At 69.6% G+C, this 57,671-nt stretch carries 43 protein-coding genes and 1 pseudogene (1 of these 44 running past the window's edge); 20 read left to right on the top strand and 24 right to left on the bottom strand.

Annotated elements, in window-relative coordinates; all coding sequences use genetic code 11:
* Both H305_RS0135485 and H305_RS47990 read left to right on the top strand, forming a co-directional pair.
* On the top strand, positions 1 to 322 hold a 322-nt coding region (locus H305_RS0135485; protein WP_028804632.1), incomplete at its 5' end, for a transglycosylase SLT domain-containing protein.
* Positions 323 to 467: 145 nt separating this feature from the next.
* Positions 468 to 1,901 carry an AI-2E family transporter gene (locus H305_RS47990; protein ID WP_037766381.1) on the top strand — a complete coding sequence of 478 codons (1,434 nt, stop codon included), beginning with the start codon at positions 468 to 470 and terminating at the stop codon, positions 1,899 to 1,901.
* A 203-nt stretch (positions 1,902 to 2,104) separates the two neighbouring features.
* On the opposite strand, the gene H305_RS0135495 is transcribed toward H305_RS47990, so the two are convergent.
* Together H305_RS0135495 and H305_RS0135500 are read right to left on the bottom strand one after the other, a co-directional pair.
* The gene (locus tag H305_RS0135495; RefSeq protein ID WP_028804633.1) at positions 2,105 to 2,638 is read right to left on the bottom strand and encodes an alkyl hydroperoxide reductase; all 534 of its coding nucleotides are present in this window, start codon (positions 2,636 to 2,638) and stop codon (positions 2,105 to 2,107) included.
* A gap of 6 nt (positions 2,639 to 2,644) precedes the next feature.
* Entirely contained in the window at positions 2,645 to 3,199 is a 555-nt protein-coding gene (locus tag H305_RS0135500; protein WP_028804634.1) for a peroxiredoxin, read from the bottom strand.
* 159 nt (positions 3,200 to 3,358) lie between these two features.
* Between H305_RS0135500 and H305_RS0135505 the strand changes: the two genes are divergently transcribed.
* The 4 genes from H305_RS0135505 to H305_RS0135520 all read left to right on the top strand — a co-directional run bounded on the left by H305_RS0135505 (position 3,359) and on the right by H305_RS0135520 (position 7,099).
* Complete coding sequence (locus H305_RS0135505) at positions 3,359 to 4,333, top strand: LysR substrate-binding domain-containing protein (protein ID WP_051371296.1); 975 nt, start codon at positions 3,359 to 3,361, stop codon at positions 4,331 to 4,333.
* Positions 4,334 to 4,618: 285 nt separating this feature from the next.
* Entirely contained in the window at positions 4,619 to 6,202 is a 1,584-nt protein-coding gene (locus tag H305_RS56175; protein WP_051371298.1) for a MarR family transcriptional regulator, read from the top strand.
* 83 nt (positions 6,203 to 6,285) lie between these two features.
* The gene (locus H305_RS0135515; protein ID WP_028804636.1) at positions 6,286 to 6,666 is read left to right on the top strand and encodes a roadblock/LC7 domain-containing protein; all 381 of its coding nucleotides are present in this window, start codon (positions 6,286 to 6,288) and stop codon (positions 6,664 to 6,666) included.
* A 4-nt stretch (positions 6,667 to 6,670) separates the two neighbouring features.
* Positions 6,671 to 7,099: a hypothetical protein gene (locus H305_RS0135520; protein WP_028804637.1), complete on the top strand. Its 429-nt coding sequence runs from the start codon at positions 6,671 to 6,673 to the stop codon at positions 7,097 to 7,099.
* A gap of 57 nt (positions 7,100 to 7,156) precedes the next feature.
* On the opposite strand, the gene H305_RS0135525 is transcribed toward H305_RS0135520, so the two are convergent.
* The 4 genes from H305_RS0135525 to H305_RS48000 form a co-directional block, all read right to left on the bottom strand.
* Positions 7,157 to 9,457, bottom strand: coding sequence for an ABC transporter permease (locus H305_RS0135525; protein ID WP_158690638.1), 2,301 nt, complete (start codon positions 9,455 to 9,457; stop codon positions 7,157 to 7,159).
* Between the two features lie 122 nt (positions 9,458 to 9,579).
* Positions 9,580 to 10,269, bottom strand: a complete 690-nt coding sequence (locus tag H305_RS0135530) for an ABC transporter ATP-binding protein (protein WP_028804639.1) — start codon at positions 10,267 to 10,269, stop codon at positions 9,580 to 9,582.
* Positions 10,266 to 10,793, bottom strand: coding sequence for a PadR family transcriptional regulator (locus H305_RS0135535; RefSeq protein ID WP_028804640.1), 528 nt, complete (start codon positions 10,791 to 10,793; stop codon positions 10,266 to 10,268). Before H305_RS0135535 ends, H305_RS0135530 begins: the two co-directional genes overlap by 4 nt.
* 246 nt (positions 10,794 to 11,039) lie before the next feature.
* Entirely contained in the window at positions 11,040 to 11,321 is a 282-nt protein-coding gene (locus H305_RS48000) for a hypothetical protein (RefSeq protein WP_051371300.1), read from the bottom strand.
* Between the two features lie 359 nt (positions 11,322 to 11,680).
* Between H305_RS48000 and H305_RS0135545 the strand changes: the two genes are divergently transcribed.
* Entirely contained in the window at positions 11,681 to 13,999 is a 2,319-nt protein-coding gene (locus tag H305_RS0135545) for a transglycosylase domain-containing protein (protein ID WP_028804641.1), read from the top strand.
* 186 nt (positions 14,000 to 14,185) lie between these two features.
* On the opposite strand, the gene H305_RS0135550 is transcribed toward H305_RS0135545, so the two are convergent.
* The 4 genes from H305_RS0135550 to H305_RS0135565 form a co-directional block, all read right to left on the bottom strand.
* A complete protein-coding gene (locus H305_RS0135550; RefSeq protein ID WP_028804642.1) occupies positions 14,186 to 15,625 on the bottom strand; it encodes a GH1 family beta-glucosidase in 1,440 nt (479 codons plus the stop codon).
* Between the two features lie 114 nt (positions 15,626 to 15,739).
* Positions 15,740 to 16,660 carry a carbohydrate ABC transporter permease gene (locus tag H305_RS0135555; RefSeq protein WP_028804643.1) on the bottom strand — a complete coding sequence of 307 codons (921 nt, stop codon included), beginning with the start codon at positions 16,658 to 16,660 and terminating at the stop codon, positions 15,740 to 15,742.
* Positions 16,661 to 16,672: 12 nt separating this feature from the next.
* Complete coding sequence (locus H305_RS0135560) at positions 16,673 to 17,668, bottom strand: carbohydrate ABC transporter permease (protein WP_028804644.1); 996 nt, start codon at positions 17,666 to 17,668, stop codon at positions 16,673 to 16,675.
* 93 nt (positions 17,669 to 17,761) lie between these two features.
* On the bottom strand, positions 17,762 to 19,072 hold the full coding sequence (locus H305_RS0135565; RefSeq protein ID WP_028804645.1) for an ABC transporter substrate-binding protein: 1,311 nt from the start codon (positions 19,070 to 19,072) through the stop codon (positions 17,762 to 17,764).
* Positions 19,073 to 19,389: 317 nt separating this feature from the next.
* On the opposite strand from H305_RS0135565, the gene H305_RS0135570 reads away from it, so the two are divergent.
* Entirely contained in the window at positions 19,390 to 20,400 is a 1,011-nt protein-coding gene (locus tag H305_RS0135570) for a LacI family DNA-binding transcriptional regulator (protein ID WP_028804646.1), read from the top strand.
* 542 nt (positions 20,401 to 20,942) lie between these two features.
* A complete protein-coding gene (locus tag H305_RS48005) occupies positions 20,943 to 25,307 on the top strand; it encodes a hypothetical protein (RefSeq protein WP_158690636.1) in 4,365 nt (1,454 codons plus the stop codon).
* A 182-nt stretch (positions 25,308 to 25,489) separates the two neighbouring features.
* Here the strand turns inward: H305_RS48005 and H305_RS49615 are convergent, their stop codons facing one another.
* The 6 genes from H305_RS49615 to H305_RS0135615 form a co-directional block, all read right to left on the bottom strand.
* Positions 25,490 to 26,059: a DUF6461 domain-containing protein gene (locus tag H305_RS49615; RefSeq protein WP_051371305.1), complete on the bottom strand. Its 570-nt coding sequence runs from the start codon at positions 26,057 to 26,059 to the stop codon at positions 25,490 to 25,492.
* 197 nt (positions 26,060 to 26,256) lie between these two features.
* Entirely contained in the window at positions 26,257 to 27,720 is a 1,464-nt protein-coding gene (locus H305_RS0135585; protein WP_028804647.1) for a catalase, read from the bottom strand.
* 249 nt (positions 27,721 to 27,969) lie between these two features.
* A complete protein-coding gene (locus tag H305_RS0135590) occupies positions 27,970 to 30,147 on the bottom strand; it encodes an ATP-binding SpoIIE family protein phosphatase (protein WP_199791502.1) in 2,178 nt (725 codons plus the stop codon).
* A 454-nt stretch (positions 30,148 to 30,601) separates the two neighbouring features.
* A complete protein-coding gene (locus tag H305_RS0135600) occupies positions 30,602 to 31,294 on the bottom strand; it encodes a DUF402 domain-containing protein (RefSeq protein WP_051371307.1) in 693 nt (230 codons plus the stop codon).
* A gap of 115 nt (positions 31,295 to 31,409) precedes the next feature.
* A complete protein-coding gene (locus H305_RS0135605) occupies positions 31,410 to 32,813 on the bottom strand; it encodes a class II fumarate hydratase (protein ID WP_028804651.1) in 1,404 nt (467 codons plus the stop codon).
* Between the two features lie 365 nt (positions 32,814 to 33,178).
* On the bottom strand, positions 33,179 to 34,846 hold the full coding sequence (locus H305_RS0135615; RefSeq protein WP_028804652.1) for a fumarate hydratase: 1,668 nt from the start codon (positions 34,844 to 34,846) through the stop codon (positions 33,179 to 33,181).
* A 165-nt stretch (positions 34,847 to 35,011) separates the two neighbouring features.
* On the opposite strand from H305_RS0135615, the gene H305_RS0135620 reads away from it, so the two are divergent.
* Together H305_RS0135620 and H305_RS48015 are read left to right on the top strand one after the other, a co-directional pair.
* Positions 35,012 to 35,764, top strand: a complete 753-nt coding sequence (locus tag H305_RS0135620) for a DUF1707 SHOCT-like domain-containing protein (RefSeq protein WP_028804653.1) — start codon at positions 35,012 to 35,014, stop codon at positions 35,762 to 35,764.
* 199 nt (positions 35,765 to 35,963) lie between these two features.
* Positions 35,964 to 36,341 carry a WhiB family transcriptional regulator gene (locus H305_RS48015; RefSeq protein WP_028804654.1) on the top strand — a complete coding sequence of 126 codons (378 nt, stop codon included), beginning with the start codon at positions 35,964 to 35,966 and terminating at the stop codon, positions 36,339 to 36,341.
* 239 nt (positions 36,342 to 36,580) lie between these two features.
* Here the strand turns inward: H305_RS48015 and glpX are convergent, their stop codons facing one another.
* The gene (gene glpX, locus H305_RS0135630) at positions 36,581 to 37,612 is read right to left on the bottom strand and encodes a class II fructose-bisphosphatase (RefSeq protein WP_028804655.1); all 1,032 of its coding nucleotides are present in this window, start codon (positions 37,610 to 37,612) and stop codon (positions 36,581 to 36,583) included.
* Positions 37,613 to 37,737: 125 nt separating this feature from the next.
* Between glpX and H305_RS0135635 the strand changes: the two genes are divergently transcribed.
* A complete protein-coding gene (locus H305_RS0135635) occupies positions 37,738 to 38,256 on the top strand; it encodes a DUF4245 domain-containing protein (RefSeq protein ID WP_028804656.1) in 519 nt (172 codons plus the stop codon).
* Positions 38,257 to 38,365: 109 nt separating this feature from the next.
* Here H305_RS0135635 and H305_RS0135640 read toward each other — a convergent pair whose 3' ends face one another.
* The 5 genes and pseudogenes from H305_RS0135640 to H305_RS48020 form a co-directional block, all read right to left on the bottom strand.
* Complete coding sequence (locus H305_RS0135640) at positions 38,366 to 38,956, bottom strand: malonic semialdehyde reductase (protein WP_028804657.1); 591 nt, start codon at positions 38,954 to 38,956, stop codon at positions 38,366 to 38,368.
* 451 nt (positions 38,957 to 39,407) lie between these two features.
* Complete coding sequence (locus H305_RS0135645) at positions 39,408 to 39,644, bottom strand: exodeoxyribonuclease VII small subunit (RefSeq protein ID WP_028804658.1); 237 nt, start codon at positions 39,642 to 39,644, stop codon at positions 39,408 to 39,410.
* A gap of 9 nt (positions 39,645 to 39,653) precedes the next feature.
* Positions 39,654 to 40,862, bottom strand: a complete 1,209-nt coding sequence (gene xseA / locus H305_RS0135650; RefSeq protein ID WP_028804659.1) for an exodeoxyribonuclease VII large subunit — start codon at positions 40,860 to 40,862, stop codon at positions 39,654 to 39,656.
* 271 nt (positions 40,863 to 41,133) lie between these two features.
* Positions 41,134 to 41,217: pseudogene (locus tag H305_RS56505) on the bottom strand (hypothetical protein); the annotation flags it as partial.
* A 148-nt stretch (positions 41,218 to 41,365) separates the two neighbouring features.
* On the bottom strand, positions 41,366 to 42,790 hold the full coding sequence (locus H305_RS48020; protein WP_051371310.1) for an APC family permease: 1,425 nt from the start codon (positions 42,788 to 42,790) through the stop codon (positions 41,366 to 41,368).
* A 95-nt stretch (positions 42,791 to 42,885) separates the two neighbouring features.
* On the opposite strand from H305_RS48020, the gene H305_RS0135665 reads away from it, so the two are divergent.
* Positions 42,886 to 43,902: a 4-hydroxy-3-methylbut-2-enyl diphosphate reductase gene (locus H305_RS0135665; RefSeq protein WP_028804661.1), complete on the top strand. Its 1,017-nt coding sequence runs from the start codon at positions 42,886 to 42,888 to the stop codon at positions 43,900 to 43,902.
* A 29-nt stretch (positions 43,903 to 43,931) separates the two neighbouring features.
* A complete protein-coding gene (gene ppgK, locus H305_RS0135670; RefSeq protein ID WP_028804662.1) occupies positions 43,932 to 44,681 on the top strand; it encodes a polyphosphate--glucose phosphotransferase in 750 nt (249 codons plus the stop codon).
* A gap of 215 nt (positions 44,682 to 44,896) precedes the next feature.
* Here the strand turns inward: ppgK and H305_RS48025 are convergent, their stop codons facing one another.
* Complete coding sequence (locus H305_RS48025; protein WP_037766388.1) at positions 44,897 to 45,301, bottom strand: DUF6542 domain-containing protein; 405 nt, start codon at positions 45,299 to 45,301, stop codon at positions 44,897 to 44,899.
* A gap of 374 nt (positions 45,302 to 45,675) precedes the next feature.
* Between H305_RS48025 and ychF the strand changes: the two genes are divergently transcribed.
* The 6 genes from ychF (at position 45,676) to H305_RS49620 (ending at position 56,646) form a co-directional block, all read left to right on the top strand.
* Positions 45,676 to 46,764, top strand: coding sequence for a redox-regulated ATPase YchF (gene ychF, locus H305_RS0135680; RefSeq protein ID WP_028804663.1), 1,089 nt, complete (start codon positions 45,676 to 45,678; stop codon positions 46,762 to 46,764).
* 372 nt (positions 46,765 to 47,136) lie between these two features.
* Positions 47,137 to 50,739 carry a DEAD/DEAH box helicase family protein gene (locus H305_RS0135685; protein ID WP_028804664.1) on the top strand — a complete coding sequence of 1,201 codons (3,603 nt, stop codon included), beginning with the start codon at positions 47,137 to 47,139 and terminating at the stop codon, positions 50,737 to 50,739.
* On the top strand, positions 50,736 to 52,253 hold the full coding sequence (locus H305_RS51470) for a restriction endonuclease subunit S (protein ID WP_158690637.1): 1,518 nt from the start codon (positions 50,736 to 50,738) through the stop codon (positions 52,251 to 52,253). The genes H305_RS0135685 and H305_RS51470 overlap by 4 nt, the downstream gene beginning before the upstream one ends.
* A 26-nt stretch (positions 52,254 to 52,279) precedes the next feature.
* Positions 52,280 to 53,869, top strand: coding sequence for an HsdM family class I SAM-dependent methyltransferase (locus H305_RS0135695; RefSeq protein ID WP_051371317.1), 1,590 nt, complete (start codon positions 52,280 to 52,282; stop codon positions 53,867 to 53,869).
* 519 nt (positions 53,870 to 54,388) lie between these two features.
* Positions 54,389 to 55,132 carry a hypothetical protein gene (locus tag H305_RS48030; RefSeq protein WP_051371312.1) on the top strand — a complete coding sequence of 248 codons (744 nt, stop codon included), beginning with the start codon at positions 54,389 to 54,391 and terminating at the stop codon, positions 55,130 to 55,132.
* Between the two features lie 413 nt (positions 55,133 to 55,545).
* Positions 55,546 to 56,646: a tyrosine-type recombinase/integrase gene (locus H305_RS49620; protein WP_234021365.1), complete on the top strand. Its 1,101-nt coding sequence runs from the start codon at positions 55,546 to 55,548 to the stop codon at positions 56,644 to 56,646.
* A 690-nt stretch (positions 56,647 to 57,336) separates the two neighbouring features.
* Here H305_RS49620 and H305_RS0135710 read toward each other — a convergent pair.
* Positions 57,337 to 57,671, bottom strand: partial view of a hypothetical protein gene (locus H305_RS0135710; protein WP_028804667.1) — the 3' portion only. Its footprint extends 199 nt past the window's final position; only the last 335 of its 534 coding nucleotides appear in the window; its start codon lies beyond the right edge, outside the window — the gene reads right to left on this strand; it ends in the stop codon at positions 57,337 to 57,339.

Here is a 57,671-nt window from a genome sequence, read left to right on the forward strand (position 1 = left end):
CGCCTCCAGCTTCTCCGTCCAGAGCTCGTACACCGTTGCGCAGATCCAGGCGATGGCACGCCAGATGGTGCCGTCCGGCCAGTTCCAGTGCTTCAGCAACATCGTGGACCACGAGTCCAGCTGGAACTACAAGGCGGTCAACGCCTCCTCCGGCGCCTACGGTCTCTTCCAGGCACTGCCCGGTTCCAAGATGTCTTCGGTCGGTTCCGACTGGCAGACGAACCCGGCCACCCAGATCAAGTGGGGCCTCAACTACATGAACAGCCGCTACGGCAGCCCGTGTGAGGCCTGGTCGTTCTGGCAGGCGAACAACTGGTACTGAGCACCGGGCCGCACGTCGGCCGCTCGAACCGCTCAACCTTGCGAAGCCCCTCCCCCTCCCAGGGGGAGGGGCTTCGGCCATGTACGGTCGGAGCCGACGACTCCAGGGGGGAGTGGTGGGGCGCAACGGGGGAAGAGGACGGATCATGTCGCGAGTGCCAGGATGGCTCGGCCGGCTGGGCGCCGGACTGTCCGAGCTGGGGGAGCGGTTGGACGAACGCCGCGCCGAAGTGGAGAAGGAGTCCGAGGGCTCCCTGTCCACGGAGGACGGGCCGGAAGTCCCTCATGTGAGAAGAGCCCCCGAGGACGCGCGGCCCGGATCCGGGACCTCCGGGTCCGCGACCGGCGGCCACCCGGTGACCGCCCCCGAGGACCAGCGCCCCGCCGGCGGCGACACCACCGTCACGTCCGCACCCGCGCCGGTCGCGTACGGTCCCCTGACGGCCGGCCGGCCCGACCCGGCGATGGCCGTGCCGTGGGGGGTGCGTGTCGCGGCCGAGGCCGGCTGGCGACTGCTCGTGCTCGCGGGCACCGTCTGGGTGCTGATGCGGGTGATCAGCGCCGTACAGCTCGTGGTCCTGGCCTTCGTGGCGGCGCTGCTCATCACCGCGCTGCTCCAGCCGACCGTGGCCCGCCTCAAGCATTACGGGGTACCGCGCGGACTGGCCACCGCGCTCACCGCGATCCTCGGCTTCGTCGTCATGGGACTGGTCGGCTGGTTCGTGGTCTGGCAGGTCCAGGAGAACATCGACAACCTCTCCGACCAGATCCAGGACGGCATCGACGAGTTGCGCAAGTGGCTCCTCAACAGCCCGTTCCATGTGACGGACAAGCAGATCAACGAGATCGCGAAGAACCTGCGCGAAGCGGTCGGCGCGAACACCGACCAGATCACCTCGGCGGGCCTCGAAGGCGTGACCGTCATCGTCGAGGCCCTCACCGGCATCCTCCTGACGATGTTCTCGACCCTCTTCCTCCTCTACGACGGCAAGCGCATCTGGCAGTGGACGCTCAAGCTCGTCCCGGCCGCCGCCCGGCCCGGCGTCGCGGGAGCGGGCCCGCGGGCATGGCGCACCCTGACGGCGTACGTCCGCGGCACGGTGATCGTCGCGCTGATCGACGCCATCTTCATCGGCCTGGGCATCTACTTCCTCGACGTGCCGATGGCCGTGCCGCTCGCCGTGTTCATCTTCCTCGGCGCGTTCATCCCGCTCGTGGGCGCGGTGATCTCCGGCGCGCTGGCGGTCGTCGTGGCCCTGGTGACGCAGGGCGTCTTCACCGCGGTCATGACGCTGGTCGTCGTGCTCGCCGTGCAGCAGATCGAGGGGCACATCCTCCAGCCGTTCATCCTCGGCCGGGCGGTACGGGTGCATCCGCTGGCCGTGGTGCTGTCCGTGGCCGCGGGCGGCATGGTCGCCGGGATCGGCGGAGCGGTGGTCGCGGTGCCGCTCGTCGCGGTCACCAACACCGTGGTGGCGTACCTGCGTTCGTACGCCCAGGAGGCGTCCCGCCGCCATGCCCCGGAGCCGCGGGGCGCCACCGCGGTGGACGCGGCATCCGCGGGTTCCCCGACGCCGTAGCGCCCCCCGCGTGTCGCGTCATCGGCCGGACGGGCCGATGCCGGCCCGGCCCGTCCGGCGATCGAGGACGAGGCCGTCAGGCCGATGCGAGGGCCTGGGGGCGGAGCCGCCGGGGACAAGGGGCGGGCAGGGGTGGCGGGGCGAGAACACCTCGCCCCGTCCACCGGGGACGGTGGACGGGGCGAAGGGGGGAACCCGGAGGATCAGCCGGCGAGGGCCGCCTCGGCGTCCAGCGTCGTGGCGACGGCCTGAACCACCGCAGCGATCTTGAACGCTTCCTGGATCGTCTCCCGGTCGACACCGGCCTTGCGGAGCACCTGCTCGTGCGAGTCGAGGCACTGCCCGCAGCCGTTCACGGCGGACACGGCGAGCGACCAGAGCTCGAAATCGACCTTCTCGACACCGGGGTTGCCGATGACGTTCATCCGCAGCCCGGCCCGCAGCGTCCCGTACTCCGGGTCGGAGAGCAGGTGCCGCGTCCGGTAGAAGACGTTGTTCATCGCCATGACGGCGGCCGCGGCCTTGGCGGCCGTGTACGCCTCCGGCGACAGCTGGGCCTTCGCCTCCGGCTCCAGCTCACGCAGCACCCGCGGGGACCGCGACGCGATGGCGCAGGCGAGCACGGTGCCCCACAGCTGCTGCTGCGGAAGGTCGCTGTTGCCGATGACCGAGCCCAGGTTCAGGCGCAGGTCCTTGGCGTAGTCCGGCAGGGCGGACTTCAGTTCGTCGAGGGCCATGAAAGGTCACTCACCGGCCAGCAGCGCGACCGGGTCGAGGGTGTTCTCGCCCTTGGTCCAGTTGCACGGGCACAGCTCGTCGGTCTGCAGGGCGTCCAGGACCCGAAGGACCTCCTTGGGGTTACGGCCGACGGAACCGGCGGTCACCATGGAGAACTGGATCTCGTTGTTCTGGTCGACGATGAACACGGCACGCTTGGCGAAGCCGTCCTCGCCCTCGATGCCGAGGTCACGCATGAGCTCGTGCTTCGAGTCGGCCATCATCGGGAAGGGCAGGTCGCGCAGGTCGTCGTGGTCCTTGCGCCAGGCGTGGTGCACGAACTCGGAGTCGCCGGAGAAGCCGAGGACCTGGGCGTCACGGTCGGCGAACTCGTCGTTCAGCTTGCCGAAGGCCGCGATCTCGGTCGGGCACACGAAGGTGAAGTCCTTGGGCCACGCAAAGACGATCTTCCACTGGCCCTCGTAGGTCTTGTGGTTGATCTGCTCGAACTCCTTGCCCTTCTCCAGCGAGACACAGGCAGTCAGATCGAACTCGGGGAACTTGTCACCGACAGTGAGCACGCGCTCTCCTTGCAGCGAGGAACAACCCCTTTTGAGGGCGTTTCCCATGGGTTGGACGAAGCTGATGTTGGCACAGGCTGCATTGATTGCGGAAATAGCTACACTCGGTCAGGTTGATCGGCAACAGCTATCAGTGACTACGAGTGAAGAGGTACCGGCATGGCGAGCCCCATCGGCAGGGCGGGCCCCAGGGGGAACGGGCGCCGCCAGCCCAGTCTCGCCCAGCTGCGCGCCTTCGCCGCCGTGGCCGAGCACCTGCACTTCCGCGATGCCGCCGCCGCGATCGGCATGAGCCAGCCCGCCCTGTCCGGCGCGGTCTCGGTGCTGGAGGAGACCCTCGGCGTGACGCTGCTGGAGCGTACGACGCGCAAGGTGCTCCTCTCGCCCGCCGGTGAGCGCCTCGCCGTACGGGCGAAGGCCGTGCTCGACGAGGTCGGGGCGCTGCTGGAGGAGGCGGAGGCGGTGCGGGCGCCGTTCACCGGGGCCCTGCGTCTCGGCGTCATCCCCACCGTCGCGCCCTACCTCCTGCCCACCGTCCTCAGGCTCGTCCACGACCGCTACCCCGACCTCGACCTCCAGGTCCACGAGGAGCAGACCGCGAGCCTGCTGGAGGGCCTGGCGGTCGGCCGGCTCGACCTGCTGCTGCTCGCCGTGCCGCTCGGGGTGCCCGGAGTGGTCGAACTCCCGCTGTTCGACGAGGACTTCGTACTGGTCACCCCGCTGGACCACTGGCTTGGCGGCCGGGAGGGCATCCCCCGCGAAGCGCTGCGCGAACTCAACCTCCTGCTGCTCGACGAGGGGCACTGCCTGCGCGACCAGGCTCTCGACATCTGCCGTGAGGCGGGCCGCGCCGACGCTCCCGTCACCACCACCGCCGCCGGACTCTCCACGCTCGTCCAGCTCGTCGCCGGCGGTCTCGGTGTGACGCTGCTGCCGCGCACCGCGGTCAAGGTCGAGACGACCCGCAGCAACCAGCTGCTCACCGGATACTTCGCCGATCCGGCGCCGACCCGTCGTATCGCCCTCGCCATGCGGTCGGGCGCCGCACGCGGCACGGAGTACGAGGAACTCGCGGCGGCCCTGCGTGAGGCGCTGTGTCCGCTGCCCGTCCGGGTACTGGGCGCGGACGGCTGAGGGCGGTGCAGAGTCGGTCAACCGGATGACCGATGAAGGCTATTGAGGGACGGGATATTTCAACTTCCGTCAGGTAGTGCGACTCTCGCTGAGATATGCCCCCGGACTGATACACATTCCACTTCAGCGTGATGCATCAGGCATCTGTGCGAAGTTCGAGAAGTGCCGGAATCTCCAAGGGGAGTGATGTCGGGCATTCGGGATTCCCTTGGCCGGGTCGGATTCGACCTGCTGTCGCACGCCCTCACTGAGTGCCAGGACTCGCGGGCGACGGGGAGACTGCGGGTGTCCGGCAGGCCCGGGGGTGCCTTCCATCTACGGGACGGACTCGTCGTCGCCGTCGAGAGCCCCGGCGCACCGGGGCCGGAGGCCAGGCTGCTGCGGACCGGGCGCGTCAGCGGCGAGCAGTGGGCGGAGCTGCTCCGGGAGAACGAGGGCACGCGCTGGCCGCAGACCGGACTGATCGCCCACGGGCACGCGGGGGCCGCGCAGCTGAGGGTCGTCTGTGTGATGGCCACGCAGGACGCGGCCTTCGCGGTCGTCGCCGGACGGGTCGACGGCTGCGCCCCGCTCGACGCCGCCGAGCCGCTCGCTCCGGTCGCCATGGGGGAACCGCCCGCGCGGCTGCTCCAGGACGCGACACGGAAACTGGCCGCCGTCGCCGCCCTGCCGTGTCCCGTGCGGCCCGAGCGTGAACGGCCCGTGCCCACCCCGGCCGCCGACGGTGCCGACGCCCGTCTTCCCGCGCTCCAGCGGGAGTTGCTGGCCCACGCCGACGGGCGGCGGACCGCACGTGACATCGCCTTCGCGACCGGCCTCGGTGTTTACACCGTCACCGTCGCGATGGCCCGCATGCTCGGCGACGGCCTGCTGGAGCTCGCCGCGGACTCCGGGACCGTCGCCCCGATCAGCATTCCGGTCACCGGACCGATAGCCGCCCGGACGCCGCCGGCCGCCGGCACGCCGGGCCACCGTCCGCCGCCGGAGGAGACACCCGGGCGCGCCTACGCCGAGCGGACCGGGTCGGACGAGGCCGCCGGCGCGGGCGGCACGCGCGCCGAGCCCTCCGACGTGGAGCCGGGCGGTGAGGAGTCCGACGGCGCGGACCCCGGCGACGCCGGGCCCCTCGACGGTGGCCCCGCCGAGGGTGGGCCCACCGATGCCGAGCCTGCGGGCACCGAGCGGCCGGAGGCCGGGCGCTGCGTCGAGGACCCGGCCGACGCCGAGCGGCCCGACACCGGGAGCACCGGTGCCGGGTCCGTGGGTGCCGAGCGTTCCGAGGCCGGCAGCGGTGGAGGTGAGCCCGTCGGCGCGGGGCGGTCGCGGGAGGGCGGCATGCTTCCCGGGCCCGTCGATGCAGAGCGATTCGAGGCCGGCGGCACCCTTTCCGAACCCGTCGGCACCGGGCGGTCCGCGGGCGGAAGCACCCCTGCCGCGTCTGCCGAGCCCGAACAGGCCGACACCGGGAGTGCCGAGGCCGACCCGGCCGACGCGGAGTGGCCCTACGCCCGGTGGGCCGACGCCGGGTGGCCCGAGATCCGTTGGCCCGAGACCGGGTGGCCGGAGTCCGAGGGCACCCCCGCCGCGCAGGGCACCCCCGCCGAGCAGGGCGGACCCGAGCAGGCCGGGACGGCGGCGCCGGGAGCCGAGGAGCCGGCGGCGTCCGAGCCGTCGGCCGGGGCCGAACACACCGCGGGCGAGCCGGGGTCGCCGGGCGGCCCCCCTTCCCCCCACGCGTCGTCGCTGCCCCGGCGTAAGCCAGGGGCGAGCGGCATCACCGAGACTCTCGCCCCGGAAACGGCCGGGGGGAGCTGGAAAGGGTTCTTCCGTCTGCGCAACCGGATCTGGACCCCGGATTCCGGTACCTGACATTCCCGGAGAACCGCGTAGTGGACGCGCGCTCGTCAGCGCGAGAACAAGCAAATGCGATCAGCTGTCAGGGAGTTCGGCATATGAATCACGAGGCACTGGCGATGGAAATGAGAGGCCTGCGGGAGCAGGTCACCGGAATCACCGACACGGCCGTGGCGGCCGCGGACGGAATGCTCATCGCGGCGGACACCGCCGCCACCATCGACCCGGAGGGTCTCGCCGCGATCGCCGCTGCGGGCCTGGGCATCGCCCGGCGTGCCGCCGAGGCGACGGGCCGGGGCACATTCCGGCAGACGGTGACGTACGGAAGTCAGGGCTGCGCCGCCTTCTACGCCGTCGGCGACACGGCGCTGATGGTCGTGCTCGGCGACGAGGGCATCGACATCGAGCGCCTGCACGAGGAGACCCGGCCCGCCCTCGGGCGCATCGGTTCGATCCTGACCGCTACCGAAGGAGCTTGAGAGGATGGCGAGCAAGCGGATGACATCGGGCTTCTCCGACCAGGTCATGGGCCTGGTCAAGGCATTGCGTACCGACGCACCGGACTGCCTGGCCTCGGGCGTCGTCGACATGGCGACCGGGATGCTGCTGTCGTACGAGACCGTCGACAACCACCCGCCCGAGGTGCTGGACCTGCTCGCGGGCGCGACCCTCGACCTGTTCCAGGGGCGCACGGTGCAGATGATCGAGGACGTCTTCAAGGAACGCCGCGGCATCGAGAGCGACCAGCACTTCTTCCAGGAGATCCTGGTGAACAGCGACAACCTCACGCACCTGTTCGTGCGCATGAGCGAGCAGCAGGACGTGGTCGCCGTGGTCGTCTGCCGTAAGTCGGTGAACGTCGGCATGCTCTTCGCCCAGACCCGTCGCGTGGTGCGGGAGTACGGGCTCTGACGCAGAAGGGCGGCCCTCCCCGGTGGGGAAGGGCCGCCCGTGCGCGGCGTGGGCCGGTCACTCCGTGCGCAGTCCGTCCGGCCGCATCAGACGGATGAGCGGCGGCAGACTGAGCGCCGTCACCAGCACCACGACCGCCGCGCCGATGCCCGTCATCGACAGCACGCTCGCCCAGTCCACGCCGACCGGCGTACTGGTCATCTTGAGCAGCACCGTGCCGAGCGTCAGGCCGACGACCGACGCCAGCGCCAGGCCCAGCGCGATGGGGATCGCCGTCTGCCACAGCACCGACAGGCTCAGAGTGCGGCGCCGGGTGCCGAAGGCGACCAGCGACGACAGCAGCTTCTTGCGCTCGCGCAGTTGCTCCAGCTGGGAGACCAGCAGGCTCGCCCCGATGAGCACGAGGACACAGGTCGCGCCGACGAACAGGCCGGTGCGGATGGATGTGAACCGCTTCGACTGGGTCGACTCGCTCCAGGTGATGGGATCGGCGAGCGGGTCGATCTCCGCCGCGGTGTTGCGGACGAGCTCTTGTACGTCCGGCACCGACTCGTCGAGTGCGAGGAACACGGTTCCGTACAGGGCCCCTTCCGCCTTCTCGGGCAGCGCGGCCGGGGTGAACAGGAAGCCTCCGCGCTCGTCACCCTGCGGATCCTTGCGCGTGGCCGCCTCCCGGACCCCCTTCGGCACCGTCCAGGCGATCTCCTTGCCCTTGTTGTCGCTGCCGTAGGACGGGTCGATGTAGAGCTTGGTGCCGGCCTTGCTCAGCTGCTTGGTGTACTCGTCCCACTGGGCGTTCGGCACGGCGAAGACGTCGCCGTCCTTGCAGGAGGGCAGCCGGGCGACCTCGCGCAGGGCGGCACAGTCGCCGACGGTCACGGGCGACTGGCGCTCGGGCTCGTTCCTGCCGTCGCCGACCTGACTGTTGGCCAGGGCGACGGTGTGCCGGACACCCTTGGTCGAGGAGAGGCGCCGGGCGACCTGGCTCGCCGGGACGCCGTCGGGCACCTCCACGGACATCTGGGCGCGGGTGAGGTCGTTCTTGCTGACCTTGGTGTAGTCGCTGTCGACGCCGGCGAACAGCATCTGCAGGGCGATCGCGCCGGCCACCGCGACCGCGATGCCGTTGACCATGCGAGCCGCGGTGCCGCTGCTCAACTGGAGCCTGCGGATCGCCAGTTGCCAGGCGACACCGCCGGAGTTCAGCCGGGCGACGACTGCCTCGACGACCCAGGGGAGGAGCGCGGTGATGCCGACCAGCAGCAGCATGACGCCGCCGATGACGAGGTACTGGTTGAAGTCCCCGTTGTCGCGTCCCTGCCCGATCATCGGGTAGAGGAGTGCGAGACCGCCCAGCGGCAGCAGCAGCCGCCACCAGAGCCGGCGTCGCGAGGGCCGGGCCGTACGGACCACGCCCAGCGGCTCGATGACGACCCCGCGCAGCGCGAACAGCGTCACGGCGACGGCGGCGGCCGGCACGGCGACGGCGACCAGTGCCACCAGGCCGGGCGCCGGATTGAGGTCGCCGGGGAACACGCTGACCCGGAAGACCTCCATCATTCCGGCGAGCTGACGTCCGATCAGGAAGAACCCGGCGCCGAGCACCAGCCCGACCAGAGCTCCGGCCAGCGCCTCGCCCGCCGCGATCCGCCGCGTCATCCGTCCGTCCGCACCGACCAGCCGCAGTGCCGCGAGCCTGCGGTCGCGCCGTTCGCCGCCGAACCGTACGGCCGCCGCGATGAAGACGCCGACCGGCATCAGGAGCACCACGAAGACGATCAGGACGAGCAGCAGCAGGACGGGGTCCATGGCCTCGGACGGGTTGTCGGCCCCGAACGAGTCGATGCGTTCGATCCGGCCGGCCGTCTGCGAGGTCGCCTTCAGGCTGTCGGAGCCCGCGTAGTAGGCGAGTTCGTGCGGGTCGACGAGACCGCTGTCGGCGATCGTCCCGCTGATGCGGTAGTGCAGGCGCTCGCGCAGCAGCTTGCCGTCCGGGGACTTGAGCAGCCGGTCCAGGGCGGGCGAGACGACCATGTCGCCGGCGGCGGGGAACTCCTTCAGCCCGGGCGGCAGCGGCGCCCGGGGGCCCTCGGGCTGCAGGACCCGTCCGCGTACGTCCTTGTCGTGGAAGGTGGTGCCGGTGGCCGCGACGAGCAGCGTGCGGTCCGACTTCTTCATGACGTCCGAGCGGAACGTCACGTCGTTGCGGCTCTGCTCCCGGTCGTGGCGGGAGGCCAGAGCACTCGGTATGGCCGTGGTGAGCAGCAGCAGGGCCACGCCGAGGCCGACCCCGACGGCGGTGAGCAGCACGCGCACCCAGGCCTCGCGGCCACCGGTCACCGCGAACCTGGCGCCCATGGCGAGGTCACGGGACCACTGCGTCAGGCCGCGCGGGACACGTGGTTCCCCGGCTGACGGGGTGACGGGCGAGGGGCCGGGCGGAGTCCCGGTCGGGCCGGTCCCGGGTGAGGGGCGGACACTCATACGACCCGCTCCATGTCCCGGGACCTGCCGTCGCGCACGACGATCTCGCGGTCCGAGTAGGCGGCCACCCGCGCCTCGTGCGTGACGAGCACGACGGCGGCATTGGTCGAGCGTGCGGCGTCGGTCAGCAGCTGCATCACGCGCTCGCCGTTGAGGGAGTCGAGCGCGCCGGTCGGCTCGTCCGCGAACAGCACGCGCGGGTTGGTGACCAGCGAACGGGCGACGGCGACGCGCTGTCCCTGACCGCCGGAGACCTCGCCGGGCCGCTTGCCCTTGAGGTCGTCGACCTCCAGCTGTTCCATCCATGTGAGGGCGGCGCGCTCGGCATCCTTGCGGCCCGTCCCGTTCAGCCGGAGCGGCAGGGCGACGTTCTCGACGCAGGTCAACTCCGGTACGAGCTGGCCGAACTGGAAGACGAAGCCGAAGTCGCTGCGGCGCAGGGCGCTGCGCTGCGCGTCGTTCATCGTGGTCATCTCGCGGCCGTGGTACGTGATCGACCCGGAGTCGGGCGTCACGATCCCGGCGAGACAGTGCAGCAGGGTGGACTTGCCGGAGCCGGACGGACCCATGACGGCGACGATCTCGCCGGGGTGGATGGAGAACTCGGCGCCGTCCAGGGCGGTCGTCGGCCCGTACGCCTTGCGCAGGTCCGAGGCGGTGAGCAGGGAACCGGGTGGGGGAGTCATCGGGTCGTCACCGCCTCGGCGAGCTTGTCGAGGCGCGCGGCGGTGAGCTCCAGCCACCGCAGGTCGGCCTCCAGGTGGAAGAGGGCGTGGTCGCAGATCAGCTGGTCCGCGAGGTCGCCCTTGCGCTTGCGGTCGGTCAGGATGCGCATCATGCGCAGGTGCTCCGAGCGCTGCGTGTCGAGGATCTCGGCGGCGTCGCGGTGCGTGAGGAGCGCGAGCACGACCTTGGTGTAGAGGGTCGACTGGAGATAGGGCTCGGGCTTCTCCGGCGTCGCGAGCCACTGCTGCACGTCGGTGACGCCGGCGTCGGTGATGGCGTACCGCTTGCGCTCGGGCCCGCCGCCCGGCTCGATCCCGTCGACTTCGACGAGTCCGTTCTTCAGCAGCCGGGACATCGTCGAATAGACCTGGCCGTAGTGCAGCGGCCGGTCGTGACCGAACTTCTCGTCGAAGGCCCGCTTCAGGTCGTAGCCGTGACGCGGGCCGGACTCCAGGAGCCCCAGGAGGGTGTGACCGATGGACATGCGAGCACTCTACACACGGTGTATACGCCGGATGTATACGCCCAGTGTGTAGATCATGGCGGCGCGTACGGTGGTGCAGGTGGGAGGCGATTGTCACGGTTCTGTCACCGGTGACGGGCGACGCCCTGCGGGCGCGGGGCGGCGCCCTGCGGACCGCCCACGGGCCGGGCGCGTCCGGGCCACGGCCGACGCCGTGCCCGGCGGGGCTGTGTCCCCCGTGTCGCCGATGTTCATGCCCCGGCGGTGCTACGCCCCGGGTTCCGCCGCCGGTCGTTCCCGGTGGGGGTGGCCCTCGGGTTCCGCCGGCGGCCGTCCCCGCCGGGGCATCGGCCCGGTCCCGCCGGGCAGGCGCCCCGCGTCGGCCAACGCCTGGCGCAGCAGGAACTCGATCTGCGCGTTGGCGGACCGCAGTTCGTCCCCGGCCCAGCGTGCGAGCGCCTCGTACACCGACGGGTCCAGCCGCAGCAGCACCTGCTTGCGCTGCCGCGGCCGACGCTGAGGGGGTGCGCCCTCGGAAGGAGCCGTCATCGGTGGAGGGTCCCGATGCTGTGCGCGGCGGACTCCCGGACCCGCGGCGCGGGCATCTCCGGCACGCCCTCGGGTGCGGGGCCGCGCGCGGCCGAGCGGTGTGCCGGCATGGGAGGTCCCCCCGTTCCGTACGGCATAGCTTCCGTCTATCCAAGTGATAACACTTTAACTCGCTCGACAACCTTCCACCCCTCCCGCTCGTCGGTTTGGTCGGGGAGGAGTGCCCGGCGTGCTGATTGTCACGTCCGGAAAAGACCGGATCGGCGGCCCTTTGTCATAGCGCGCGGTGTTAGCTTTCTGAGCTGACCTGAGCGACGAACCTGTGTGCCACACGAGAGTGAAGCGGAGCGGATCGACCCATGGGACGAGCGGAAGAGAGACGAGCGCGGCAGGCACAGGGCCGCCGCGCGGCGCCCAAGCGCTCGTCCGGAGCGGGCGCCGCGGGCGCGCCGGCCGGGGGCAAGAGCCGCCGCAGCGGCATACGCCGGTTCGTCAACTGGAAGACGATCACCGGGACGTTCTTCGGCCTCTGCCTGCTCGGCATGGGCGCCTTCATCGTGCTCTACATGGTCGTCGACGTCCCCAAGGGCAACGCGGCCGCACGGCTGCAGAGCAACATCTACAAGTACCGCAACGGCGACGTCCTCGCCCGCACGGGCAAGGTCAACCGTGAGGTCGTGGACCTGTCCGAGGTGCCGAAGAGCGTCCAGAAGACCTTCGTCGCCGCCGAGAACAAGTCCTTCTACAAGGACTCCGGCGTCGACCTCAAGGGCACGGCCCGCGGTCTGATCAACACTCTGTCGGGCAAGGGCAAGCAGGGCGGCTCGACGATCACCCAGCAGTACGTCAAGAACTACTACCTGAACCAGGACCAGACCGTCACGCGCAAGCTGAAGGAACTGGTCATCTCCCTGAAGGTGGACCGCCAGAAGTCCAAGGACGACATCCTCGCCGGCTACATCAACACCAGCTACTACGGCCGCAACGCCTACGGCATCCAGGCCGCGGCGCAGGCGTACTACCGCATCGACGCGAGCGAACTCTCCGTCGCCCAGGGCGCCTACCTCGCCTCGCTGCTCCAGGCCCCGAGCCAGTACGACTGGGGCGTCGCGACGGACACCGGCAAGAAGCTGGTCACGGCCCGCTGGAACTACACCCTCGACAACATGGTCGAGCAGGGCTGGCTCGACTCCGGCGAGCGCCAAGGGCTGAAGTTCCCCGTGCCGAAGGACCCCAAGGGCGCCCCCGGCATGGAGGGCCAGACCGGCTATCTGGTCAAGGCCGCCGAGAATGCGCTGGCCAAGCAGCTCGTCACCGACGGCACGGCCTCCGACCTGGACCAGGCCCAGGCGATGGTGGAGGCCGGCGGCTGGACCATCACGCTCAACGTCGACAAGAAGAAGCAGGCGCTGCTGGAGAAGACCGTCAAGGCGCAGCTCACCAGCAAGCTGGACCCGAAGAAGCGCAAGGTCGACGGCAACATCCAGGCCGGTGCCGTCTCCGTCGACCCGAAGAACGGCAGGGTCCTCGCGATGTACGGCGGCAAGGACTACTTCAAGCACTACTACAACAACGCCACGCGCCGGGACTACCAGGTCGCCTCGACCTTCAAGCCGCTGATCTTCGCCGCCGCCCTGGACGAGAAGGCCAAGACGCAGCGCGGCAGGCTCATCACGGCGAACACGGTCTACGACGGCACCAACCGCCGGCCCGTGGTCGGCAGCGACATCGGCTTCGCCCCGCCGAACGAGGACGAGCACAGCTACGGCGACGTCACCGTGCAGACCGCTATGAACAAGTCCATCAACTCCGTCTTCGCGCAGATGGGCGTCGACGTCGGCATGGACGAGGTCCTGAAGGTGGCGGGCAAGCTCGGCATGGACACCAAGGGTCTCGAGGCGGTGCCCGCCCAGACCCTCGGCTCCATGGGCGCGAGCCCGCTGGAGATGGCCGGCGTCTACGCCACTCTCGACAACCACGGCAAGAAGGTCACCCCGGCCGTCGTCGCCAAGGCCGAGCACAAGGACCGTTCGGTCGACTTCCCCGACCCGATCGGCGACCGGGTCATCAGCGAGGAGGCGGCCGACACGGTCACCTCGGTGCTGACCGGTGTGGTCGACGACGGTACGGCCAGGACGTCCGTGCGGGACAACCCGTCGCGCGGCGGTCAGCAGGTCGCGGGCAAGACGGGTACGTCCGACAACAACAAGTCGGCCTGGTTCACCGGCTACACGCCTGACCTGGTCACCTCGGTCGGCCTCTTCGGCGAGGGCGCGGTCGGCACCGCCGACGCGGGCAAGCACGTCTCCATGAAGGGCGCCACCGGTCTCGTCGCCGAGGGCGGCCGCGTCAACGGCGGTGGCTTCCCGGCGCAGATCTGGGCGGCGTACACCTTCGACGCGCTGGACGGCAAGGTCAGCAAGTTCGACCTGAACACCACGTCGGGCGCGGCAGTGGAGCCCACCGAGACGCCCACGGTCACCCGGACGCCGTCGAGCACCCCCTCGTCGACGCCGACCACCGAGGAGCCGTCGACCGAGCCGCCGACGAGCAGCAGTCCGCCGTCTCCGACGGACGAGCCGACGACGACCGATCCGACGACCACGAAGCCGGCCACGCCGACGGGGACGCCGACCGACGGAATTCCGGACAACCCATTCGATCCGAACAGTCAATAGCGTGCGGAAGGGGCACCCGGTGATCCACCGGGTGCCCGCAGCCGGGTGACGTCCGGGAGAGCCGATCTCCCTGCTGGGACGGTGAGTCGAGCCTGCCCCCGGCCCGCGGGAAGCGGGGCGCGGGGGCAGGCTCCGCGGTGGCGGCACCGTGCGGGGCGGGCAGGGTGGTGCCGCCACCCGGTCCGGTCAGGCGCCGGGCAGGACGCCGGTGCGGGCCACCTCGGAGTACCAGCGGGCGCTGGCCTTGGGGATGCGGGTGCCCGTCGGGTAGTCGACGTAGACGGCGCCGAAGCGCTTGCTGTAGCCGTACCCCCACTCGAAGTTGTCCAGCAGCGACCACAGGAAGTAGCCGCGCACGTCCGCGCCGTCGGTGATGGCCTGGTGCACGGCGGCCAGGTGGCCGCGCACGTAGGCGATCCGGTCGGGGTCGTTGACCTTGCCGGAGGGGTCGGCGTAGTCGTCGAAGGCCGCCCCGTTCTCCGTGATGACCAGCGGTAGTGCGGGGAATTCGGATGCCACCCGGCGCAGGAGGTCGTACAGGCCGGTGGGGTCGACGGCCCAGCCCATGGCGGTGGTGTCACCGGGGGGCTGGTGGAAGGCGACCAGGTCCGCTCCGGGCCAGGGGCTGTGCGTGCTCCTGCCGTGTCCGTCCGAGTTGTGCGTGCCGCTGCCGTCCGCCTCCGAAACCAGTGTGGGCGTGTAGTAGTTGATGCCGAGGAAGTCCAGGGGCTGGTTGATCTGCTGGAGGTCGCCGTCGCGCACGAAGGACCAGTCGGTCAGGGCCGCCGTGTCCTTGAGCAGGTCCTCCGGGTAGGCACCCTGCAGCATCGGGCCGGTGAAGACCCGGTTGGCGAGCGCGTCGATCCGGCGGGCGGCGTCGGTGTCGGCGTCGCTGCCGGTGAGCGGGCGCACCTCGTGGAAGTTCAGCGTGACCGAGCACTGGGCGTCGGCGGGAAGCGCGTCGCGCAGTGCCTGGACGGCCAGCCCGTGCCCCAGGTTGAGGTGGTGGGCGGCGCGCAGGGCGGCGACCGGGTCGGTGCGGCCGGGGGCGTGGACACCGGAGCCGTAGCCGAGGAAGGCACTGCACCAGGGCTCGTTGAGCGTGGTCCAGGTCTTCACCCGGTCGCCGAGGGCGTCCGCGGCGATGGCCGCGTACTCGGCGAACCGCTCGGCCGTGACGCGCTCGGGCCAGCCTCCCGCATCCTCCAACTCCTGCGGCAGATCCCAGTGGTAGAGCGTGGCCACCGGAGTGATGTCGTGGGCCAGCAGCTCGTCGACGAGACGGCGGTAGAAGTCCAGGCCCTTCTGGACGGCCGGGCCGCGACCGGTGGGCTGGACCCGGGGCCAGGCAAGGGAGAAGCGGTAGGCGCCGAGGCCGAGGTCGGCCAGGAGCGCGACGTCCTCGCGCCAGCGGTGGTAGTGATCCGTGGCGATGTCGCCGGTGTCGCCGTTGCGGACGCGGCCGGGGGTGCGGGCGTAGACGTCCCAGATGGAGGGGGTGCGGCCATCTTCGGTGGTTGCGCCCTCGATCTGGTACGAGGCGGTCGCGGAGCCCCAGAGAAAGCCGTCGGGGAAGGTTCGGGCCGCGTCCGGGGCGGAACCGCCATGTCGTGCTGCGGTGACCACGTAGATCCTCTCAAAGGGTGTGTCGCGGGGGTGCGAAGAAACAGGGATACGGATGGGGCGGACCGGTGGCCGGGTGCCGGGCCGGTGCGGAAGGCCGGCCGAGGCCGGTCGGCGTCAGCCCTTGACGGCGCCGGCCATGATCCCGCTGACGATCTGGCGGCCGAAGACGATGAACATCGCCAGCAGCGGCAGGGTGCCCAGCAGCGCACCCGCCATGATCAGTGACTGGTCGCGGACATACCCGGCGCTGAGCTGGGTGAGGGCGACCGGGACGGTCGGGTTCGTCATGTCGAGCACCACGAAGGGCCAGAAGAAGTCGTTCCACGCGTGCACGAACGTGATCATGAACAGGACCGCCATCGCGGGCCGCGCGACCGGAAGCACGATGCTCCAGAAGATCCGCAGCGAGTGCGCACCGTCCACGCGTCCCGCCTCGACGAGCTCGTCCGGCAGCGCCTCCGAGAGGTACTGCCGCATGAAGAACACCCCGACCGCGCTCACCAGCGTGGGGAAGATGACGGCCGGCAGCTGCTGCGACCAGCCGAGCTCGGACATCATCATGAACAGCGGTACGACGCCGAGCTGCGGCGGCACCATCATGGTGCCGATCACCAGCGTGAGCAGGATGTTGCGTCCCTTGAACCGCAGTTTGGCGAAGGCGAAGCCCGCCAGCGTCGCGAACAGCACCGTGGACAGCGCGATGACCCCGGCCACGATCAGACTGTTGATCATGGCCTTCCCCATCGCCGCCTCGTCCCACGCGCGGGCTAGGTTGCTGAACAGGTTGGGGCCGGGCAGGAACGGCGGAGGTGTCTGGCTGACCCGGGTGTTGTCCGTGGAGGCCGCCACCATCGTCCAGTACAGCGGGAAGACCGACACGATCGCCATGACGGCGAGCAGGACATAGGCGAGCGGTCCGGCGTGGTGCTGGCGGCCGGCGCGTATGCGCAGCAGCCGACGGGCGGTGCGGGGAGTTTTCGGGGCGGAGGTCCGGACCGGGGTGTCCGTGCGGACCGGGAGAGAGTTGACGGTCATGACGGCTCCTGGTCAGGGCGTGCGGGGGCGCAGCCGGCGGATCAGGCGCTGCGCCGCGAAGACGAGGATGAGCAGCAGGAACATCGCCCAGGCGACGGTCGCCGCGCGGCCCATCTGGTAGTTCTTCCAGCCCTCCTCGTACAGCAGCAGACCCAGCGTCTGGTACTGGTTGTCCGCGCCGCCGGTGACCCCGTTGGGCCCCTGACCGAAGATCAGCGGCTCACCGAACAGCTGGGTGGCGCCGATGGTGGAGAGCACGATGGTGAAGACGACGGTGGAGCGGATCCCGGGAACGGTGACATGGGTGAACTGCTTCCACCGCGAGGCGCCGTCGAGGGATGCCGCCTCGTACCGCTCGGCAGGGATGGCCTGCATGGCCGCCAGGTACAGCAGCGCGTTGTAGCCGGTCCACCGCCAGATCACGATGCTGGAAATGGCCACCTGGGCGGGCCACTTGTCGGCCTCCCAGTCCAGCGGGTCGATGCCGACCCAGCCGAGCACCCAGTTGATCATGCCGAAGTCGCGTTCGAAGAGCATGGTGAAGACGAGGGCGGCCGCGCCGACCGAGGTGGCGTAGGGCACCAGTGACGCGACGCGGAAGAACAGCGAGGCGCGCATCCGGTAGTTGAGCAGGTGCGCCATCCCGAGCGCCATCAGCAGCTGCGGCACCGTGGAGATGACGCCGATGGTGATGGTGTTCTGCAGCGCGTTCCAGAACCGTGAGTCCGTGAACAGGTCGACGTAGTTGTCGAACGCCACCCACTGCATGGAGTCGAGGGTGGCCAGTTCCACATGGTGCAGGGAGATCCACGCCGTGTAGACGAGGGGGTAGAAGCTGAACGCCGCGAAGACGACGAAGAACGGCGCGACGAACGCATACGGTGCGCCCTTGAGGTCGATCCGGTGCAGCAGCGCACTGCGCCGCCGGCCGGTCTCCCCGTCGGGGGTCTTCGTGGGCGGACCCGAACGCTCCTCGCCGGCCAGGGCGTTGGTGGTGGAGGTGGCCACCGGAGTTCCTTCCTGAGAGCGGATGTCTGAGCCGGGCCCCGGGCGCGCCCGGCAGGGTGCGGGCGCGCCCGGGGTGTCGAAAGGCCCGAGAGGTCAGCCGACCGCCTTGTCGATGCGCTCCGCGGTGGTCTTCCACGCCTTGTCCCGCGACTGGCCCTGCTCGACCAGGGCCAGGCCCTGGGAGAAGGTGTCCTTGATCGTGCCGTCCTTACGGCCGAGGACCTGCTTGTCGGGGATCTCCTGCGCGGCGGCACCGAAGATCTGGCCGATCGGCGCGCCGCTGAAGTACCCGGAGGTGACGTTCTTGACGTCGTCCTGCTCGAGCGCCTGGCGGGAGGAGGGGAAGTTGCCCAGCTTCTTGAAGATGTAGGCCTGCTGCTCCGGCGCGGTCAGCCAGGCGACGAGCTTCTGGGCCTCCGCCTTCACCGGACTCTTCTCCATCACGCCGAGGAAGGAGCCGCCCCAGTTGGCACCCTTGGGGGCCCTGGCGACGTCCCACTTGCCCTTGTTCTTGTCACCGGCCTTCTCGCTGATGTGGCTCAGCATCCACGCCGGGCAGACCGCGGTGGCGAAGGTGCCGTTGGCCAGTCCCGGGTCCCAACCGGGCTGGAACTGGCGCAGTTTCGCGCTCAGCCCGTCGTCGGCGGCGTCCGCGGCAAGGTTCCAGGCCTGCTTGACGACCGGGTTCTTGTCGTAGATCAGGTCGCCGTTCTCGTTGTAGTACTGCTGCGGATAGCCGTAGACCATGGCGTTGAACAGGCCGCTGGAGGAGTCCATGTACGACACGCGGCCGCCCTTGAAGTCCTTCTTGAAAGTGCGGCCGACCTCGACGTACTTCTTCCAGTCGCCCGCCCACAGCTTGCCGACGGCGTCGCGGTCGGTGGGCAGACCGGCCTTGGCGAAGTAGTCCTTGCGGTAGCACACGGCCATCGGGCCGGCGTCGGTCCCCAGGCCCAGCACCTTGCCGTCCTTGGTGGTGATCTGGGACTGCTTCCAGGGCAGGAAGTGGTCGGTGCCCGCCGTGCGGGAGAAGTCGGCGAACTTGTCGGCCTGCGTCTCGGTGATCTCCTTGGCCCGGCCGATCTCGATGCCCTGGATGTCCTTCAGGCCGTTGCCCGCGGCGAGATGGGTCTGCAGCGCGGTGTAGTAGGTCTGCTCGTCGCCGGCTATCTCGGCCTTGATCTCGACGTTCGGGTGCTCCTTCTCGTACTGCTCGAGAAGGCCCGACTCCTTGAAGCCCATCACCCCGAACATGCCCATGGTGATGACGGTCTTGCCGTCCTTCTTGCCACCGCCCGTGACCGAGCCGTCACTGCTGCCGCAGCCGGCGACGAGCGCCAACGCGCATACGGCCGCAGCTGCTGACGCCAGCCTCTTTCTGCCGAACGAACCGGGACTGCTCATGGATCTCCTCCTAGGCGGCGGCGCGGACGCGTCGAATTGACACGCTTTGCGACGTCTACTGCGGCTCTGGTGGGGTGGTGGGTACGTGCCCATCGCTGACCAAAGAAAAAGTGGGCACGTTCCCACCGACGCATGGCAGACTCACCGCATCGAGCCGATCTGTCAATGACTTGAACACGACGAAGAGAGATTGCCCCGGCCGTCGCGGTCCTCGTGCTTGGACGGCGCAGGGCCCGCCCGGCAGCGGCGTCTGCAAGAATCGATGCTGGTCATCAGCGCGGCCGACGCTGTCGCGCGGCTGCCGGGAGGGGAGCGCAATGGCTGGGAATCGCCGTCCGACGATCAAAACGGTCGCCGCCCGTGCGGGTGTGGGCAGGACGACGGTGTCCCGGGTCGTCAACGGCTCGGAGCTGGTCAGTGCCGACGCGCGGGCCAGGGTCCTGGCAGCGATCAAGGAACTCAACTACGTACCCAACACGGTCGCCCGCGGCCTCGTGACCAGCCGCACCGACGCGGTGGCCCTGGTCATCCCGGAATCGGCGAGCCGACTCGGCTCGGAACCGTTCTTCGCCGCACTGATCCGAGGTGTCAGCGAAGCCCTCGCCGACAGCCGGACGCAGCTGCAGCTGATGCTCGTCCGCGACCAGGCCGAGCGGGAGCAGCTCACCGAGTCGGTGGCGGCACGCCGCGTGGACGGCGTCCTGCTGGTCTCCGTCCACGCCGACGATCCGCTGCCCGGGATGCTGGAGGACCTGGGTCTGCCCACCGTGCTGGCCGGCCGCCGCGACGTCGGCGAGCGACTGAGTTACGTGCACGCCGACAACGCCGGCGGGGCGGCGGAGGCCGTCCGGCACCTGCTGAGCAGCGGACGCACCAAGATCGCCACGATTGCCGGTCCGCTGGACATGGACGTCGGCCGCAGCCGGCTCGAGGGCTGGCGCACCGCCCATCGCGAAGCGGGGGCACCCGCGAGCGAAGTCCTGGTCGAGATCGGCGACTTCAGCTGGGAAAGCGGCCGCCGGGCGATGTATTCGCTTCTTGAACGCGCCCCTGATCTGGACGCCGTGTTCGCCGCCTCCGACCTCATGGCGCTCGGCGCCCTGGAAGAACTGCGCCGCCGGCAGCGGCAGGTACCCGGCGACGTCGCCGTCGTCGGATTCGAGGACTCACTCGCCCGCTATGCCCACCCGCCCCTGACGACGGTGCGCCAGCCGGTGGAGGAACTGGGCCGCACGATGGTCCGGATCCTCACCGAGATCACCCAACACGGCGCGCCCCGGCAGCAGGTGAGGCTGCCGACGGAACTGGTGGTGCGCGAGTCGACCTAGGGCGGGGCGGGGTGGATCGTCGACCACATGGTGGCAGAGGTGACGGAATCGTCCTCGCCCCCCGCGGGGCCCGGACCGGCGGCACGACCTCGACCCGGCGAACGACCGGGCGCGCGTCACGATCCTGGGGTAGTCCCGTCGACTCTTCCCCATCAGCCTCGGACCCCCAGGTCGAGGAGGGCGCACTGGCGCGCGAAAAAGGCGCCCGGCGATTCTCCGGGTGCCTTTTCCTTGTGTGCGGACGGGACTTGCCGGATATGTCGACGGTCGATTATTGGCCAGACGTTCCGGAAGCTCAGAGTTCGATGAGAATTTTGTTGACCCGGGCCGCGCGCGCGGATCATGCTTTCCGGTAACGGGGAGGGAACCCGAGTGGCAACGCGCGCTCCACACTGACCAGTGGCCCGCGCCTCTTCACGGCCTGTATTCACGAATTCCGCCGACCGTGCGCGGGCTGTCACGCGTGCCCGGATTGCGTTTCATGCGCCCTTTCCCCTTCCGGAACTCCCGTGCTGCGGGAGCCCATTTGTGAAGGAGAACCGTTGAGATTCCACAGACGAACGAGGGCACCGCTGGCCGCGGTGGCGGCCGGGGCGGTGCTCGCGGGACTGACTCAGGCCGTGGCCTGGGCCGCCCCGCCGGCACCGGCGGCTCCCGCCACGAAAGCGTCGGCCGAGAACCGGCGCGACGCGGTGCCGTCGGCAGAGCGGGCCGCGGTACTGGGCAAGACCTGGAAGAATTCGGGTGACCTGGCGTGGACCACATCGGGTGACGCGGAGGGATTCCACATCCTCACGGCCCGGAAGAAGGACGGCTACACCTGGCGCAGTACGGCGTCGCTTTCCGAACCGGGATTCGACGCCGACGCCTGGATCGGCAACATCTGCGTCACCGGTTCGGGCAAGCGGGCAGTGGTGGTCTACGCGCCCCGCACTTTCACCAACAAACCCCAGCTGATGGCCCGGGGCGGGTTCACCGCGGTCGTCGATCTGGCCTCCGGCCGGGTGACGAAGCTGAAGCTGAAGGCGTCGCTGTCGTACTACGACCCGGGCTGCGGGCCAGGGGAGTCGGTGATCCTGACCCAGTCCGGGGGCGAAGACCTGCCCGGCACCCGGCTGTTCCGGCTGGACGCGTCGACGGGCAGGGTGGGCAAGCCGATCGCGCTGCGAGGGCAAGTCACCTCGGCCGTCCCGGCCGCGCACGGTTCCGTCCTCGCCGCCTCAGGTGCCGAGGTCGTCAAGATCGACGCCCGTGGCACGCGCAAGGCCCTCGTCCGCACCGACGGTGTCCCCTACCGGCTCACGCCCGACGGCGACGGCGGACTGGCCTTCCTCGACAAGCGCGGCGCCACGTCCCGGGTGAAGCGCATCACGGCCGGCGCCGTGGCGCACCCGGACCCGCGCGGCACGCGTGCTGCCGTACTGGCCAAGGGGCTCGCGACCGAGACGGGGCTGACCCGGAGCGCCGGCACCGTGTACGTGACCGGCACCACGCGGCCGACGGCCCAGCGACTCCCCTCCACCGTACGGCGGTTGGCGTCCGTGCCGAAGGACGCCACCGTCTCCTCGCGCGGCGAGGCCGTTCTGACCCACACGACGTGGGGCGACGGCAAGGGGACGCTGCTGCTGCCCGGCGAGACCGCCAAGGCCCGTACGGTGAAGATGTCCCTGACCACCCGCGCCACGGGGCGCACGGCGTCCTTCACCGTGGACCCGGCCCGGCGGGTGTCCGCCCACGCGGGTCAGGGCCGAGACGCGTCGCCGGGTCTGCTGACCGGTTCCGGAGGCAGTGGCAAGGCGTCGGTGACCGCGACGGCCGCCGGTGACCCGAGCGACCCGGTGGAGTCGGAGCGCACCTGCTCCGTGCCCCGCAACGACCCGCGCAACCAGGCCATGCAGCCCAAGCCCCGCCAGGTGGAGTGGGCGGTGGACCAGGCCGTCAGGGGCATGCTCAACACGCACGTCTCGCGTGCGGCGAACTGGAAGAACCTCGGCATGCCCGCCTACATGCCGCAGGCCCTCTTCCTGAACCCGGCGCTGGACGGCGGCGGTCGCGCCATGGCGCAGGTCATGCTCGGCGTGACCACCCAGGAGTCGAACATGTGGCAGGCCGCCCGCTCGGCCGTGCCCGGCGTCACCGCCAGCCCGCTGATCGGCAACTACTACGGCATCAACCTCTACGACGGTGACACCAGCAACGACTGGGACGTCAACTTCGCCAAGGCGGACTGCGGTTACGGCATCACGCAGATCACCGACCACATGCGGATGGCCGGCCGCGAGGACGGCCACGGCGGTGCCGCCTGGGACTACCAGAAGCAGCGGGCCGCCGCCCTGGACTACACCGCGAACATCTCCGCCGGCCTGCAGACCCTCATCTCCAAGTGGAACGAGACCCGCGCCGCGGGCATGATCGCCAACCACGGCACCACGGGACGGCCCGAGAACTGGTACTTCGCCCTGTGGGCGTACAACTCCGGCTTCCACCCCGACGCCGGCAACGGCTCGCCCTGGGGCCTGGGCTGGGCCAACAACCCCGCCAATCCCGAATGGGACGCCGGACGCCTGCCGTTCATGGAGAACGCCGCCGGCGGCGAGGACGCCAGCGCCGCCGCCCGCCCGCAGAACTGGCCCTACCAGGAGAAGGTCCTCGGCTTCGCCGCGCACCCGCCGTCCTTCCTGGAGTCCCCGGGCGTGATGGTCCCGGCCTTCCGCCCCTCCACCTGGAACGGCACCTCCGAGGCCGTCACGGTCAAGGGCAGCGCCCTGTACAACCGTGCCCACCTCAAGGCACCGGAGGACGCGTTCTGCAACTCCTCCAACAGCTGCGATCCGGCCCGGATATCCGACGGTGCCTCCAACGACACTGTGAGCAGCGGGCCTTGCGGACGCAGCGACTTCCAGTGCTGGTGGAACAAGCCGGTGACCTGGAAGAGCGACTGCGCCGACACGTGCGGATACGAGTTCATCCGCTTCGGCGACAGCATGCCGGAGGAGGCCGACGGCACGGCGTACCCGCCCGTGTGCAGCACCAGCGGTCTCCCGGGCAACGCGCTCATCGTCGACGACGTGCCGGCGGGCACCCCGGTCGTCCGCCCGGGCTGCACCAACTCCTGGACGAACTCCGGGACGTTCAGCTTCAACTTCGCCAACAACGGAGTGGAGACCGTCTATCCCGCCAAGGTGGACCTCCACCAGCTGGGCGCGGGCTTCGGCGGCCACTTCTACTTCGGCCACACCCGCCAGGACGACGCCAAGGGCCAGCGGCTGAAGATCACCGGCACCTGGAAGCTGAAGGACACGCTCAAGGGCCAGGCGAAGGTCATGGTCCACCTGCCCGACCACGGAGCGCAGACCAACTACGCGCGGTACGAGATCGACACCGCGTACGGGACCGAGACCCGCACGATCAAGCAGCCCGGCGACGGCAACCGCTGGGTGTCGCTCGGCGCGTACCGCTTCGACAACGCCGCCGCCGTGCGGCTGGACACCATCACCCCGGACGGCACCGGGGACCAGGACATCGCCTTCGACGCGGTGGCCTTCGTCCCGGGCAGCTACGACCTGATCACCGACATGCGGCTGCCGGAGTGGAACCCCGGCGCTCCAGAGCCGCCCGCGGTGGAGCCCGTCACCACGCTGCCCGGACACGTCTTCCCGCGGCCCGGTGTGCAGTCCTCCCGTGCGGGGGCGACCGCCGACGAACACCCGCGCGCTTTCGACTGCCGTGCCGTCAAGGGCAAGAGGAACTCCGAGGTCTGTCTGGAGTTCCGGGGGAAGCCGGCCGAGAAGACCTCGCAGCGGAAGGGCGCCGCGGCCGCGGCGGGCACCGCGTTCTGTTCCAAGAGCGGCGCCGACATGTTCTACACGCGCACCAGGGCCTGTCTCCAGGACAGCTTCTCGGCCACGCTGTACGAGAACGGCACGCCCATCGCGCAGAACATCTACGCGTACAAGCACGAGATCGACCTGGACCTCGACAGCCCCACGATCCAGCAGACGGTGTCGGTCCAGCCGACGACGGTCGACCCGAAGGTTCCGCCCGTCACGATCAACGTGCAGTCCTTCTGCCAGCACAACTGCTCGTCGGCCGGGATCACCTGGTCGGGCCTGCCGGAGTGGTCGGGCCTGGACAAGCACGAGGCGGTCGGCCGGATCGACCACACATGGTCGGGCACGGCCGGCAACGAGACCGTCCACCTGAACTGGATCCTCTCCTCGACCATGGGCGGCGCCCCGAACGGTGGGGCGGACTACCAGCCGCCGAGCGGAAAGCTGGGCATCCGCTGCGACCGTGAGGCCAAGGGCAAGAGCACCGTGGGATGCGTCTTCCCCGACTACATCCCGACGTACGTCGTCAACACCGAGGCGAACCCCTCGGCGGCGGCGTTCTACTGGATCCTCATGCAGAAGCTGCCCTACCACCCGGGCAGCCGCGATCACAGTTCGCCGCTGAACTACCTGGCGAGCACCGACCGCCAGAAGGCGAACCGCAAGGTGATCTGTCCGACGAGCGGACCCGACAAGTTCGTCGGCCACCCCGACTCGAAGCCGCCGAACAGCACGTCGAGCTGTGACGAGTACCCGTTCGCTGCGACCTACCAGAGCGGCGGGATGCCCCCGCAGGCGGTGAGCAACGGCAAGGAGTGCACCCAGCTCTACGCCAAGCCCCTCAGCACCGGCTGGACCCTGCTGGAGGACCCGCGCTACGCCCGGGTGAACACCTGGAACGAGATCTGCGGCCGGGCCAGCATCCCGGGCGACGAGAACTCGGGAGCGGCCAACCGGATCGGCCTGTTCTTCGTGCCGAACAACCGGATGCTCGACAAGGACGCGTTCTATGTGAGCGTGCCGGGCTTCGAGGGGTGCACGGATCTCTCGCAGATCTGTGTGGTCCGTACCCGGTAGGGCGGCGGACCGTCAGGTCCGGCGGGCACGGCCCAAGCCGTGCCCGCGACCGCCCCGGCCACTGGAGACCGGCCGACCGGCGACATGCCGGCCGGTCTCCGGTCCCTGTGCCGGCCCGGCAGGACGCCTGGGTCCGGCACGACGGAACGCGCCGGGCCAGGGCGTCCGGGGCGGTCCGGAACCTAGGCCAGAAGAACCGCCGGGAGCGTTCCGGCCTCGAGTGCCGTGCGGGGGAGGTCCAGCGCGAAGACCCGTTCCGCCACCGTGAGGATGCGCCGCTCGGGTTCCCAGTCCTCCGGGTCCGCCGTGCCGTCCGGCAGCAGCATGCCCGCGCTCTGCATGGCCGGGACGAGGAACGACGGGTCGCTGCCGCCGATCTGCTCGGCCTCCACTCCCGGTTCGAAGTCCGCCGCGATCTCGCCGTCGCGGGCGTGGACGAACCAGTACGGCGGCATTCCGCTGTCCAGCAGCATGACCGCCTCGGTGCCCTCGGACACGCGCCGCAGGAGGCGCCGGTCGGTGCCCTCGGCGCTCGCGGGTTCCAGGGCGAAGGCCCAGCCGTTGCTCGTGCCCAGCCGGGCGACCGGGCCCTTGTCGCGGGCGAGCTCCAGCGCGTCCTCGGCGGACAGGGAAGGCACGATCCGTCCGGGGTCCCCGCCCATCCGGCGGACCAGTTCCTCCGCGCTCAGGCCTTTGGCGAAGGTGACGCAGTAGGCGTCGTAGGTCTCCCGGATCCATGCGATGCCGTCCACAGTGCCTTCCCCGCCTCTCGCCGCCACACGGGCCTGCCCGAACCGGCCCTTCCGGTGCTCCGGAACCGTATCCGGGTTCGCGGGCGACGGCGCGGCCTTCGCCACGACGGCGGCTGAAAATGATCTGCGCCGACGGCGCCCCGCCCCCTCCGCGGTGCGCAGGGGGCGGGGCGCCGGGGCCGCCTGGACGGACCGGGTCAGCCTCCGTTGACCCGGTGCGCGATCCGGTCGCCGATCTCCTTGTCGATGTTGCGCCAGTACTGGAGCGCGCGGTCCAGGACCGGACGCGACACGTCGGCCTTCAGATGCCCGGTGACGTTCGACACCAGCCGGTCACGGGCCGCGTCGTCGAGCACCTGGCGGACCAGTGTGCCCGGCTGCCCCCAGTCGTCGTCCTCGTTGTGCAGCCGGTACGCCTCGCGCACCAGCTCGCCCGCGGTCTCCCAGCTCGCCGGATCCCCGAACCGCCCGTAGTCCGCGGCGGGTCCGCCGTACGAGTTGGGCGCGTACGGCCGGGCGGCGTTCGACGCCTCGTAGCGCATCGGGCCGTCCTTGGCGTACGAGTTGACCGCGGAGCGCGGCCTGTTGGGCGGCAGCTGGCTGTAGTTGGGGCCGATCCGGTACCGGTGCGTGTCCGGGTAGGAGAAGAGCCGGCCCAGCAGCATCTTGTCCGGCGAGGGGCCGATGCCGGGGACCAGGTTCGAGGGCTCGAAGGCGGCCTGCTCGATGTGGATGAAATAGTCCTCGGGGTTCCTGTGCAGGGTCATCCGGCCGACGTCGATGAGCGGGTAGTCCCCGTGCGGCCAGACCTTCGTCAGGTCGAACGGGTTGAAGCGGTAGTCCGCCGCGTCCTCGAACGGCATGATCTGGACCTTGAGCGTCCAGCTCGGAGCGTTCCCCGACTCGATCGACTCGTACAGGTCCCGGCGGTGCACGTCGGCGTCCGTGCCGGCCAGCTCGTCGGCCTCCGCCTGGGTGAGGAAGTCGATGCCCTGGTCGGTCTTGAAGTGGTACTTCACCCAGAACCGCTCACCGGCACCGTTGATCCACATGTAGGTGTGGGACGAGTAGCCGTTCATGTGGCGGTACGTCCTGGGGATGCCGCGGTCGCCCATCAGCCAGGTCACCTGGTGCGCCGACTCCGGCGACAGCGTCCAGAAGTCCCACTGCATGTCGTTGCTGCGCAGCCCGGTCGCCGGGTGGCGCTTCTGCGAGCGGATGAAGTCCTGGAACTTGATCGTGTCCCGGACGAAGAAGACCGGAGTGTTGTTGCCCACCAGGTCGTAATTGCCGAGCTCCGTGTAGAACTTGAGCGCGAAGCCGCGGGGGTCGCGCCAGGTGTCCGGCGATCCCTGCTCGCCGGCGACGGTGGAGAACCGCGCCAGCATCTCGGTGCGCTTGCCCGGCTGGAAGAGATCCGCCTTGGTGAACTGGCTGACGTCGTTGGTGACTTCGAAGAATCCGTACGCTCCACTGCCCTTGGCGTGCACCACCCGCTCGGGGACCCGTTCCCGGTTGAACTGGGCCATCTTCTCGATCAGGTAGTGGTCCTGGAGCAGGATCGGACCGTCGGGGCCGACGGTGAGCGAGTGCTCGTCGCTCTCCACCGGATTCCCGACGTTGTTCGTGGTGTACGGAGCCTTCTGGGGTGCCTGCGTCACGAGCGTCCTCCCGTCAGAAAAGAGTCGTCAGGTCGCTTCGTTCACCCCAGCAGTCAACGCCGCCGACGGAATGTCGGCAACATGTGGACCGAGTCGGTCCACATATGGGCCGCGTCCGGTCCCGGCACCGGTCCGGCGCCGACAGGGACGCCGACGCCGGAGAACCGGCCCGGCTCCGGGCGCGGCCGCCCGGCGCCGCACGTCCGTGCCTGTCCCGGGCCGCCCGGGGTGAGGGGGGCGAGTACCCCCTCAGCCCCGGTTCAACTCGAACCAGACGACCTTTCCGGTGCTCAGCCGTGTCGCGCCCCACCGCCTGGCCAGCCGGTTCACCAGGTACAGCCCACGGCCGCCCTCGTCGGTGGCGCGGGCCTGCCGCAGCCTGGGCAGCTGCGGCACGTCGTCACCGACCTCGCAGCGCAGGACGTCGGTCCGCAGCAACCGCAGCGTCACCGGCCGTGACGCATAGCGCACGGCGTTCGTCACGACCTCGCTGACGAGCAGCTCCACCGAGTCGGTCAGCTCCTCCAGACCCCACCGCGACAGCGCGCGCCGGGCCAGCTTGCGGGCCCGTCCCGGGGCGGCGTCCTCCGGCTCCAGGAACCAGTACGCGACGTCGCTGGGCGCGATCCCGTCGAAGCGGGCGGCGAGCAGCGCGATGTCGTCGTCCCGGTCGCCCGGACCGAGCATGTCGAGCACCTCGTCGCACAGCGCCTCCAGCGGCGGCGGGTGGTCGGGCCCGGTCAGCTGCGCCGTGGCGGCCAGCCGCTCCCGCAGCTGCTCTATGCCGGTCCACACGTCCCTGAGCCGGGACTCGACCAGACCGTCGGTGTACAGCAGCAGCGTCGCCCCGGCGGGCGCGTCCAGCTCGACCGCCTCGAAGTCAACGCCGCCCACACCGATCGGGGCGCCCGGCGGCACCCGCAGCACCTCGGCGCGCCCGCCCAGATGCAGCAGGACCGGCGGCGGATGGCCCGCGTTGGCGATGGTGATGCGGTGCGAGACCGGGTCGTAGACCGCGTACAGGCAGGTCGCCATGCGGTCGGTGCCCAGCCGCTGCGCCTGCTCGTCGAGGTGGTGCAGCACTTCCTGCGGCGGCAGATCGAGCCCCGCCAGGGTCTGCGCGGTCGTCCGCAGCTGCCCCATGATCGCCGCCGACGTCATCGAGTGCCCCATGACGTCACCGACGACCAGGGCGACCCGGCTGCCCGGCAGCGGGATCGCGTCGTACCAGTCCCCGCCGACGCGCGCCGTCTCGGCGGCGGGCAGGTAGCGGCTGGCCAGCCGCACGCCCGTGGGCCGCGGCAGCGTCTCGGGCAGCATCGTGCGCTGGAGCTCGTCGGCGATGTACGCCTCACGCCCGTACAGCACCGCCTTGTCGATGCCGAGGGCACTGTGCGTGGCGAGCTGCGCGGCGACCAGCAGATCGTCCGCCTCGAAGGCGAGACGCTCCGGGCGGCGCAGGAACAGGGCCGCGCCGATCACCCTGCGGCGCCCGCGCAGCGGGGCCAGGATCGCGCGCTGCCCGCCGGGCACCACCAGGTCGTCGCCGAGCAGCTCGGGCAGCGCCGCACGTGCGGCGGGCGCGTCCGCGAACACCGGGCGGACACCGCGCAGCACCTCGGCGAGGGCACCGCCCGGACGCACCTCGCACAGCTCGGCCGTCATCGCCGACAGCTCGCTCGGCTCGGGCCGCAGCGCCGGCATGAAGCCACCGTCGGTGTCCCGCTCCTCGGGAATCCGGTCGGTGCGCCGCAGACGCAGCACGAGGGGCCCGGTGGGCCGCTCGTCGCCGACCGGCAGCGGGTCGCGCAGATAGACGAGGATCGCGTCCGAGAACGTCGGCACGGTGGCCCGGCACAGGCCCATCACGATCTCGTCGAGGTCGATGCCGCGCGCGATCCTGCGGGTCGCGGCGCCCACGAAGCGCAGCCGGTCGCCGTCCCTGCGCATCGGCATCGGGCCGCCCTGCGGCAGCGTCTGCCCGGTACGCCGCTCCTTGGCGCCGGGGGCGCGCGGCGGGCGGTCCTGCTCCGCGGCCGGCTGGGCCGGGATGCCCTCGGGCGCGGGGCGCGGGCGGTGCGCGTCCGGTTCGGTCACCGACGGCTGGGAGTGTTCGGAGCCGGAGGAGGCGGGCGGCGGTGTGGACGCGCCGGTGCCGGAGGAGCCAGACGACGACGTCATGTCGACGTCGGCCGAGACCTGACCCGTGGCGCGCCGGCCACACGGTGTGGCGGCGGCGGGTCCCTGGGGCGCGTCGCCCGAGCGGGCGGACTGGACGGGTAACGCGGAGGCGCCCGGCAGGGAGGACGACTGTTCCGGGGTACGCAGGAGTGCCCCGCGGGGGTCCGCGGGGGCGGGCGGCCGGCCGGCACCGGGCTGGCGGCGCTCGTGCGAGGTGGGGTACTCCGTCACGCGTGTCGAATCCATCCGTCCGGGGCTGCGCGCCGTGCGTGCAGTTCGTCCCGCAGCCCCGATACCCGGAATGTGTGCCCCAGGAACGGAATCTGCGCGTCGTCGGGGTCGGGCCCGAGGGTGAGCACGGCCGCGGCCGTGCCGGGGACGGGCCGCGCCGACCCGAGCGCCGTGCGCGACACCGCGTCAGGCAGCCTTGCGGGCCGGGTGGATGACGCCGTGCCGGACGACGCCGACAGGGAAACCGTACGCGACCGCGCGCCGGACGCCGACGGCAGCGCCGCGCGGGACGCCGCTCCGTCCGGTCCGCCACGGGCCGCGCCGCCGTGCCCCTCGTACCGCTCGCTCACGTCCTGCCGCCCCTCGATGACATATGGTCAAGCCCGGCTCGTACTGCGGGAGTTGTTGCTGCGGTGCGCCCTTGCGGAAGACGATCCTACGGTTGTACCACGGGGGCGCATCAAGGGTCTCATGAGGACACGTGCGCGGGCGTACGGTCCCAGTCATCGGGCAGGAAGGGAACCGGCCAGGACGGATCCGGCCGCCAGTGCTGCCATCCGTCCGAGAACGGCGCACCCCACGACCTGATCACGTCCACGGCCGACCAGCCCGCCTGCCGTACCCGCGCGGCCAGTTGAGCGTCCATCAGACCGGCCCGCTGGGCCATCGCGAACTCGTCCTCGTCGAGCCAGCGCCAACTCCGGTCCGGGTGCACGGAGATGTCCAGGAAGTGGTCCTCGGAGTCGACCCCGCCCTCCCAACGGGCCAGCGGTGCCTCAAGATTCACGTACCAGTTCTTGAAACGCCAGCCCGGCTCCCAGAACAGCCACACCGACCAGGCGTCACCGGGCCGCGCCAGCTTCAGCACCCCGGTGCCGAACCAGCGGTCGCGCAGCACCGAGCGCGGCTTGGTGTAGCGCGACTCGAGCGGCTCCCCGTGCACCGGCGTGCCGTCGGCCAGCACCGGCTTCACGCACTCCGTGCCCGGGGCCATCCACACGGCGAGGAGCTCCGGGTCGTCGCGCACGACGGTCACCGGACGGCAGATGTGCAAGCGCGCGCCGGCGTTCTCCCGGTACCGCCACAGGATGTGACTGCCGGGGGTCCAGTGCTCCGCCGGCCCGCCCGCTCCCACTCGCCTCACCGCTCCACCGTCTGCCATGAACAGATATTAGGTGCCCCAGGCATACGACGCTGCGGCACGCGTCACGGTTCTCGCCGGCCGGCCCAGGACGTAACCGCCACGTCATGCGGCGTCCGCGGGGAGGCGGGAGCCGTCACGGGCGCGTCATCCCGAGGACATCCAGCGCCTCGTCCAGCTGCTCCAGGGTCAGGTCCCCGCGCTCCACGTAGCCCGACTCCAGGACCACCTGGCGGATCGTCTTCCGCTCCGCCAGCGCCTTCTTGGCGACCTTGGCGGCCTCCTCGTACCCGATGTACTTGTTGAGCGGCGTCACCACGGACGGTGACGACTCGGCGTACTCGCGGGCCCGCTCGCGGTGCGCGACGATCCCGTCGACGGTGCGGTCGGCGAGCAGCCGGGACACATTGGCGAGCAGCCGGACCGACTCCAGGACGTTCCTGGCGATGACCGGCAGCATGACGTTGAGTTCGAAGTTCCCGGCCGCTCCGGCCACCGCGACCGTGGCGTCGTTCCCGGTGACCTGGGCGGCGACCATGAGCACGGCCTCCGGGACGACGGGGTTCACCTTCCCCGGCATGATCGACGAGCCGGGCTGGAGGTCGGGCAGAGCGATCTCGGCCAGCCCGGTGCGCGGCCCGGAGGCCATCCACCGCAGATCGTTGGCGATCTTCGTCAGACCCACCGCGACGGTCCGGAGCTGCCCGCTGGTCTCGACGATGCCGTCCCGCGCACCCTGCGCCTCGAAGTGGTCGCGGGCCTCCGTCAGCGGCAGCCCCGTGGCCCGGGCCACCTCCGCGATCACGGCGGCGGAGAACCCCGGCGGCGTGTTGATCCCGGTCCCCACGGCGGTGCCGCCGAGCGGCAGTTCGGCGAGCCGCGGCAGCGAGGCGCGCAGCCGCTCCACCCCGTACCGGACCTGGGCCGCGTACCCCCCGAACTCCTGCCCCAGCGTCACGGGTGTCGCGTCCATCAGGTGCGTGCGCCCGGACTTCACGACGTCGGCGAACTCCCGCGCCTTGCGCTCCAGCGCGGTCGCCAGGTGTTCCAGCGCGGGAATCAGGTCCCGGGTCACGGCCGCGGTCGCGGCGATGTGGATGGAGGAGGGGAACACGTCGTTCGACGACTGGGACGCGTTCACCTGGTCGTTGGGGTGCACGTCCCGGCCGAGCCGCTCGCTCGCGAGCGTGGCGATGACCTCGTTGGTGTTCATGTTGGACGACGTCCCGGACCCGGTCTGGAAGACGTCGACCGGGAAGTGCGCGTCCCAGCGGCCCTCCGCGACCTCGGCGGCGGCCTCCTGGATCGCCTCCGCGACGTCCTTGCCGATCACGCCCAGCTCGCCGTTCACCTTCGCCGCGGCGGCCTTGATCCGGGCGAGCGCCTCGATGTGGGCCCGCTCGATCCGCTGCCCCGAGACCGGGAAGTTCTCCACGGCGCGCTGCGTCTGCGCCCGCCACTTCGCGTCGACCGGCACCCGGACCTCACCCATGGAGTCGTGCTCGGTCCGGTACGCGGTTTCCGCCTGGCCATCTGTCATTGACGACACCTCCATGGGGGACAGCATCCTGGACCCCACGGGTGTTCCCACCGTGGCCGGTCAGCGGGGCGGGGGGTGTTCGTCCGGGAGGACCAGCCGTACGCCACGGGCACGCGCCGGTCGTGGACCCGCGCGGAGACGGCGACGGCCCGTCCTCAGCAGACGGCCGAGGACCGCCTTCACCCGCACACGCGCGGAGACGGCGAATGACCTCCCCCACCCGCACACGCCGAAAGGGCCGCTCCGGCGGAGCGGCCCTTTCGGCGGATCCCCGTTCGCGCAGGGCCACCCCCCGAGGAGCGGCCCTGCGCGAGTCCCTCATGACGCCGAAGGCGTCGCGCGTCCGTCACGACGCCCGGGGCGTCCTACGCCAGGCCGGGGCCCCGGACCGGGATCGACGTGAACGTCGGCGCGGGCGCCGGGTCCTTGAAGAAGTCGTTGCCCTTGTCGTCGACCACGATGAACGCCGGGAAGTCCTCGACCTCGATCTTCCAGACGGCCTCCATGCCGAGCTCCTCGTACTCGACGACCTCGACCTTCTTGATGCAGTCCTGCGCCAGACGCGCGGCGGGGCCGCCGATGGAGCCGAGGTAGAAGCCGCCGTGGCTGCCGCACGCGTCCGTGACCTGCTGGGACCGGTTGCCCTTGGCCAGCATCACCTTGGAGCCGCCCGCCGCCTGGAACTGCTCGACGTAGGAGTCCATGCGGCCGGCCGTCGTCGGGCCGAAGGAACCGGACGCGTAGCCCTCGGGCGTCTTGGCCGGGCCCGCGTAGTACACCGGGTGGTCCTTCAGGTACTGCGGCATCTCCTCACCCGCGTCGAGCCGCTCCTTGATCTTCGCGTGCGCGATGTCACGGGCCACGACGAGCGGGCCGGAGAGCGAGAGGCAGGTCTTGACCGGGTACTTGGTGAGCTCGGCGAGGATGTCGTCCATCGGCTGGTTGAGGTCGATGCGGACCACGTCCGACGACTCGTCCAGGTGCTCGTCCGTGGTGTCCGGCAGGAAGCGGGCCGGGTCGGTCTCCAGCTGCTCCAGGAACACGCCCTCGGCGGTGATCTTCGCGACGGCCTGGCGGTCGGCCGAGCAGGACACGGCGATCGCGACCGGACAGGACGCGCCGTGCCGGGGGAGACGGACCACACGCACGTCGTGGCAGAAGTACTTGCCGCCGAACTGCGCGCCGATCCCGATCTTCTGGGTCAGTTCGAAGACCTTCTCCTCCAGCTCCTTGTCCCGGAAGCCGTGCCCGAGCTCGGAGCCCTCCGCCGGGATCTCGTCCAGGTAGTGGGCGGAGGCGTACTTCGCGGTCTTGAGCGCGTACTCGGCGCTGGTGCCGCCGACGACGATCGCCAGGTGGTAGGGCGGGCAGGCCGCCGTGCCGAGCGAGCGGATCTTCTCCTCCAGGAACTTCATCATGGAGCCCTCGTTGAGGACCGCCTTGGTCTCCTGGTAGAGGAACGACTTGTTGGCGCTGCCGCCGCCCTTGGCCATGAAGAGGAACTTGTAGGCGCCGCCGTCGGTCGCGTACAGCTCGATCTGCGCCGGCAGGTTCGAGCCGGTGTTCTTCTCCTCCCACATGGTGAGCGGAGCCATCTGCGAATAGCGCAGGTTCAGGTTCTTGTACGCGTCGTAGATGCCGCGGGACAGAGCCGCCTCGTCGCCGCCCTCGGTGAGCACGTTCTGGCCGCGCTTGCCCATGACGATGGCGGTGCCGGTGTCCTGGCACATGGGCAGGACGCCCGCCGCCGCGATGTTCGCGTTCTTCAGCAGGTCCAGCGCGACGAACTTGTCGTTGGCCGACGCCTCGGGGTCGTCGATGATCCGGCGCAGCTGGGCGAGGTGGGCGGGCCGCAGATAGTGCTGGATGTCGTGGATGGCCTCTTCGGCGAGCTTGCGCAGCGCCTCCGGCTCGACCTTGAGGAACGTGCGCCCGTCGGCCTCGAAGGTGGAGACACCCTCGGAGGTCACCAGCCGATAGGGGGTGGTGTCCTCTCCCATGGGGAGCAGATCGGTGTACGCGAACTCAGGCATCTCGCCCATTCCTCACTCGACAGACAGCGGCGTGCCTCCATTGGCAGCGCCCACCAGCCTAGAACCTGGCTCGGACGGTGACCTTGTGAGGTAGGGCTCAGTTGCCCGGCCGGGAGTCGTCCACACCCCTAGTCGCGATCTATCGCGTTTGGGTACGCTGCTGCCGTGGACCTTCACAAGCGCCCCGACCCGACCGTCCCGACGGCGGCGAAGCCGACCGTGGCCACGGCCGTGCAGCCGTCCGAGCTCCGTGCCTCCGACGCCGACCGCGACCGGATCGCCGACATCCTGCGCGAGGCGCTCGCCGAAGGGCGCCTGACCGCCGAGGAGCACGCCGAGCGGGTGGAGGGGGTGCTCGCCACGAAGACCGTGGGCGAGCTCGACCGCTTCGTCCAGGACCTGCCCGCCGCCCACGCGGCCCGGGCGAACGCGGCCTACACCTCCGCGCCCAACCGCCCGGCCGCGGGCGCGATCCCGGTCGAGGCCGACGAGAACGTGGTGGCGGTCTTCAGCGCCGCGGTCCGCAAGGGCCGCTGGCGCGCCGGCCGTCGTATCCACGTGTACTCGGTCTTCGGCAGCGTCGAGATAGACCTCAGCGAGGCGATCTTCGAGTACCAGCAGGTCGTGATCAAGGCGATTTCCGTCTTCGGTCACGTGGAGGTCCGCGTCCCGGAGAATGTCTCGCTGCGCGGCAATGGCGGCGGCGTGCTGGGCAACTTCGAAGTGGACACGCTGGATTCGGGCGATCCCCACGCGCCGGTCGTCTATGTCGACGGATTCGCCGTCCTGGGAAATGTCGAGGCACGGCCCAGGCGCGGCAAGCTCGTCGCGGACATTCTCGACCGCGTGACCAGCCGCGTGAGCGAGCGTGTGGCGGACCGCGTCGACAGGGGTTTGCGCAAGCATCTGGACCGTTGACGCTTGTGAATTCAACGGCATCGGCCGCGTATTGGTCCAGTCCCGGCAGCCGTGCCGCGCACGAGAATTCCAGGGCTTCGGAACTCAGTGCATAGGCACGCGCACAGCGGGTAGGCCTTGCTGCATCGTCTCTTGGAGGGCGCTGCGGGACTTTCCGCGGCGCCCGGCACGCTCGCGAAGCCGTCGTCAGGAGTAGACCGTGCTGCAACCGCCGCATCAGTCCCTGCAGGTAGCTGCCGTTCCGGCCCCGCGGGCGCCCGTGCGGGACAGGGATCAGGAAGCGCCATGGCACACGGAGGCCGTGTGCCGCCGAGACGAGGCCGGCCTGTTCTTCGCCCCGTCCAAGGAGCCCACCGCGGCGCGACTCTCCCGTGAGGAGGCGGCCAAGCGAGTCTGTGCCCGCTGCCCGGTGATGGTCGAGTGTCGCGAACACGCGCTCCTGCAACCCGAGCCCTACGGCGTGTGGGGCGGCCTCACCGCCGCCGAGCGCCGTGTGGTGCTCGCCCGGCGTCGCCGCCGCGACCTCGAAATGACGAAGGCCGCGCGCGCGACGGGGAGGATAGCGGCAGCCGGTTAGCCGGGGCCGTGACCGGGCGGCCCGCCCTTGCGGGCCGGAGCCGCCCGCCCGGTCCGTCGACATGGAAGAGGGCGCCCTCCCCGCACGGAGGGCGCCCTCTTCCATGTCGGTACGACCGCTTCAGGCGGGCCCGCGGACCCGCCTTCACCGCTGTCCGTACGACCGCCTGCTCGCGTTTGTACGGCTGGTCGGAGCACCGGGGCGGCGCCGGTCACCCGGCGCCGCTCATACGGTGGCGCTCACTTGGCCCGGTCGAAGTCGATCGCGCTGTACGCGCGCAGCTTGCTCAGTCGGTGCTCGGAGTTGATCTGGCGGACGGTGCCGGACTTGGAGCGCATGACGATCGACTCGGTCGTCGCCGTCTCGGAGCGGTAGCGCACCCCGCGCAGCAGCTCGCCGTCGGTGATGCCGGTCGCGACGAAGAACACGTTCTCGCCGGAGACCAGGTCACCGGTGGTCAGCACGCGGTCCAGGTCGTGCCCTGCGTCGACGGCCCGCTGGCGCTCTTCCTCGTCCTTGGGCCACAGCTTGCCCTGGATGGTGCCGCCCAGGCACTTGACCGCACAGGCCGAGATGATGCCCTCGGGCGTGCCGCCGATGCCGAGCAGCAGGTCGATGCCGGTGCCCTCGCGCAGGGCCAGGATCGAGCCGGCGACATCGCCGTCGGAGATCAGCTTGATGCGGGCGCCGGTCTCCCGGATCTCCTTGATGATCCCCTCGTGGCGCGGACGGTCGAGGATGACGACCGTGACGTCCTCGGGCGTGACCCGCTTGGCCTTGGCGACCCGCCGGATGTTCACCGAGACGGGCGCGTTGATGTCGACGAAGTCGGCGGCCTCGGGGCCGGTCACCAGCTTGTCCATGTAGAAGACCGCGGACGGGTCGAACATGGTGCCGCGGTCGGCGGCGGCGAGTACCGCGATCGCGTTGGTCATGCCCTTGGCGGTGAGCGTGGTCCCGTCGATCGGGTCGACGGCGATGTCGCACTCGGGGCCGGTCCCGTCGCCGACGCGCTCCCCGTTGAAGAGCATCGGGGCCTCGTCCTTCTCCCCCTCACCGATGACGACGACGCCGTTCATCGAGACGGTGGAGACGAGGGTCCGCATGGCCCGGACGGCGGCGCCGTCGGCGCCGTTCTTGTCGCCGCGGCCGACCCAGCGGCCCGCGGCCATGGCGGCGGCCTCGGTGACCCGGACCAGTTCCAGGGCGAGGTTTCGGTCCGGGGCCTCGGAAGGGACCTCGAGTTCGGACGGCAGATGATGCTCGGTCATCGGAGCGCACCTTTCTGATACGACGACGGCCGGATGAGGGTGTGCCCCGACTCTATCGTCAGGCAGACAAAATGAGCAGGGGGCCCCACGGATGAGCAGGCCAGGGCACCTGCGACGATAGGTACGTGGCAGGTATGAAAGGCAAGCAGTCGGTCCGGGACATGCTCATCTCCCTGGGCCTCATCGGGCTCATGGCGGGCATCATCTACATCTTCATCCCGCACGACGACTCCGAGCCTCCTCTCAAGCGTGTCGACTACCGTGTCGAGCTGCTGACGGCTCGCCGTGCGGCGAGCTATCCCGTGGCGGCGCCCGAGGGCCTGCCCCGGACGTGGAAGGCGACGTCGGTGCGGTACGACGGCTCCGAGTTCGACGCCTGGCACCTGGGCTTCCACGATCCCGACGGTCAGTACGTGGCGGTAGAGCAGTCCACTCAGAAGCCCGCCGTGTTCATCGAGACGGCCAGCCAGGGCGCCGAGCGGACCAAGGCCACCCAGCGCATCGGCGACCGGACCTGGGAGCGCTACGAGGGCGGCCACTACGACGCGCTCGTCCTCAGGAGCAAGGGCTCGACGACCGTGGTGACCGGGACGGCGTCCTTCGACCGGCTGACGAAGATGGCGCAGTCGCTCGCCACCTCCTGAGCCCCGTGTCCGCGCGCCGTGGCACCGAAGACGGCAGAAGGGCCCCCGGCGACTGCCGGGGGCCCTTCTCGTGCGCGTACGGGGTCGGTGTACGCGCCGACGTGCGGGATCAGACGGTCGTGACGACCTGGTCGAGCTCCAGGCGCGGGGAGCGCGGGAACCAGGCGTCCTCGCCCGGCCGGCCGATGTTGACGATCATCAGCGGGGTGTGGTCGTCGTCCAGGAACTCCTTCCGGACGCCGGCGAAGTCGAAGCCGGTCATCGGGCCGGCGGCGAGGCCGGCGGCGCGGACGCCGATGATGAAGTACGCGGCCTGGAGGGCGGCGTTCAGCGCGGCGGCTCCCTCACGGGCCGGGCGCTCGGAGTAGAAGACGTCCTTGGCGGCCGGGAAGTGCGGGAAGAGGGTCGGCAGCTCCTCGTGGAACTCGTTGTCCGCGGAGAGGATCGCGACCAGCGGGGCGGCGGAGGTCTTCGCCTGGTTGCCCTCGGCGAGGTGCCGCACGAGGCGCTCGCGAGCCTCGGGGGAGCGGACCAGAGTGATGCGCAGCGGCGACTGGTTGAAGGCGGTCGGGCCGTACTTGACCAGGTCGTAGATCGCCTGCACCTGCTCGTCGGTCACCGGCTCGTCGGTGAACGTGTTCGCGGTACGGGCCTCGCGGAACAGCAGGTCCTGTGCGGTGGGGTCAAGAACGAGGGACATCGAAACCTTCTCGGTACGTGCGGTCGATCCGGGGGGATCTTCTTGCAGCACCGACAGTAGGACTTGGAGGTTTAACATTCAACCAAAAGTGGGGCGTGGTGATCCGCTTCACACGTCATGGAGTGATGAAACACCGCCTGACCTGGGCGGTGAGGCGGTGACAGGGCGCCGACCACCGGGGAAAAAGGGTGCCGGCCGCCACGGAGACAGGGCGCCGACCGCGACGACGAGGGGCGCCGGCCGCCACGGAGACAGGGCGCCGATCGGGACGACGAGGGGCCGGCCGCGAGGCTGGCAGGGCTCCGGCCATGACAGTGACGCGGCGCCGGTCGTGGCGGCGAAGCGCGCCGGCCGTGCACGCGGTGACGCGCCGGCCGTGACGGTCACGGCGCGGCGACCGGCATCGTCGGTGACCGGACGCCGACGGACCCCGAGGAGCCGGCGGCGTCGATCACTCGGAGTCGGTGGCGTCCTCCTCTTCCGCCTGCTCCTCGGCCAGTGCCGCGTCCAGCCGCGCCCGTGCGCCCTCGAGCCAGCGCCGGCACACCTTCGCCAGTTCCTCGCCCCGCTCCCACAGGGCGAGGGACTCCTCCAGGGTCGTACCGCCGGCCTCCAGGCGGCGTACGACCTCGATGAGCTCGTCCCGCGCCTGCTCGTACCCGAGCGCCTCGTCCACCTTGCTGGTCATGCGCCCACCCTATGCATCGACTCGAACCGTGAATTCACCCTCGGCGACCCGCGCCCGCAGCGTCTCGTCCCCCGTGACCTCCTCCGGGTCACGCACCACGTGACCGTCGGCCTTCTGCAGCACCGCGTACCCGCGCTGGAGGGTCGCGGCGGGGGAGAGGGCCACCACGCGTGCGTGCGTGTGCGTCAGCTCGGAGTCGGCGCGGTCGAGGAGGTGGCCGAGGGTGCGCCGCCCGCGGTCCAGCAGGGAGGCGACATGGTCCGCCCGCTCGTCGACCATCCGGTGCGGGTCCTCTATCGACGGCCGGGCCAGCGCGTGCGACAGGCCGCGCTCCTCGCGATCGATGAAGGACGCCACACAGCGCCGCGCCCGGTCCCGCAGGAACCGCACCCGTTCGTACTCCTCGCCGACGTCCGGCACGACCTTCTTGGCGGCGTCCGTCGGGGTCGACGCGCGCAGGTCGGCCACATAGTCGAGGAGAGGGGTGTCGGGTTCGTGCCCGATCGCCGACACGACGGGCGTCCGGCACGCCGCGACCGCCCGGACGAGCTGCTCGTCGGAGAACGGCAGCAGGTCCTCCACGCTGCCGCCGCCGCGCGCCACGATGATCACGTCGACGTCGTCGAGGGCGTCGAGGTCCTTCACGGCCTGCACCACCTGCGGCACCGCGTGGACGCCCTGCACGGCGACGTTGCGGACCTCGAAGCGGACGGCGGGCCAGCGGTGCCGCGCGTTCTCCAGGACGTCGCGCTCGGCAGCGGACGCGCGCCCGCACACCAGCCCGACGAGCTGCGGCAGGAAGGGCAGCGGCTTCTTGCGCTCGGGCGCGAACAGCCCGTCGCCGGCCAGGGACTTCTTCAACTGCTCCAGCCGGGCGAGGAGTTCGCCCACGCCCACCGGCCTTATCTCGGCGGCCCGCAGCGACAGCTGCCCGCGCGGCGCGTACCACTCCGGCTTCGAGTGGACCACCACACGGGCGCCCTCGCTCACCACGTCGGCGACGGCGTCGAACACCTGGCGGTAACAGGTCACGCTCACCGAGATGTCGTGCGACGGGTCGCGCAGGGTGAGGAACACGACGCCCGCACCCGGGCGCCGCGACAACTGGGTGATCTGTCCCTCGACCCACACGGCGCCGAGCCGGTCGATCCATCCCCCGATGAGCCGCGACACCTCTCCGACGGGCAGTGGGGCGTCCGCGGACGTGTTGAGAGCCATGCGCCCGAGCGTAACGGCCGCCACCGACAGCGCCCGCCCTCGTGGGCGTCCAGGGCAGCCCGGCCTCCCTGGCCGGTACGCCCATCGCGTGGGCCGGCGCGGTCCGTTCCGCCTCGCTCAGGCCCGCGGTCAGCTCGTCGTCGACGGCACGCGCGCGTGCCGTGCACTCGGCGAGCAGGGTGCGGCCGCGCTCCGTCAGCCCGAGCCGGTGCCGCCGCCGGTCGTCGGGAACGCGTACGCGCTCGATGGCGGCCACGCCTTCGAGCCGGCCGGCGAGCGTCACCACGCGGCTCGGCACGACCCCCATCGTCCGTGCGACCTCCTGCTGTGAGACGGGCGCGCCGCCGCTGAGCACGGTGAGCAGCCCGACGTGCTTGGGCTTAAGGCCGAGTTCCTCGACGGCCGCGGCGAAGCGGGCGGTGGCCAGGGTGCCCTCCGCAGGGACGGCACACCGCGCCCACCTGGCAGGAGCAGAGCCGTCGGCCGAGGCTCGAGCCGGGCCGTCACGGCCGAGGCGGCGAACCGTCCGCGGCCCTCCGGAGCGTGCCCGGTGCGACGGGACCCCCCGGCTCCGCGCGCCCCCGCTGCACGAGCAGGACGACCAGCCCCACCCCCAGCCAGACCGCCCCCACCACCTGCGCCGTCCCCGACGCCTCGACGATCACCGCGACGGTGACGGCCGCGCCGACGACGGGCACGAGGACATGCCGCCACCACACCACGGGCCCGCCCCGGCGGCGTACCGCGAACCAGCCCACCACGCTCGCGTGCAGCAGCGTGAACGCGGTCAGCGCGCCGATGTCCACCACGGACACCAGCTTGTCCAGGCCGTCGTCGTGCCGCGCCGCCCAGACCGCGGCGACCAGCGTGATGACCGCCGCGCACAGCAGGGCCGGCCGCGGCCCACCGGAGTCCGTCCGGGCGAGGACCCGCGGCAGCCGCCGGTCGCGGGCCATCGCGAAGAGGAGCCGGCCGGCCGCGGCCTGCCCCGCGAGCGCCGCGAAAGCCGCACCGATCGCCTTGCTCACGGCCACCACGTCGTGCAGCCACGCACCGACCGAGGAGTCCACGGCGTCGTAGAAGGCCGAACCCTGTTTCCCGGGATCGGCGGCCAGCTGCGCGGACGACAGCGGCTCCAGCAGCGCGACCAGATACGTCTGGGCGACGAACAGCACGCCCGCCAGAGCGAGGCAGAACAGCACCGCGCGGGCCACCTTCTCCGAGCCGCCCGTGACCTCCTCGGCGAACGTGGCGATCGCGTCGAAGCCCAGGTACGACAGGACCGCGACCGAGACGGCACCGACGACCGCCGACAACGCGAACGCCCCCTGCGCACCGTCACCGGACAGCGGGGAGAGCCAGCCGCGGTGGGCCCCGTCCCGCCCGAGCACCACCACCGCGGAGACGACGAACACGAGCAGGACCACGATCTCCATCGTGAGGACCACGAACCCGACCCGGGCGGCCGTCCGCACCCCCCGCAGGTTCAGCGCCGTGGTCACGACCACGGCCAGTGCCGTCCACACCCACCGGGAGACCTCCGGGACCAGGGCGTTCATCGCGATCCCGGAGAAGAGGTAGGCCACCGCGGGGATGAGCAGATAGTCGAGCATCACCATCCACCCGGCGACGAACCCCGCGCTCCTGCCGAGCCCCGCGCGCGCGTAGGCGAACACCGACCCCGCCTGGGGGACCACACGCACCATCTGGGCGTAGCTGAACGCGGTGAACGCCATGGCGACCGTGGCGACGACGTAGACCAGCGCGACGGCGCCGTGCGACGTGGCGTCGAGGGTTCCGAAGACACCGACCGGCGCCATCGGCGCGATGAACAGCAGTCCGTAGACCACCAGATCGCGGAATCCGAGGCTGCGCCGCAGTCCCTGCTCGGCGCCGGCGGCGTCCGCGGCGGTCCGCGTGTCGGACATCGTCTCTCCCGAGGGTCGCGCCTGTCCCACCCCTCCAGGTTCCCCACCAGTCTCTCCAAGGAGGCGATCTCCGACCCGCCGGACGCGGCCTTACGATGGGGGGCATGTCTGCTTCGCCTGGCCGCCGTGTCCTGCTCGCCGCCCCCCGGGGCTACTGCGCGGGCGTGGACCGCGCCGTGATCGCCGTCGAGAAGGCCCTGGAGCAGTACGGGGCCCCGATCTACGTCCGCCACGAGATCGTCCACAACAAGTACGTCGTGCAGACCCTGGAGAAGAAGGGCGCGATCTTCGTCGAGCGGACGGCGGAGGTCCCCGAGGGGTCCATCGTCATGTTCTCGGCGCACGGCGTCGCCCCCGTGGTCCACGAGGAGGCCGCGGCCGGCAGGCTCGCCACGATCGACGCGACCTGCCCCCTCGTCACCAAGGTGCACAAGGAAGCGGTCCGGTTCGCGGGCGAGGACTTCGACATCCTCCTCATCGGGCACGAGGGCCACGAGGAGGTCATCGGCACCTCCGGTGAGGCGCCCGACCACATCACCCTCGTCGACGGCCCCGAGGACGTCGCCAAGGTCGAGGTCCGTGACCCGTCCAAGGTCGTCTGGCTGTCCCAGACCACACTGTCGGTCGACGAGACCATGGAGACGGTCGACGCGCTCAAGGAGAAGTTCCCGCAGCTCATCTCCCCGCCCAGCGACGACATCTGCTACGCCACGCAGAACCGCCAGCTGGCCGTGAAGCAGATGGGCGCGGAAGCCGACCTCGTGATCGTCGTCGGCTCCCGGAACTCCTCCAACTCCAAGCGGCTCGTCGAGGTCGCCAAGCTCGCGGGCGCGCGCGACGCGTACCTCGTGGACTTCGCCGACGAGATCGACGAGGCCTGGCTGGACGGCGTGACCACGGTCGGTGTCACCTCGGGCGCGTCCGTCCCGGAGATCCTGGTCGAGCAGGTCCTGGAGCGGCTGTCGCAGCGCGGCTTCGAGGACGTGGAGATCGTCAAGGCCGCCGAGGAGTCCATCACCTTCTCGCTGCCGAAGGAACTGCGCCGCGACCTGCGCGCGGAGGCGGCGGCCCTGGTGGAGCGGCGCACGGGCACCGGCCCCTCCGCAGAGTGACTGTTCGTCGTACGACGTAACGTAGAGCCATGCAGATCTTCGGCGTGGACATTGGCGGATCCGGGATCAAGGGCGCCCCTGTGGACCTTGACCGCGGGGACCTGGCGCAGGAGCGCTACAAGGTGCTGACCCCGCATCCGGCGACACCGGACGCGGTGGCCGACGGCGTGAAGGAGGTCGTCGGCCACTTCGGCTGGTCGGGCCCCGTCGGCATCACGTTCCCCGGCGTGGTCACCGGCGGTGCCACCATCCGTACGGCGGCCAATGTCGACAAGGGCTGGATCGACACCGACGCGCGGGCCCTCCTGGGCGAACGGCTGGGCGGTCTCCCGGTGACCGTGCTGAACGACGCGGATGCGGCCGGCGTGGCCGAGATGCAGTTCGGCGCCGGGCGCGACCGCCAGGGCACGGTCATCCTCCTCACCTTCGGCACGGGCATCGGCAGTGCCCTCTTCATCGACGGCGACCTCGTCCCGAACACCGAGCTGGGCCACCTGGAGCTGGGCGGCCACGAAGCGGAGAAGCGGGCCTCCACCAAGGTCAAGGAGGACCAGGACCTCTCCTGGGAGCGGTGGGCGCACCGCGTGCAGAAGTACCTCGCCCACGTGGAGATGCTGTTCTCCCCGGAGCTCTTCATCATCGGCGGCGGCGTCAGCCGCAAGGCGGACAAGTTCCTGCACCTGATCGAGGGGATCAAGGCGGAGCTCGTCCCGGCGCAGCTGCAGAACAACGCGGGAATCGTCGGGGCGGCTATGCGGGCGGCGAAGGCCGGGGGCTGACACCCGTCGTCGGCCGGACCGGGCCGACGACGGGCCGGGGCGGGCGCCCGGAGGACGGGCGAGCGTGCGACGGGTTCACGGCGGGCGGTGGCGGACTCGGACCGATCGTGCGACCGGCTTCGGGTCGCCGACGGCGGTGAGGAACCCCGAGCGGATGTGCGCCCGGGCTCACAGCGGGCGGAGAAGCCGGATGTGGCATGCGCCCGGGCGCGGGGTCAGACGGCGCGGCGGGCCGCCCGCCGCTGCGCCGCACGGCGGCTCATCAGCCGCACCTTGCGGACGGTCACGATCAGACCCGCGACCAGCGTCCCCCCGTACAGCCAGCCCGCCTGGAGGGCGAGCGCGGTGATCAGGCCCATGAACCGGCCCCCGAGCCCGCCCCCACTGTCGTCGGCGACGGGCAGCAGCCCGAAGGTGAAGGCGATGGGGACGACGACGGGCGCCGTCGCCAGGTCCCCCCGCCGCACCCACACCGCGGTCAGCGCGCACACCGGCAGGAACAGCACCCCGTACACCACCATCGACGCCCCGAACAGCAACTGGTCGAGGCAGGCCAGCGCGAACATCGTCACGCTGCAGAACAGCCCGCTGCCCAGCCCCGTGAGCCGGGGGTTCGGCATGCGCCGCGCCGCGGGAGGCCGGGGCGGCGGGGGCCGTCGCACCACGGGCGCGGTCCGCCGGACCGCGCCGGCCCCGCCACGTCCCGTCTGCGCCGGAACGGGCATGCCGCGCCGCGGTCTGTACTGAGGGGGACGCGTCCTGTGTTGCTCCACTGGACCAACTTAGGTCGGTTTATGTGCCGAATGGCCTCACAGACACGCCGATGAGAAGAGCTTGGCCAAGCGTTCGATACGTCGCCGGTCCGGGCCCCCGGCACGCCGTAGACTGGTGGATCGGCCCGCGCATCGCCACGTCGGTCATGTCAGCCAGGAAGGGCCGGGGCCAGCTGCCCGGTCCGCACTCCACACCATCCTCACGTACGGGAAGTCGCAACGTGTCGCTCACGATCGGAATCGTCGGTCTGCCCAATGTCGGCAAGTCGACCCTGTTCAACGCCCTGACCAAGAACGACGTGCTCGCGGCCAACTACCCGTTCGCCACGATCGAGCCCAACGTGGGCGTGGTCGGCGTCCCGGACACCCGGCTCACGAAGTTGGCCGAGATCTTCGGCTCGCAGCGTGTCCTCCCGGCGACCGTCGACTTCGTCGACATCGCGGGCATCGTGCGCGGCGCCTCCGAGGGCGAGGGCCTGGGCAACAAGTTCCTCGCGCACATCCGCGAGTCGGACGCGATCTGCCAGGTCATCCGCGCCTTCAAGGACGAGAACGTCGTCCACGTCGACGGCAAGGTCTCGCCCAGGGGCGACATCGAGACGATCAACACCGAGCTGATCCTCGCGGACCTCCAGACGATCGAGAAGGTCCTGCCGCGCCTCCAGAAGGAGTCGCGCATCAAGAAGGACGTCGCCCCCAAGGTCGCGGCCGTCGAAGCGGCGAAGGAGATCCTGGAGAAGGGCGACACGCTGTTCTCCGCGGGTATCGTCCAGGGCTCCGGCAACGAAGAGCTGCTGCACGAGCTGCACCTGCTCACCACCAAGCCGTTCCTCTACGTCTTCAACGTGGACGAGGAAGAGCTCATCGACGAGGACTTCAAGGCCGAGCAGCGCACTCTGGTCGCCCCCGCCGAGGCGATCTTCCTCAACGCCAAGCTGGAGGCGGACCTCGCCGAGCTCGACGAGGAGGACGCCATGGAGCTGCTGGAGTCCGTGGGCGCGGAGGAGCCGGGTCTCACGACCCTCGCCCGGGTGGGCTTCAACACCCTCGGCCTCCAGACCTACCTGACGGCCGGCCCCAAGGAGTCCCGGGCCTGGACCATCAAGAAGGGCGCCACCGCCCCCGAGGCCGCCGGTGTCATCCACACCGACTTCCAGAAGGGCTTCATCAAGGCCGAGGTCATCTCCTTCGACGACCTCGTCGAGACCGGCTCGGTCGCCGAGGCCCGCGCCAAGGGCAAGGCCCGCATGGAGGGCAAGGACTACATCATGCAGGACGGCGACGTGGTGGAGTTCCGCTTCAATGTTTAATTGAAGTTTCAACTAAATTCACGTTCTGTAACGTCGCAGGTCAAGAGGGGTCTGTCAATTCGAGACAGGCCCCTCTTGCGTCTCCATCACAGGTTGGACGGTGCTTTGGTGCTGGATGTTGCCCCTGAGGGCCGGATCGGACCACCTGTCGCCACCTGTGGTCACCCCCGGGTTGCTGTCCCGTGCTGACATTGCGCGGCTGCGTGGATCATTCCGAACGCACTGGAATCCTTGAGGGTGGGCGGCTGTGGGGGCCGTCGATCTTGTCGCGTTCGATTCATTTGCCAGAGCGGAGCGCTTGGTTGGACATAGGCTGAGAGGTCTTGTCACAGGTGAGGGCCGGATGCGGCCTGGTTCGAGGAGCGGCAGCGTATGAGCGGGCAGGCACGGCGTCGTGAGCAAGTCCCGGAGCAGCTGAAGGCAGCGGCTCGGAAGTCGCCCAACTTCGGGCGGCTCTACGCGATGCAGCCCCTGTTGGCCATCTACGGCGCGCAGGCCGAGCAGTCCGTCTTCACTAACCCCAACGTCTCGTACGTTGCCTCCGGCCAGTTCGGCGAGTTGCTCGCCGCGGAGCTGGTGCAGCGGGCCGGGGTGCGCGTCGAGGGAACCCGGCAGATCGACCGGCTGGCTGGACTCCAGCGCGCCGGCCTGCTCCCCGGCCGCACCAGAGATGCCTTCGACACGCTCCGCCGTGGGCGCAACGACGCCGCGCACAATCACCTCTTCGACACCAGCAAGGCCCTCAAGGCCGTCGAACTCTGTTTCCAGCTCGGCCAGTTCTTCTCTCGCGCGATCGACAACGTACGGGAGATTGCCGCGTTCGTGCCGCCCCAGCTGCCGAGCGAGGTCGCGGGCGGATCCGCCGAGTTGGCCGAGCTCCGCGAGGCGCTCGATCACTACCAGCGCACCCTCGCCGAGTCCCGAACCCGCCTCAGTGAGGTCGGTGACCGGCTGGAGGCCGAGCGGCGTGGCCGGGAGGAGGCCGAGAGGCTGACTGAGGCGGCTGAGCGGGCCCGTGCCGAGTCCGAGGCGGAGGTGGCCCGCCACCGGGATGAGATCGAGCGGCTCCGGCGCGCCTACCAGGACCGTTACGACCAGGAGCGCCGCAAGCCCCGGTCGGTCACCGTCAATGCTCGTGAGGCGATCGTTGAGCGCGCCCAGCGGCCCGAACCGCTCAACGAGGTGCAGGCCCGCGTCCGTATCGACGAGATGCTCGCTCAGGCTGGCTGGACGGTCCAGCACCGTAGCGACCTCAACCCACTCGCCTCCCAAGGCGTCGCGGTCCGAGAGTTCAGCCTGGCCACCGGTCGCGCCGATTACGTCCTCTACGTCGACGGCATGATCGTCGGCGTCATCGAGGCCAAGCGCGAGGGCACCGCCCTGGCCGGCGCCCTCGCGCAGAACGAGCGGTATGCGGGCGGCGTTCTCAAGGAACACTCCATGGCGGTCTGGCGTGAGCAGGAACCGTTCGCCTTCCGCTACGCCACTACCGGCGCCGAGACGTTCTTCCTCAACCGCCTCGACCCGCACGCCCGCTCCCGCCCGGTCTTCGCCTTCCACCGCCCTGAGTCCTTCGCGGCCTGGATGAAGCGCGCCACCGAGCACCCGGACACCCCCACCTTCCGGGCCGCCCTGCGCACCGCACTGCCGGTCCTGGAGTCGCACGACCTGCGTACGGCCCAGGAAGAGGCGGTCGTCGGCCTGGAGGGATCACTCGCCCAGGACAAGCCGCGCGCACTGATCCAGATGGCCACCGGCGCAGGCAAGACCTACACGGCGGTCACCGAGTCGTACCGGCTGCTCAAGCACGCGCGTGCGCGCCGCATCCTCTTCCTCGTCGACCGCAACAACCTCGGCCGCCAGGCCAAGGCCGAGTTCGACCGCTACAAGACACCGGACGAGAACCGTAAGTTCACTGACCTCTACAACGTCGACTCGCTCGGCCGGTCCGGTCTCCAGGAGACGTCCTCCGTCGTCGTCTCCACCATCCAGCGCATGTACGCGCTCCTCAAGGGCGAGCCGCTGGAGGACACCGCCGAGGCAGAGGACCGCGAGGACTCCTCCACTCTGGACGAGAACTACATGACCGACCGCCCGGTCACCGTTGAGTACAACCCGGCCGTCCCGATCGAGTCCTTCGACTTGATCGTTATCGATGAGTGCCACCGCTCCATCTACGGCCTGTGGCGCGGTGTCCTGGACTACTTCGACGCCCACCTGGTCGGTCTCACCGCTACCCCTACCCGGCAGACCAAGGGCTTCTTCGACGGCAACATGGTCTCCGAGTACACCTACGAACAGGCCGTCGCCGACGGCGTGAACGTCGACTTCGACGTGGTCACCATGGACTCCTCGATACGGGAGGACGGCGGCGCGAAGATCGACAAGGGGACGACGGTCCGTATCCGTGACCGCAAGACCCGCGCCCAGCGTTACGAGGAGCTGGACGAGGACTTCACGTACACGGTCGGTCAGATCGGCCGCACAGTGATCGCCGAGGACGAGATCCGGGCCGTCCTCACCGCGTACAAGAACAACTGGCAGCGCTGGTTCCCGGGCCGGACCGAACTGCCCAAGACGCTGGTGTTCGCGGCGACTGACGACCACGCGGACGAAGTACTCAAGCAGGTCAAGGAGGTCTTCGGGCGCGGAGACGCCTTTGCCAAGAAGATCACTTACCGCTCCCGAGACAAAGGCGACGACCCCGAGCAGCTCGTCAACGACCTGCGGAACTCGCCGTTGCTGCGGGTCGCCGTCACTGTCGACATGATCGCCACGGGTACGGACGTCAAGGCCCTGGAGTGCGTGATATTCCTGCGGGCCGTGCGTAGCCCCGTCCTCTTCGAACAGATGAAGGGACGCGGCGCCCGCACGATCGACGCCAACGAGCTGAAGGCGATCACCCCGGACCCGGCCACCGACCTCGCTAAGGACCGTTTCGTCTTGGTCGATGCGGTGGGCGTCACTGCCTCGCCGCTGGTCGACACCCGCCCGATGCTGCCGCCGGACGGCGGCAGTCTCAGCCTGACCAAGCTGATGGACAAGGCGGGCAGCCGCTCGCTGACGGCCGAGCAGGCCGAGACGCTCGGGCGCCGGCTGGCCCGGCTCGACCGCAAGCTCACCAAGGAGGAGCGGGAGCGGATCGAGCAGGCGTCGGGCGGGGTGCCACTCGCGGACATGGTCCGAAAGATCACCGACGCGGTGGACGTCGACACCCAGGACCGGGCATACCGGGAGGGCGGCGCGGACCACGCGCGGCGGCTGGTCCACGACTCGGTCGAGACCCTGACCACCCACCCGGAACTGCGGAAGCTGATCATCGGCATCAAGCAGCAGCACGACCTCACGTACGACGCGACGACCGAGGTCACGCTGAAGATGAACGAGGTCCCGAGGGAGGAGCGGGCGGCGAAGGAGCTGGCGGAATGGCGCCAGCTCCTGGATAGCCGCAAGCGCGACGAGGCGGCGGCGGAGGCGATCGCCCTCCAGGTGATCCTCGGCAGCGGATCGCGGGTCCGGCCGCAAGAGGCGCGGGCCCACCTGAAGGAACTGATGGCCGCCATCAAGGCGACCAAGCGGAACTGGACCCCGAAGGTCATCTGGGACCACTACGCGCTGGTAGGCGAGGCGGCCGAATCACTGTCGAAGACGGCTGGCCTGGGGGACCTGATGAATCTCGTCCGCTACACGCTCGGCGCGGACGACCAGCTTCGCCCGTACCGTACGGTGGTCGAGGAGCGCTTCGAGGGCTGGCTGCTGCGGCAGAGCCAGGTGGGTGCGGAATTCACAGATGACCAGCTGTGGTGGCTAGACCGGATCAAGGACGCGATCGTGGTCGATCTGGGCATGGAACGCGAGGACTTCGGCCACATGCCGTTCTCTGAAAAGGGCGGCGGCCCAGGCTTCGCGAACGCCTTCGGTGGCAGGAATCAGGCGCTGGATCTGTTGGACGAGCTGAATCGGGAATTGGCTTGAGCGAGGGAATGGGCGGGTTGCCGGAGGGGTGGGCCACCTCGACGCTGGGGGAGCTTGCAGAATACGTGAATGGTCGAGGGTTTCGAAAGAGTGAATGGTCTAAGTCTGGGCGGCCAATCATTCGCATTCAGAACCTTACTGGCTCGAACAGTGCGTTTAACTATTACGACGGCGATCTGGAAGATCGTCACCTTGTGGAAAGTGGAGACCTGCTACTTTCCTGGGCTGCCACGCTGGGCGTGTACGAGTGGGCGGGGCCGGCAGGAGCGTTGAATCAGCACATCTTCAAAGTGGATCCTTACGTCGATCGGCGATTCTTTCGCTACCTCTTGCAGTACAAGTTGCAGGAGGTTAAGGCGCGCACTCAAGGTTCCGGAATGGTGCATGTTACGCGCGGAGAATTTGAGGCTGTTAGTGTTTCTGTTCCTCCACTTGCCGAACAGTGCCGCATCGTCGAGGCCCTCGAAGAGCAGCTCTCCCGTCTCGACGCGGGAAATGCCTTGTTGGAGCAGGTGCGACTGCGTGGGCTTGCTCTGGAGAAGCAGCTGACTAGCGCTGTTGTTGGCGGACGCCGCCTGACCGTGCAGGAGGCAGAGAACGCTGACGAGCTTCTTTCCTTGGTGGATGCGCAGGTTGCGCGTGTGGCTGGGAAGAAGCGCTGGGCGCAAGTTCGTGACCCTGATGCTCTCTGGGTGCATGAACTACCTACTGGTTGGCGTTGGCGCACCCTGGGCTCGCTATGTGTAGATATACAGTACGGAACTTCCGCGAAGACTGCCCCCAAGGAGAGCGCGGACGATATCCCTGTTATCAGAATGGGGAACATTCAAGGCGGCCGATTGGACTTGGAGGACCTTAAGTACCTTCCGGCGGAACATCCCGACATCGAAAAGACGGCGCTCCGGGACGGAGACCTCCTCTTTAACCGGACGAACAGTGCCGAGCTGGTGGGTAAATCCGCCGTCTATCGCGAGGCGATGGGGGTAGCGGTGTACGCCTCCTACTTGATCCGATGCCGCTTTGCTGAAGGTATCGAGCCAGAATGGGTCAACACGGTCGTGAACAGCAACTTCGGGCGTCGGTACATCGCATCTGTTGTGAGTCAGCAAGTCGGTCAGGCGAACGTCAATAGCGCCAAGATGGCGCTGATGCCGATCCCGGTTCCGTCGCAAGCTGAGCAGCGCGCGGCATTGAAGGTATTGCGTGACTGGGGAGGAGCGTTGGCGCGCCCGCAGCGTGCTGCCCGCGTGGCAATGAAGCGCTCCGACGGGCTGCGGTCGGCGATTTTGCGGAGTGCATTTAGCGGAACCCTTGCCCCGCAAGATTCTGCCGATGAGTCTGCCGCCATCCTCCTGGCCCGTATTGCCGCCGAGCGTGACGCCACTAAACCCGCCCGCAAGACCAAACGCGCCGAAATCCTCCGCAAGAGGGCCAGCGCAGAGAAGTCGACCGAGGTCCTCCCCGCGCCAACTCCCGCACCCCTCACGACCGTTCAGCAGGAGCTCTTTCAGTGACCGCCCCAGCTAATGACGACGCAGTCATCCCCTCTTCCGACAACGTCCCTCTCACAGAGACACCGAAGTCCAAGAAGGCTGCCGCGCAGACCAATACGCTGGTCGCGAAGCTCTGGAACTACTGCAATGTCCTCCGTGACAATGGCATGTCGACTATTGAGTACGTTGAGCAGCTCTCGTACCTGCTCTTCTTGAAGATGGTCGACGAGATCGAGAACGACGAGTGGGGCGGTCGCGACCTCAGTGCCCTTGTGCCCGCCGACTACAATTGGAAGTCGCTCGTCAGCAAGCGTGGTCCCGAGCTCGAAGCGCACTACCGCGCCATCCTGGAGCACCTTGGCCGTAAGCCCCACACCACCATCGGCACGATCTTCGCCGACGCGCAGAACCGGATCACCAAGCCCGCCCTGCTCGAAAAGCTGGTCGTCGAGCTGATCGGCCGCGAGGAGTGGACGGTCACCGGCACCGACCTCAAGGGCGATGCCTACGAGGGCCTGCTCGCCAAGGGCGCATCGGACACCAAGACCGGCGCCGGCCAGTACTTCACCCCACGCGCGCTCATCGACGCCATGGTGGACGTGACCCGCCCTGGCCCGGACGACACCATCACCGACCCCGCCTGCGGCACCGGCGGATTCCTGATCGCGGCCCACGCGTACGTCACCCGGCACCACGTCCAGGACATGGATATCGACGCCCGCAAGGCGTACGACAGCGGGTCCAAGATCTGGGGCAACGAGCTGGTCACCGGCACCGCCCGCCTCGCCGCCATGAACATGTTGCTGCACGGCATCGGCAAGAGTGACGGCCCGAGCCTGATCGACGTCGGCGACGCGCTCGCCGAGAAGCCGAGCGGACGGCACGCCTCCCTCGTCCTCGCTAACCCGCCCTTCGGCCGGAAGTCCGCGATCACTGTGATCGGCCAGGACGGCGAGCTGGAGAAGGAGGACGTCCAGTACGACCGTGACGACTTCACGGCCACCACGACCAACAAGCAGCTCAACTTTCTTCAGCACATCATGTCGTTGACGGCAGTCAACGGCCGGGCCGCTGTCGTCCTCCCGGACAACGTCCTGTTCGAGGGCGGCGCGGGCGAGAAGGTCCGCCGCAAGCTCCTTGACGAGTTCGACCTGCACACGATCCTGCGCCTACCCACCGGCATCTTCTACGCGGGCGGCGTCAAGGCCAACGTCCTGTTCTTCGACAAGAAGCCCCCGCGTGCCGACGGCAAACCGCACACCACCGTCACCTGGGTCTACGACTTCCGCACCGGCCAGCACTTCACCATGAAGCAGCGCCCGCTGACCCGCGCCCACCTGGACGACTTCGTCGCCCGGTACAAGGCAGGCGAGCCGCTGACCGCCCGCGTCGAGGACGAGGACGAGAACGGCTGCTGGAAGCAGTACGCGTACGAGGACTTGATCGGGCGCGACAAGGTCAACCTCGACATCACGTGGATGAAGGACCCGGCCCTGGAAGACGCGGACAGCGACCTGGAGCCGGAGGTCATCGCCGAGGAGATCGTGCGCGATCTTCAGTCTGCCCTGGCCGAGTTCACGGCCATCGCGAAGTCCTTGGGCGCGGATGTTGATGTACCGGAGGCAGAAGAGGTCTGACGATGGCCGGAAGGCTGGCGTCGCCGCGCTGGAGGGCCGCAATGCCGAGTGCCTTGCGGCCCTCGGCTTCCCGCGCAGTTACTGTCGGCTGTTCCATCAGAGGTCGCGATGCCGAAGTCCCTACGATGTACTGGTCCGATGATGGAGCAGTCGCCACAGCCACCACGGCGGACATCCCTGGGCCAACCCAGCCACCCCTTTGGGACAGTGTCGACGGCGAAGTCTCCTACGTCGTCTCGGCTCCGGTAGTGGACTGGCCTCTGGGCTGATCGCCCAGAACGCTGAGTCGACGCCTCGACGCCTCGACGCGAGCCGGCCGACCCCGTACGTATCGCGGAGCGCTCCAGATGACTGCTGTAAGGGAGTAAAGGTCCGGATTCGGAGCTGAACCGATCAGATCGAGCCACAACCTGACCGTGATTCGAAAAGCCGCTTGACCGACCTCTGTGCAGTACAGGGAACATCAGGAGTCCACGTTCCGGAGTTCTCGTTCTCCCTACGCGCCGTACAGAGGTATGCATGGCCATCGCGCACCCTCAGACCCGTCAGTTCGAATCGTTCGTCACGAACTTGTCGTACGCACGCAAGATGGTGCGAGCCGGGCAGGCGCTGGAGGTGCTCAGTCCCAAGGGCATCGACACCGCCGACTTCTACCGAGCAGCCTGGGTGCAGTCCATCGCCGCCCTCGAACACTGGGTACAGGAAGAGGTGTTGCGCCGGGTCGCCGAAGAAGCTGCCAAGGACGATCCGGACATGCCGCGTAAGCTCCGTGAATACCCGTTGCCTCTGCACTGCGTGGAGCAGGTGCAGCGGGGCGAGACGACTACAGCCGAGGTGGTCGCGGAGCGGGTGCGACAGGACATCGCTCGCCAGACGCTGCAGAACCCGGATGCCATCGCGAAGGTGATGGCGCTCGTCACCGATGTCAAGGTGTGGCGGGAGGCGGCGAAGTGGGTCAACCGGTGGAGCCAGTACCGCACTTCATACGACGAAAAACGGCTGCGCGGCCAGTACGTCCTGCTGCTCCGCCGCCGAAACCAGATCGCACACGACGCGGATCTGATCGACGGTGACCTCAAGCAGCGCCGCCCGATCGGCGAGGCTGATGTCACGGACGCGCTGAACTGGATTGAGCGGATTGCTCTCGCGCTCGCGTACGCGCTGGAGGGGGACGCGTCCAAGCCGTCGCAACATCCGACGCCGGCCCAGGCTCCGGACGGGACTGAGGAAGTGTCAGGTGCAGATCAGCTGGACGTCGACTGACTGGTGGTGGGCCCTGTGAATGCATCTTCGGGCGCTTTCAACCCTCGGGTTTGACCTCCGGCTATGTGACCCGCCGGTTCATGTGGCTGACTGCTTACTGGCGCCGTCGATCTGGCGACGATGAGATATGTTCGCCGGAAAGTGCGGATTAGTGGCGAGTGTCTTGCCCATGTGTGAGGTGATAGCGACGATCTCAAGGACAGACGTCTGGCAGATCGGAGTGTTGGGTGGCGCGCGTCTTTCAGAGGTGCAAGCAGGATGTCCGCGATTGGAACTATCCCTGCATGCGTTCAAGATGCGGTCACGCGTGGACCGTGCGGTATCGGGAGCCAGGCGGCAGGCGAGGGCGGCAGCGAGAGAAGTCGTTTCCACGAAGGATCGGCTCGGACGGTGCGGACGCTTTCGCTGCCGTCGTGGAGAAGGATAAGAAGGCCCGCGTCTGCATCGATCCTGCGCGCGGCGCCGTGTCCTTGTCGGTCTGGGCTGAGGAGTGGTTGGAGCGACGGGCCATCGGAGAGGCGACTCGCTGCAACTACGAAGGGTTCATTCGCAACCATCTCGTGCCGAACCTTGGTCGTAAGCCCCTGGCTGGGCTGGCGCGCCGGGACTTTGAGAAGTTCGTCAAGGACATCTACCGAGGCGGTGCAGGGCTGGCTGCATCGACGGTGAACGACCGGATGGTGATGGTAGCCGCCATCATGGAGGCGGCCGTCGTGGACAAGCGCATCACGGAGAACCCGGCCCGGGGCATCCGGATCTCCCGCAGGGATGCGCTGGCGGTGGACGAGGACGAAGTTCCGACGTCAGCCGAGGTCGATCTGATCGCTGCGCACATTGCGCCACGCTTCCGCCTCACCGTCTACCTTCAGTCCGGAACAGGCCAGCGCCCCAGCGAAGCCCTGGCGTTCTCCACCGAGTGCAGGCGGCCTGGCTACGTCAGGATTCGATGGCAGGTCAGTGCCAAGGCGCACCGTGAGGACTGCCAGACACCTTTCGTGCCGCTCAAACATCGGCTGGAGAAGGAGTGCCGAGACGTCCCAACCGCCCTGTTCGTTGAGCAGGAGATCGACGTGCACCTCCTGAAGTGGAAGCCGGTGCCCGTCGTCTTCACTGGGCAAAAGGGGAAACGGATTCGGCTCGAGACCTTCTTTGCCTCGCGTCAGCCTGGCGTTGGCGTAATGCCGTCAATTGCGTCCTACGGCTACCAGTTCAAGAAGGCATGCCTCTCGGCCGGCCTTGTCGATCTGGACGGCAGTGCCAAGTACACGCCCCGCAGCCTGCGGCACTTCTTCGCCTCCACGGCCCTGGCTAACGGCGTGCCGATCCATGAGGTCTCGCGCTGGCTCGGGCACCGTTCGGTCAAGACGACGGTCGACATCTATGGGCATCTGCTGCCCGGCGCGTGGGACCGTTGCCGGGAGGTACTGCAGCGCGCCATGAGGCCCGCGCCCCTGGATGCGACGTTCCTGCCAGCGGAGGAGGCGAGCTCGAGCGCTGACGCTCGAGCTGCGTAGGCGTAGGAGAGGCGTCGGGCCTGCGTGGTACTGGGATGAGACGCCCGTGCTGGGATGGTGCTGGGATGACCCCTGCAAAACCCGCGTTTCCGCAGGTGGGAGCCCTGTACTACGGATTCCGCTTCAACGTCTAGTACGTCCGGCGAAGGCCGTCTGACCTGCGACGGAGCGGGTTGGGCGGCCTTTGCGGTCCGCGCAGAGTCCGAAGCGTGCTGACTTCGGTCAGCGCGCGGGGGAGCGGTTACGCCGCTTCGTCGACTTGTAGCTGGGGCATCGGCGGACTGGTCCGCGTACGCCTTGTCGACGGCGGCCCGGGTCCGCTCCTCGGAGTCGGGCCACAGGTGGGTGTAGATGTTCAGCGTCATGGCCGCGTTGGTGCGGCCAAGGCGCTCGGAGACGTCTTCACGGACTCGCCGTGCTTGATCAGCAGGCTGGCGTAGTGATGCCGGAGGGCGTGCCGGTCCGGTGCCCTTCGGTATGCCAGCCTGAGGGAGACGCTTCGTGAGGTGCTGGCGGCCAGCCCGTGCGTGGTGGTTGGGCTGCTGACCCAGCTCTGGCCCATCGGCCATGCCCGCCACGCCACACCCTCCGGCCACACCAGTGGCCACGAGGCCCGAAGAGCGCGGTCGACACCGCTGACACCGGTCAGATGCCCTCGCCACGCGTCCTGGCGGGGGCATCGGGTCGGGTTTAACGGCAAAGCTTCATGATGGTGTCGTCGAAGTCGGGAAACTCTCGTGTGGCCTGCGCGATGATTGCCGCTGCCGACGCGCGGCGGTCCGGAGCGAATTGCTCCGCGATGGCCGTCAGGTTGCGATTGACCTGTGGAGCCCAATCGGGCTCGGGCTCATACGAGGTGGCTGCTTCCCACGGGCCGAAGCCGTCAGCCAGCAGCCACAGGAAGGCGCCCAGGTCGCGAGCGACAACGCCCGTCTCTCCTTCGGAGCCCAGAAAGACAACGGGCTGCTCTACCAGCTCCCGACGTGGACGAACCAGCCAGAACGCCGCGTTCCCACCGGTGCCGT

This window comes from Streptomyces sp. 142MFCol3.1 (assembly GCF_000424945.1).
GTDB classification, from domain to species: domain Bacteria; phylum Actinomycetota; class Actinomycetes; order Streptomycetales; family Streptomycetaceae; genus Streptomyces; species Streptomyces siamensis.

Bases quoted from the DNA above. Each gene is read 5' to 3' on its own strand.
- H305_RS48025 (WP_037766388.1), bottom strand. From the start codon at position 45,301: ATGCCGAACCCCCGGCTCACGGGGCTGGGCAGCGGGCTGTTCTGCAGC.
- H305_RS0135605 (WP_028804651.1), bottom strand. From the start codon at position 32,813: ATGACAGATGGCCAGGCGGAAACCGCGTACCGGACCGAGCACGACTCC.
- H305_RS48000 (WP_051371300.1), bottom strand. From the start codon at position 11,321: ATGACGGCTCCTTCCGAGGGCGCACCCCCTCAGCGTCGGCCGCGGCAG.
- H305_RS0135590 (WP_199791502.1), bottom strand. From the start codon at position 30,147: ATGGATTCGACACGCGTGACGGAGTACCCCACCTCGCACGAGCGCCGC.
- xseA (WP_028804659.1), bottom strand. From the start codon at position 40,862: ATGGCTCTCAACACGTCCGCGGACGCCCCACTGCCCGTCGGAGAGGTG.
- H305_RS0135545 (WP_028804641.1), top strand. From the start codon at position 11,681: ATGGGACGAGCGGAAGAGAGACGAGCGCGGCAGGCACAGGGCCGCCGC.
- H305_RS48030 (WP_051371312.1), top strand. From the start codon at position 54,389: ATGGCCATCGCGCACCCTCAGACCCGTCAGTTCGAATCGTTCGTCACG.
- H305_RS0135600 (WP_051371307.1), bottom strand. From the start codon at position 31,294: ATGGCAGACGGTGGAGCGGTGAGGCGAGTGGGAGCGGGCGGGCCGGCG.
- H305_RS0135505 (WP_051371296.1), top strand. From the start codon at position 3,359: ATGGCGAGCCCCATCGGCAGGGCGGGCCCCAGGGGGAACGGGCGCCGC.
- H305_RS0135530 (WP_028804639.1), bottom strand. From the start codon at position 10,269: ATGACTCCCCCACCCGGTTCCCTGCTCACCGCCTCGGACCTGCGCAAG.
- H305_RS0135555 (WP_028804643.1), bottom strand. From the start codon at position 16,660: ATGACCGTCAACTCTCTCCCGGTCCGCACGGACACCCCGGTCCGGACC.
- H305_RS0135535 (WP_028804640.1), bottom strand. From the start codon at position 10,793: ATGTCCATCGGTCACACCCTCCTGGGGCTCCTGGAGTCCGGCCCGCGT.
- H305_RS0135615 (WP_028804652.1), bottom strand. From the start codon at position 34,846: ATGCCTGAGTTCGCGTACACCGATCTGCTCCCCATGGGAGAGGACACC.
- H305_RS0135570 (WP_028804646.1), top strand. From the start codon at position 19,390: ATGGCTGGGAATCGCCGTCCGACGATCAAAACGGTCGCCGCCCGTGCG.
- H305_RS0135645 (WP_028804658.1), bottom strand. From the start codon at position 39,644: ATGACCAGCAAGGTGGACGAGGCGCTCGGGTACGAGCAGGCGCGGGAC.
- H305_RS0135495 (WP_028804633.1), bottom strand. From the start codon at position 2,638: ATGGCCCTCGACGAACTGAAGTCCGCCCTGCCGGACTACGCCAAGGAC.
- H305_RS0135685 (WP_028804664.1), top strand. From the start codon at position 47,137: ATGAGCGGGCAGGCACGGCGTCGTGAGCAAGTCCCGGAGCAGCTGAAG.
- H305_RS0135515 (WP_028804636.1), top strand. From the start codon at position 6,286: ATGAATCACGAGGCACTGGCGATGGAAATGAGAGGCCTGCGGGAGCAG.
- H305_RS47990 (WP_037766381.1), top strand. From the start codon at position 468: ATGTCGCGAGTGCCAGGATGGCTCGGCCGGCTGGGCGCCGGACTGTCC.
- H305_RS0135640 (WP_028804657.1), bottom strand. From the start codon at position 38,956: ATGTCCCTCGTTCTTGACCCCACCGCACAGGACCTGCTGTTCCGCGAG.
- H305_RS0135520 (WP_028804637.1), top strand. From the start codon at position 6,671: ATGGCGAGCAAGCGGATGACATCGGGCTTCTCCGACCAGGTCATGGGC.
- H305_RS48020 (WP_051371310.1), bottom strand. From the start codon at position 42,790: ATGTCCGACACGCGGACCGCCGCGGACGCCGCCGGCGCCGAGCAGGGA.
- glpX (WP_028804655.1), bottom strand. From the start codon at position 37,612: ATGACCGAGCATCATCTGCCGTCCGAACTCGAGGTCCCTTCCGAGGCC.
- H305_RS0135565 (WP_028804645.1), bottom strand. From the start codon at position 19,072: ATGAGCAGTCCCGGTTCGTTCGGCAGAAAGAGGCTGGCGTCAGCAGCT.
- H305_RS0135525 (WP_158690638.1), bottom strand. From the start codon at position 9,457: ATGGGCGCCAGGTTCGCGGTGACCGGTGGCCGCGAGGCCTGGGTGCGC.
- H305_RS0135665 (WP_028804661.1), top strand. From the start codon at position 42,886: ATGGGGGGCATGTCTGCTTCGCCTGGCCGCCGTGTCCTGCTCGCCGCC.
- ppgK (WP_028804662.1), top strand. From the start codon at position 43,932: ATGCAGATCTTCGGCGTGGACATTGGCGGATCCGGGATCAAGGGCGCC.